This window comes from Cryobacterium breve, assembly GCF_004402375.1.
Taxonomy (GTDB): Bacteria; Actinomycetota; Actinomycetes; order Actinomycetales; family Microbacteriaceae; genus Cryobacterium; species Cryobacterium breve.
In genome coordinates, this window is sequence record NZ_SOGJ01000026.1 from 1 (window position 1) to 57,671 (window position 57,671).

Annotated in this window: 44 protein-coding genes and 2 pseudogenes (1 of these 46 running past the window's edge); 27 read left to right on the forward strand and 19 right to left on the reverse strand. The window is 68.3% G+C overall.

Annotated elements, in window-relative coordinates:
* The 3 genes and pseudogenes from E3O65_RS12915 to E3O65_RS12925 all read right to left on the reverse strand — a co-directional run.
* A pseudogene (locus E3O65_RS12915) lies at positions 1–477 on the reverse strand (hypothetical protein); the annotation flags it as partial.
* A gap of 141 nt (positions 478–618) precedes the next feature.
* Positions 619–1,659, reverse strand: coding sequence for a hemolysin family protein (locus E3O65_RS12920; protein ID WP_134364144.1), 1,041 nt, complete (start codon positions 1,657–1,659; stop codon positions 619–621).
* Positions 1,652–2,992, reverse strand: coding sequence for a hemolysin family protein (locus E3O65_RS12925; RefSeq protein ID WP_134364197.1), 1,341 nt, complete (start codon positions 2,990–2,992; stop codon positions 1,652–1,654). The genes E3O65_RS12920 and E3O65_RS12925 overlap by 8 nt, the downstream gene beginning before the upstream one ends.
* Positions 2,993–3,091: 99 nt before the next feature.
* Here E3O65_RS12925 and E3O65_RS17255 point away from each other — a divergent pair, with 99 nt between their 5' ends.
* The gene (locus E3O65_RS17255; RefSeq protein WP_241985862.1) at positions 3,092–3,700 is read left to right on the forward strand and encodes a hypothetical protein; all 609 of its coding nucleotides are present in this window, start codon (positions 3,092–3,094) and stop codon (positions 3,698–3,700) included.
* A gap of 19 nt (positions 3,701–3,719) precedes the next feature.
* On the opposite strand, the gene putP is transcribed toward E3O65_RS17255, so the two are convergent.
* From putP to E3O65_RS12945, 3 genes are all read right to left on the reverse strand, one after another.
* Positions 3,720–5,252 (reverse strand): sodium/proline symporter PutP, encoded by a 1,533-nt coding sequence (putP, locus tag E3O65_RS12935; protein WP_134364145.1) that lies wholly within the window; start codon positions 5,250–5,252, stop codon positions 3,720–3,722.
* 107 nt (positions 5,253–5,359) lie between these two features.
* Positions 5,360–5,989: an antibiotic biosynthesis monooxygenase gene (locus tag E3O65_RS12940; protein ID WP_134364146.1), complete on the reverse strand. Its 630-nt coding sequence runs from the start codon at positions 5,987–5,989 to the stop codon at positions 5,360–5,362.
* 70 nt (positions 5,990–6,059) lie between these two features.
* Positions 6,060–6,896 (reverse strand): exodeoxyribonuclease III, encoded by an 837-nt coding sequence (locus tag E3O65_RS12945; protein ID WP_134364147.1) that lies wholly within the window; start codon positions 6,894–6,896, stop codon positions 6,060–6,062.
* Positions 6,897–7,085: 189 nt separating this feature from the next.
* Between E3O65_RS12945 and E3O65_RS12950 the strand changes: the two genes are divergently transcribed.
* From E3O65_RS12950 to cofC, 3 genes are read left to right on the forward strand one after another with little or no spacing between them, the layout of a single operon-like run.
* Positions 7,086–8,087, forward strand: a complete 1,002-nt coding sequence (locus tag E3O65_RS12950) for a TIGR03557 family F420-dependent LLM class oxidoreductase (RefSeq protein WP_134364148.1) — start codon at positions 7,086–7,088, stop codon at positions 8,085–8,087.
* A 14-nt stretch (positions 8,088–8,101) separates the two neighbouring features.
* A complete protein-coding gene (locus E3O65_RS12955; RefSeq protein ID WP_241985863.1) occupies positions 8,102–8,938 on the forward strand; it encodes a coenzyme F420-0:L-glutamate ligase in 837 nt (278 codons plus the stop codon).
* Between the two features lie 5 nt (positions 8,939–8,943).
* On the forward strand, positions 8,944–9,690 hold the full coding sequence (cofC, locus tag E3O65_RS12960; protein ID WP_166785747.1) for a 2-phospho-L-lactate guanylyltransferase: 747 nt from the start codon (positions 8,944–8,946) through the stop codon (positions 9,688–9,690).
* Between the two features lie 221 nt (positions 9,691–9,911).
* Here cofC and cofD read toward each other — a convergent pair whose 3' ends face one another.
* The 4 genes from cofD to E3O65_RS12980 form a co-directional block, all read right to left on the reverse strand.
* The gene (gene cofD / locus E3O65_RS12965) at positions 9,912–10,913 is read right to left on the reverse strand and encodes a 2-phospho-L-lactate transferase (RefSeq protein ID WP_134364150.1); all 1,002 of its coding nucleotides are present in this window, start codon (positions 10,911–10,913) and stop codon (positions 9,912–9,914) included.
* Positions 10,910–11,875, reverse strand: coding sequence for an ABC transporter ATP-binding protein (locus tag E3O65_RS12970; protein WP_134364151.1), 966 nt, complete (start codon positions 11,873–11,875; stop codon positions 10,910–10,912). The genes cofD and E3O65_RS12970 overlap by 4 nt, the downstream gene beginning before the upstream one ends.
* Positions 11,866–12,927 carry a putative F420-0 ABC transporter permease subunit gene (locus tag E3O65_RS12975; RefSeq protein WP_422386426.1) on the reverse strand — a complete coding sequence of 354 codons (1,062 nt, stop codon included), beginning with the start codon at positions 12,925–12,927 and terminating at the stop codon, positions 11,866–11,868. The genes E3O65_RS12970 and E3O65_RS12975 overlap by 10 nt, the downstream gene beginning before the upstream one ends.
* 101 nt (positions 12,928–13,028) lie before the next feature.
* Positions 13,029–14,048, reverse strand: a complete 1,020-nt coding sequence (locus E3O65_RS12980; protein WP_241985864.1) for a putative F420-0 ABC transporter substrate-binding protein — start codon at positions 14,046–14,048, stop codon at positions 13,029–13,031.
* A 457-nt stretch (positions 14,049–14,505) separates the two neighbouring features.
* Here E3O65_RS12980 and E3O65_RS12985 point away from each other — a divergent pair, with 457 nt between their 5' ends.
* The 5 genes from E3O65_RS12985 to E3O65_RS13005 all read left to right on the forward strand — a co-directional run bounded on the left by E3O65_RS12985 (position 14,506) and on the right by E3O65_RS13005 (position 20,831).
* Positions 14,506–15,354 (forward strand): nitrilase-related carbon-nitrogen hydrolase, encoded by an 849-nt coding sequence (locus tag E3O65_RS12985; protein ID WP_134364152.1) that lies wholly within the window; start codon positions 14,506–14,508, stop codon positions 15,352–15,354.
* Between the two features lie 13 nt (positions 15,355–15,367).
* Positions 15,368–16,801, forward strand: a complete 1,434-nt coding sequence (gene hydA, locus E3O65_RS12990) for a dihydropyrimidinase (protein WP_134364153.1) — start codon at positions 15,368–15,370, stop codon at positions 16,799–16,801.
* A 12-nt stretch (positions 16,802–16,813) separates the two neighbouring features.
* Entirely contained in the window at positions 16,814–17,830 is a 1,017-nt protein-coding gene (locus E3O65_RS12995; protein ID WP_134364154.1) for a TIGR03842 family LLM class F420-dependent oxidoreductase, read from the forward strand.
* 105 nt (positions 17,831–17,935) lie between these two features.
* Entirely contained in the window at positions 17,936–19,270 is a 1,335-nt protein-coding gene (locus E3O65_RS13000; RefSeq protein WP_241985865.1) for an aspartate aminotransferase family protein, read from the forward strand.
* Positions 19,271–19,331: 61 nt separating this feature from the next.
* Positions 19,332–20,831 (forward strand): CoA-acylating methylmalonate-semialdehyde dehydrogenase, encoded by a 1,500-nt coding sequence (locus E3O65_RS13005; protein ID WP_134364155.1) that lies wholly within the window; start codon positions 19,332–19,334, stop codon positions 20,829–20,831.
* A gap of 118 nt (positions 20,832–20,949) precedes the next feature.
* On the opposite strand, the gene E3O65_RS13010 is transcribed toward E3O65_RS13005, so the two are convergent.
* Positions 20,950–21,873, reverse strand: coding sequence for a LysR family transcriptional regulator (locus E3O65_RS13010; RefSeq protein ID WP_134364156.1), 924 nt, complete (start codon positions 21,871–21,873; stop codon positions 20,950–20,952).
* 137 nt (positions 21,874–22,010) lie between these two features.
* Here E3O65_RS13010 and E3O65_RS17445 point away from each other — a divergent pair, with 137 nt between their 5' ends.
* The 3 genes from E3O65_RS17445 (at position 22,011) to E3O65_RS13020 (ending at position 24,703) form a co-directional block, all read left to right on the forward strand.
* Positions 22,011–22,133, forward strand: a complete 123-nt coding sequence (locus E3O65_RS17445; protein WP_277870456.1) for a hypothetical protein — start codon at positions 22,011–22,013, stop codon at positions 22,131–22,133.
* 66 nt (positions 22,134–22,199) lie between these two features.
* Positions 22,200–22,748 carry an orotate phosphoribosyltransferase gene (gene pyrE / locus E3O65_RS13015; RefSeq protein ID WP_134364157.1) on the forward strand — a complete coding sequence of 183 codons (549 nt, stop codon included), beginning with the start codon at positions 22,200–22,202 and terminating at the stop codon, positions 22,746–22,748.
* Entirely contained in the window at positions 22,748–24,703 is a 1,956-nt protein-coding gene (locus E3O65_RS13020) for a hypothetical protein (RefSeq protein WP_134364158.1), read from the forward strand. Before pyrE ends, E3O65_RS13020 begins: the two co-directional genes overlap by 1 nt.
* Positions 24,704–24,868: 165 nt before the next feature.
* Here the strand turns inward: E3O65_RS13020 and E3O65_RS13025 are convergent, their stop codons facing one another.
* Genes E3O65_RS13025 through E3O65_RS13040 form a run of 4 tightly spaced genes read right to left on the reverse strand, consistent with a single transcriptional unit; the run spans position 24,869 to position 28,438 of the window.
* Positions 24,869–25,669 carry an HAD-IIA family hydrolase gene (locus tag E3O65_RS13025; protein ID WP_134364159.1) on the reverse strand — a complete coding sequence of 267 codons (801 nt, stop codon included), beginning with the start codon at positions 25,667–25,669 and terminating at the stop codon, positions 24,869–24,871.
* A gap of 52 nt (positions 25,670–25,721) precedes the next feature.
* Positions 25,722–26,366 (reverse strand): metal-dependent transcriptional regulator, encoded by a 645-nt coding sequence (locus E3O65_RS13030; protein ID WP_134364160.1) that lies wholly within the window; start codon positions 26,364–26,366, stop codon positions 25,722–25,724.
* Positions 26,367–26,425: 59 nt separating this feature from the next.
* Entirely contained in the window at positions 26,426–27,688 is a 1,263-nt protein-coding gene (locus E3O65_RS13035; RefSeq protein ID WP_422386427.1) for an Nramp family divalent metal transporter, read from the reverse strand.
* Between the two features lie 60 nt (positions 27,689–27,748).
* Entirely contained in the window at positions 27,749–28,438 is a 690-nt protein-coding gene (locus tag E3O65_RS13040; RefSeq protein WP_241985866.1) for a DedA family protein, read from the reverse strand.
* A gap of 101 nt (positions 28,439–28,539) precedes the next feature.
* Here E3O65_RS13040 and E3O65_RS13045 point away from each other — a divergent pair, with 101 nt between their 5' ends.
* From E3O65_RS13045 to E3O65_RS13060, 4 genes are all read left to right on the forward strand, one after another.
* Entirely contained in the window at positions 28,540–29,169 is a 630-nt protein-coding gene (locus tag E3O65_RS13045; RefSeq protein ID WP_134364161.1) for a TrmH family RNA methyltransferase, read from the forward strand.
* Positions 29,170–29,364: 195 nt separating this feature from the next.
* The gene (locus E3O65_RS13050; RefSeq protein ID WP_134364162.1) at positions 29,365–37,770 is read left to right on the forward strand and encodes a DUF11 domain-containing protein; all 8,406 of its coding nucleotides are present in this window, start codon (positions 29,365–29,367) and stop codon (positions 37,768–37,770) included.
* Between the two features lie 16 nt (positions 37,771–37,786).
* Entirely contained in the window at positions 37,787–38,155 is a 369-nt protein-coding gene (locus E3O65_RS13055; RefSeq protein WP_134364163.1) for a DUF4440 domain-containing protein, read from the forward strand.
* Positions 38,156–38,280: 125 nt separating this feature from the next.
* Complete coding sequence (locus E3O65_RS13060; RefSeq protein WP_134364164.1) at positions 38,281–39,549, forward strand: baeRF2 domain-containing protein; 1,269 nt, start codon at positions 38,281–38,283, stop codon at positions 39,547–39,549.
* Positions 39,550–39,571: 22 nt separating this feature from the next.
* On the opposite strand, the gene E3O65_RS13065 is transcribed toward E3O65_RS13060, so the two are convergent.
* Positions 39,572–41,920: a glycosyltransferase family 2 protein gene (locus tag E3O65_RS13065; RefSeq protein ID WP_134364165.1), complete on the reverse strand. Its 2,349-nt coding sequence runs from the start codon at positions 41,918–41,920 to the stop codon at positions 39,572–39,574.
* A gap of 193 nt (positions 41,921–42,113) precedes the next feature.
* On the opposite strand from E3O65_RS13065, the gene E3O65_RS13070 reads away from it, so the two are divergent.
* The 10 genes and pseudogenes from E3O65_RS13070 (at position 42,114) to E3O65_RS13115 (ending at position 52,788) form a co-directional block, all read left to right on the forward strand.
* Positions 42,114–43,664 carry a chitinase gene (locus E3O65_RS13070; RefSeq protein WP_241985867.1) on the forward strand — a complete coding sequence of 517 codons (1,551 nt, stop codon included), beginning with the start codon at positions 42,114–42,116 and terminating at the stop codon, positions 43,662–43,664.
* 102 nt (positions 43,665–43,766) lie between these two features.
* Positions 43,767–44,480, forward strand: a complete 714-nt coding sequence (locus E3O65_RS13075) for an ATP-binding cassette domain-containing protein (RefSeq protein ID WP_134364167.1) — start codon at positions 43,767–43,769, stop codon at positions 44,478–44,480.
* Entirely contained in the window at positions 44,481–46,571 is a 2,091-nt protein-coding gene (locus tag E3O65_RS13080; protein WP_134364168.1) for a YhgE/Pip domain-containing protein, read from the forward strand. It begins immediately after the preceding gene.
* A 90-nt stretch (positions 46,572–46,661) separates the two neighbouring features.
* A complete protein-coding gene (locus E3O65_RS13085) occupies positions 46,662–47,255 on the forward strand; it encodes a TetR/AcrR family transcriptional regulator (protein ID WP_134364169.1) in 594 nt (197 codons plus the stop codon).
* An 8-nt stretch (positions 47,256–47,263) separates the two neighbouring features.
* Positions 47,264–47,758, forward strand: a complete 495-nt coding sequence (locus tag E3O65_RS13090) for a DUF3151 domain-containing protein (RefSeq protein ID WP_134364170.1) — start codon at positions 47,264–47,266, stop codon at positions 47,756–47,758.
* On the forward strand, positions 47,759–49,045 hold the full coding sequence (locus E3O65_RS13095) for an adenylosuccinate synthase (protein ID WP_134364171.1): 1,287 nt from the start codon (positions 47,759–47,761) through the stop codon (positions 49,043–49,045).
* 177 nt (positions 49,046–49,222) lie between these two features.
* Positions 49,223–49,867 carry a GNAT family N-acetyltransferase gene (locus tag E3O65_RS13100; protein ID WP_134364172.1) on the forward strand — a complete coding sequence of 215 codons (645 nt, stop codon included), beginning with the start codon at positions 49,223–49,225 and terminating at the stop codon, positions 49,865–49,867.
* Positions 49,868–50,106: 239 nt separating this feature from the next.
* Entirely contained in the window at positions 50,107–51,123 is a 1,017-nt protein-coding gene (locus E3O65_RS13105; RefSeq protein ID WP_277870457.1) for a DMT family transporter, read from the forward strand.
* A gap of 118 nt (positions 51,124–51,241) precedes the next feature.
* Positions 51,242–51,559: pseudogene (locus E3O65_RS16980) on the forward strand (chorismate mutase); the annotation flags it as partial.
* A gap of 275 nt (positions 51,560–51,834) precedes the next feature.
* On the forward strand, positions 51,835–52,788 hold the full coding sequence (locus E3O65_RS13115; RefSeq protein ID WP_134364174.1) for an SDR family NAD(P)-dependent oxidoreductase: 954 nt from the start codon (positions 51,835–51,837) through the stop codon (positions 52,786–52,788).
* 117 nt (positions 52,789–52,905) lie between these two features.
* On the opposite strand, the gene E3O65_RS13120 is transcribed toward E3O65_RS13115, so the two are convergent.
* The 3 genes from E3O65_RS13120 to E3O65_RS13130 all read right to left on the reverse strand — a co-directional run bounded on the left by E3O65_RS13120 (position 52,906) and on the right by E3O65_RS13130 (position 56,936).
* Positions 52,906–53,859, reverse strand: a complete 954-nt coding sequence (locus tag E3O65_RS13120) for a hypothetical protein (protein WP_134364175.1) — start codon at positions 53,857–53,859, stop codon at positions 52,906–52,908.
* Between the two features lie 178 nt (positions 53,860–54,037).
* Positions 54,038–56,347 (reverse strand): phosphoribosylformylglycinamidine synthase subunit PurL, encoded by a 2,310-nt coding sequence (gene purL, locus E3O65_RS13125; protein WP_134364176.1) that lies wholly within the window; start codon positions 56,345–56,347, stop codon positions 54,038–54,040.
* Positions 56,348–56,474: 127 nt separating this feature from the next.
* The gene (locus tag E3O65_RS13130) at positions 56,475–56,936 is read right to left on the reverse strand and encodes a DUF3817 domain-containing protein (RefSeq protein WP_134364177.1); all 462 of its coding nucleotides are present in this window, start codon (positions 56,934–56,936) and stop codon (positions 56,475–56,477) included.
* A gap of 153 nt (positions 56,937–57,089) precedes the next feature.
* Between E3O65_RS13130 and mgrA the strand changes: the two genes are divergently transcribed.
* A protein-coding gene (gene mgrA, locus E3O65_RS13135) for an L-glyceraldehyde 3-phosphate reductase (RefSeq protein ID WP_134364178.1) crosses the window boundary here: on the forward strand, positions 57,090–57,671 show its 5' portion. Its footprint extends 444 nt past the window's final position; only the first 582 of its 1,026 coding nucleotides appear in the window; its start codon is at positions 57,090–57,092; its stop codon lies beyond the right edge, outside the window.

The window sequence follows — 57,671 nt, forward strand, 5'->3', positions numbered from 1 at the left end:
GCGCTCCCGCAGGAGCCGGGCCCGGTATTTCAGCTTCGACGCCGTCACCGTGCCCGCCGACTTCAGCACCACCGCCTCAAACGCCGGCCTGGCCTCGGCCGGCACCGACCACGCCTGATTGATCACCGCCCGCGCATGCTGGTAGCTGATCTCCCCAGCCGCCAGCGCGACCCAGGTGGCGGGGAGCTCCTCGGCCAGGGCGCGGCTCTCCGCGATCAGGTTCTCCGCCGTGCGCCGCGGAATGCGGATCGTGCACGCCAGCTCGCTCACGAACTCCCGCTCCGCGACCTCGGCCGCGTCCCACCGGGACCCCGGAAGCCGCACGACCGCATTCGCCCGGGACTGCCCGAACCTCCGGCCCACCTCAACCAGCTCCGCCCGCCGCGCGAAAGCCGCGGCACTGGCCCGCTCGGCCTCCGCGATCGCCTCGAAATGCGCCGCGAGAGCCTCCTGCTCGGCAAAGAATGAGGGCCTCATGACACCCACGCTACGGGCACCCACCGACATTCCACGCGGCATCCGCTCGACTCCGAACGCCCTGTGGACAACCCGATCAGACCCACATTGTGGAGGAACCAATCGAGCAACCGGCCGGGGCTCGCGAGCTCCGGCCGGCGCCTACACGGTGGTGGCGTCGTCGACCTGGCCGACGAGTTCCTCGATGATGTCCTCGAGGAACAGAACGCCTGTCGCAACGCCGTCGGCGTCGAACGAGGTGGCCACGTGCGCGCCGAGGCGACGCATCGACGCCAGGGCGTCTTCGAGCTCGCTGCCGCGGTACACCGACGCCAGGCGACGGATGCGCTTGCTCGGCACCGGCTGCGTGAACTCGTTCCCGGAGGTGAGGTCCATCACATCTTTGAGGTGCAGGTAACCCGACGGCTCACCGTCGTTATCGGTGAGGATGTAGCGCGAATACCCGCGGCGGGCGACCGCCTGCTGGATGTCGGCGGGTGACGCGGATGCCGGCAGGCAGACCATGTCGCCGATCGGCACCTCCACGTCGGAGACTCGCTTCGAGGTGAACTCGAACGCGGCGGAGAGGGTGCCCGAGGCATCCGTCAGCAGGCCCTCCCTGGTGGACTGCTCCACGATGCCGGCCACCTCGTCGAGGGTGAACGCGCTGGTGGCCTCATTCTTGGGCTGCACCTTGAACAGACGCAGCACCCCGTTCGCCAGCCAGTTCAGACTGACGATCACGGGGCTGAAGACGCGGGCGACGAGCACGAGCGGCGGTGCCAGGATGAGGGCGGCGCGGTCGGGCACGGAGAAGGAGATGTTCTTGGGCACCATCTCGCCGAACACCACGTGCAGGAACGTCACCAGCGCGAGCGCGATCCCGAACGCGATCACGCTGATCGCGGCGGCGGAGAGCCCGGTCGCGGCGAGCGGATACTCCAGCAGACCGTGGATGGCCGGCTCGGAGACGTTCAGGATCAGCAGCGAGCACACCGTTATGCCCAGCTGGCTGGTCGCCAGCATCAGGGTTGCGTGTTCCATCGCCCACAGCGTGGTCTTCGCGGCCTTGCTGCCACGTTCGGCTAGCGGCTCGATCTGCGAGCGACGGGCCGAGATCACAGCGAACTCGGCGCCCACGAAGAACGCGTTGACGACTAACAGCACGACGAGCCAGATCAGGCCCGGCCAGTACTCACTCATGGTTCAGGTCCTTCTGGATCGGGGTGGAGAGCGCGTCGTTCGCGGGGGTGGGGGTGAAGCGCACGCGCTGAACGCGCACGCCGTCAACACGCTCGATGCGCAGCGCGCCGCCGTCGATTCGAACCTCGTCACCCAGTTCCGGAATGCGGTCGAGCTGGTCGGCAATGAAGCCTCCGACCGTGTCGTAGTCGCCGTCGTCGGGCACAGTGACGCCGACCCGGTCGAACACTTCGTCCGGCCGCCAGCCGGCGTCGAACACCACGGAACGACCTGAACGGATGACCCCCGCCTTCGCCCGGTCGTGCTCGTCTTCCAGCTCGCCCACGAGTTCCTCGACAAGGTCCTCGAGCGTGACGATGCCGGCCGTTCCGCCGTATTCGTCCGCGACGACCGCGATCTGGAAGCCCTGCTTGCGCAGCATTTCGAGGAGCGTGTCGACGGCCATCGACTCGGGCACGCGCAGCGCCTCCACCTTCAGGTCGTCAGCGGTGACCTGTTCGCGGTGCCGCAGCGCAACCGCGAAGGCCGCCTTCACGTGCAGAACGCCGACGATGTCGTCGGAGTCCTTGTCGATCACCGGGAAACGGGAGTAGCCCGTGGATGTGGACAGGGCCACGATGCTCGCGGCAGTGTCTGTGACCTTGACCGACGACATCCGCACCCGGGGGGTCATCACGTCGTCGACCGTGTGGTCCGCGAACCGGAGCGTGCGATGCAGCATGGCCGCGTGGTCGTTGTCGAGGACTCCCTCCAGGGCCGACCGGCGCACGAGGAAGCTGAGCTCCTCGGCGCTGCGGGCACCCGAGAGCTCCTCCTTCGGCTCAATGCCGACCATCCGGATCAGAGCGTTCGCCGTGTTGTTGAAGAGGAGGATGACGGGCTTGAACACCGCGGTGAACAGGGCCTGCGGGGGCACGACGATCTTGGCCGTGGCCAGGGGAACGGCCAGGGCGAAGTTCTTCGGCACGAGCTCACCGATCACCATGGAGAACAGCGTCGCCACCGAGATCGCGATGATCGCGCCGAGCACGGGCACGAGGCCGTCGGGCACGCCGGCGCCCTCGAGAGGCGCGGTCAGCAGTGAGGTGATGGCCGGTTCGAACGTGAACCCGGTCAGCAGCGTGGTCAGTGTGATGCCGAGCTGCGCGCTGGACAGGTGCGTCGAGGTGATCTTCAACGCCTTGATGGTCGGGCCGAGGCGTTTCTCACCGCGTGCCTGTCGGGCTTCGAGCTCATTGCGGTCGAGGGTGACGAGGGAGAACTCGGCGGCGACGAAGACACCCGTTCCGACGGTGAGGAGTAGACCGACCCCCACCATCGCCCACTCAAACAGCATGTTGCCCTCTCGGATTCGAGGGCGGGATGTCGAGGTGTGGCTGGATGGGCGAGGGTTTATCGGGGTCCATTGTTATCCCAGAGTATCGGGCGGCCTGTGACCGTTGCTGGGAAACTGCCTGCCCGCTCGCCCTCAGCTCGTCGCCTGGGCGGTGTTCTGGTCGGGTCCTCCATCATCGGTTTCGTGATCCTGGTGGGCTACGTCGTCGAGCGTCGCGGGATCCTCGGCGTGGCCGCAGTGCTGACGCTCAACCGAACGGCCTTCTCGGTGACGGCTCCGGCGCTTCTACTCCCGGTGCTCTCCGCAGCGGATGTCGCGGTGGTGTTCTCCACGTTCCTCCCGACCACGCTGTGCAGCGACGTTGTCGGCGGGACCCTGTGCCCGAGCGCGGAGCGGCGTTACTCTGTGGGCATGAAAGAGGACACTGGTACCCACGGGCACGGCCTGGGCGCCCGCTATGTGCACTTCATCGAGTGGATGAACGGAAAGCTGGTGCGCGGGATGGGCCCGGCGAACCTGGGGCCGTACAACGACGTCGCGACCAGGATCGGTGCGGCGGTGTGCCCGGTGTGCGGCCGGCCGATGGCCGAGCACAGCATCGATCACACCACCCCGAACGCAATTCTGCATTGCCCGGCAGGGCACAAGCCGGCGCCTCCGGAGGAGCCGGTCAACGAGTTCGGGATGTCCAAACCGCCCGGCTGACACCCCGGCACGCTATGCGCTACGCGGTGCGCGTTGCCCCGCTCTCCGACGTCACGGGTGCCTCGAGCGCCACGTAGTCGTCATGCGCCTGCGCCACGGCGGCATCGAATTCGGCTTCGATCTCAGCGGAGGGCTTGTGGGTGGCCAGGGAAACCACAACGGCCACCACCAGGCTGGCGATGAAGCCGGGGACGATTTCGTACATGGTGGCGCTCAGCGGGGAGTTGCCCCAGGCGAAGACCACGATGGCGCCGGTGACCATGGAGGCCAGCGCGCCCCAGGTGGAGAGTTTCTTCCAGTACAGCGAGAGCAGAACCACGGGGCCAAACGCGGCGCCGAAACCGGCCCAGGCGAAACCGACCAGCTCGAGGATGGTCGCATCTCGACCCAGGGCGATCACCCCGGCCACGACCGCGACGAGTAGAACGCCGAGGCGTCCGAGCATGATCAGCTGCTTCGGCGAGGCGTCCTTCTTGCCGACGATCTTGTACAGATCCTCGACCAGCGCCGAGGAGCAGACGATCAGCTGCGACGAGATGGTGCTCATGATGGCGGCGAGCACGGCGGCCAGCACCAGACCGGCGACGAACGGGTGGAACAGGAATTGTGAAAGCAACAGGAAGACCGTCTCCGGGTTCTTCAGGGTCACCTCGGGGTGCTGCTGGAAGTAGGCGATGCCGATCAGCCCGGTGAAGATGGCGCCGAGGGCGGTGAGGATCATCCAGCCGATGCCGATCCGGCGCCCGGCCTTGGCGTCCTGGGGGGTGCGCAGCGCCATGAAACGCACGATGATGTGCGGCTGGCCGACGTAGCCGAGGCCCCAGGCCGCGGCGGAGATGATGCCCAGAACGGAGCCGCCCGCGGTGAGGGAGAGAAGGTCCGGGTTGACCTCACGGATGGAATCGACGGTGGCGGTGATGCCACCGGTGGCGCCCAGGGCGACCAGAGGCACGACGATGAGCGCTGCGAGCATCAGGATGCCCTGGGCCACGTCGGTGAGGGTCGCACCGAGGAAACCGCCGAAGAGTGTGTAGAGCAGGGTGACGCCCGCGACGATCAGCATGCCGGTCAGGAAGGTGGAGCCGAAGGAGTTCTCGAAGAAAACACCGCCGGCAACCATGCCGGAGGACACGTAGAACGTGAAGAACACCAGGATGATCACGCCGGAAACCGAGCGCAGCAGGCGCGAGGTGTCCTTGAGCCGGTTCTCGAAGAAGCTCGGGATGGTGATGGAATTGTTGGCCACGTGGGTGTAGGAACGCAGTCGCGGGGCCACGAACTTCCAGTTCAGCCAGGCGCCGATGGTCAGACCGATGGCGATCCACGCCTCAACCAGACCGGACACGTAGATGGCACCCGGGAGGCCGAGGAGGAGCCAGCCGGACATGTCCGAAGCGCCGGCGCTCAGTGCCGCGGTGCCGGGTTTCAGGCCGCGGCCTGCGAGCATGTAGTCGTCGAGATCCTTGGTCTGCCTGAAGGCGAACCATCCGATCGCGATCATGGCGGCGAGGTACAAAGTAATCGCTACGAGCTGAAAAGTCTGATCCGTCATTGGAGTCCCTTATTCGGATGCCCAGGGTGCAGGCACTCGGATGCCCGGAGTGCGGGCGGTGCAGTGGCCAAGTATCACAGACAAACGCGACCCCCCTCAACGGGGCGTCACGAACGGGTGGCGGGCCGTCGCAATAGCCAGGGGCGCAGCATCCGTGTGATCTGAGGCATGACCAGAAAGGTCATGGCCGGCGCCATCACGAACGTGGTGACCAGGATTTTGGGCAGGATGTCCACGTCGTGCCAGCCCGGGATGAGCCAGGTCGCGAGCAGGGTGAACGCCAGATTTGCAGGGAAGAAGCCCATCCCGATGCTCACGGCCTGCTTCCAGCGGGGCACCTGGAACGACGGAGTGGCGTTCACGTCGTCATCGTCGGAGTCAGGGGCGTCGAACCAGCCCTCGATGCCGGTGCGTTTCTCCACGCGGGCGTCGAGGATGAGGGCGTGGCCGTCGATCAGCCAGTGGGCCCGCTCCTCGGAGCCCTCCCAGGCATCAAGCTGTTCGGAGCTCGCGAAGCGGTAGAGCATGTGCCAGCTGAGGGAATCGGCGGTGGCGCGCACCCAGCCCGAGCCGAGGAAACCGGGGAATTCGCTGGCCATGTCCATGCCCTGTTGCGCCCAACGGGTGGCCTCAGGGATGCGGGTCGGTTCGACGCGACGGGTGACGGAGACGGTGACGGAGTTCGCTGGGCGCGCCGGGGGCGTTCCGCTGGCGTTCCCCGGGGGTACGGAAGACATCCTGCAAGTATTGCTGCTGCACTCGCCCGTGCTGTTGCCGCTGCGTTTCCGGCAGGTTGGTTGGCGGCGGTTAGAAGACCATCGGGCGGTCGTCGTCTTCACCCTCGAGGGCCAACTCCACGACCACGGGCACGTGGTCGCTCGGTGCATCGCCCTTACGCTCAGTGCGGTGGATGCTCGCGGCCGTCACCAGGTCTGCGAACGGGGGGGAGCCGAGGATGAAATCGATTCGCATGCCCTCGTTCCGTGGGAACCGCAGCTGCTTGTAGTCCCAGAAGGTGAAGCCCTCGGGAACCAGCGGGCGCACCACATCGAGGATGCCCTCCGCCTCGAAGGCGTGGAACGCGGACCGCTCGGGCTCGGAGATGTGGGTGGACTGCCCGGGAACGAAGCTCGGGTCGCCCATGTCGGTGTCGAACGGGGCCACGTTCCAGTCGCCCATCAGCGCAAGGGCCAGGTGCGGGTCGCGGGCCAGTTCGTTCCGGGCGTGCGTGCGCAGGCGCTCCAGCCAGTCCAACTTGTAGGCGAGGTGCGGGTCGCCGAGGGCACGTCCGTTAGGAACGTACAGGCTCCACAGGCGCATGCCCTCCACCGTGACGCCGAGTGCCCGGGCCTCGAGCGGAAGGCCGGGACCCTCCTGGCCTTTCAGGAAGCCGGGCATGCCTGGGAAGCCGGTGGCGACATCCGTCATCTCGTGGCGACTGGCAAAGGCCACGCCGTTCCACTGGCTGATGCCGTGGACGGCGAGCTCATAGCCGGCGTCCTCGAACGCCTGCGCCGGGAACTGCTCGGGCTTGCACTTGATCTCCTGCATCGCGAGCACGTCGATGTCTTCGCGCACCATCCAGTCGACCACCCGACCGACTCGGGCACGGATGGAGTTCACGTTCCAGGTGGCGATGCGCATTCGCCCAGCCTATTTGACGGATGCCGGCCACGCGGGTGCTGCGCCGCTCCGCGCGCGGCGTGCCGGGAGCGAAGCGGCGCAGCACCCGCGAGACGGCGGCGCCGAGGGGTCCTGGGTGGGGGAGCGGGCATACTCGGAGGCTGAAGTGGCAGGATTGGGGCCTACGACGACTAGGCAGGGGCGGTACCCATGACGGATTTGCAGATCGGCTATGCGGCGATGCTGGAGCAGTTCGCCCCCGCGGAGGCGGTGGCCCTCTCGGCCTACGCCGAGGGGCACGGGTTCACCGGGGTGATGGCGGCCGACCACTTCCAGCCGTGGGTGCCCGCCCAGGGTGAGTCCTCCTTCGTCTGGAGCGTGCTCGCCGCGATCGGTGAGCGCACGAAGGGTGACCTCGGGCCCGGCGTCACCGCGCCCACGTTCCGGTGGCACCCGGCCATGGTGGCCCAGGCTTCCGCGACCCTCGCTTCGATGTACCCCGGCCGGCATTGGCTCGGCCTCGGCTCCGGCGAAGCGCTCAACGAGCACATCGTCGGCCAGTACTGGCCGGAAGCCCCCGAGCGGATCAACCGCATGTTCGAGGCCATCGAGATCATCTCGAAGCTGTTCGCCGCCTCCATCGCAGGCAAGGACGTCAAGCACTCCGGCCAGTTCTACAAGCTCGAGTCGACTCGGCTCTGGACCATGCCCGAGGTGGCCCCGGAGATCCTCGTCGCCACGGCCGGCCCCGTCACCGCCAAGCGCGCCGGACGTCACGCCGACGGCCTGATCACGGTCGGCGCCCCGCTGGAGAAAATCTCGATGCTGTTCGGCAAGTTCGACGACGGTGCCCGGGATGCCGGCAAGGACCCTTCGACCATGCCCAAGGTGCTGCAGCTGCACATGAGCTGGGCCGAAACCGACGAGGAGGCCATGCGCAACGCGCTGGTCGAGTGGCCGAACGGCGGAATGAAGTTCCCGAAGGGGGACATCCGTTCTCCGTTCGAATTCGAGCAGATCGCCAAGCTCGTGCGCCCCGAGGACTTCGAGGGCCGAATGATCATCTCGGCCGACCCCGACGACCACCGTGCCTACATCCAGAAGTTCGTCGACCTCGGTTTCGACCGCATCTACCTGCACAACGTGGGCCGCAACCAGCGCCAGTGGATCGACGTGTTCGGGCGCGACGTTCTGCCGAAGCTCGTGCGCTGACGGTGACGCGACCGGTGTCCACGCCGCGGCCGTCCGTCGCCGCGGTGTTCGTGTTCGTGCTCGAGGGCATCGGCGAGGTCGTGGCCGGCGACGACCTGGCCGCGCTCATCGCCGGCGCGGCCGGGACTCGGCTGGAGCATGGCGACATCCTCGCCGTGACCAGCAAGATCGTCTCCAAGGCTGAGGGGCGGCAGGTTTCCGCCGCCGACCGTGAGCAGGCGATCACCGACGAAACCGTGCGCACGGTGGCCACCCGCGCCTTCCCCGGCGGGGTCACGCGCATCGTCGAGAACCGGCAGGGCCTTGTGATGGCCGCGGCCGGCGTCGACGCCAGCAACACGCCTGACGGCACCGTTCTGCTGCTGCCCGTCGACCCCGACGCCTCCGCCCGAGCACTGTGCGCCGCCCTGCGCGAGAGCACCGGGCTTCGCCTCGGCGTGATCATCACGGACACCGTCGGGCGCCCCTGGCGAGAGGGCCAGACCGACATCGCCATCGGCGCAGCCGGCGTGGCAGTGCTCGACGACCTCCGGGGCACGGATGACGCGTTCGGCCGCCGCCTGTTCGTCACCGTCGCCGCCGTGGCCGACGAGATTGCCGGGGCGGCCGACCTGGTGAAGGGCAAGACCAGCGGCAACCCCGTGGCAGTGGTGCGTGGCCTCGAGCATCTGGTGAACGAGCTCGACGCGGCGGATGCGCATGGTGCGACCCGGCTGCTGAGGCCGATCGAGAACGACATGTTCCGCGTCGGGTCGGCGGAGGCGCACGCCGAGGGGTTTTCGGAAGGGTATGCGGCGGGGCTGGCCGCGGCCGCCGGTGACGCGGCATCCGTCGCCGTCGTCGTCGAATGAGCTGGGTGGCGATCGTGCCGGTGAAGGGCAACCCTGGGGCGAAGAGCCGACTGGGCGAGCGGACCGACCGGGCCGAGCTGGCGGATGCCTTCGCCCTCGACACGGTCGCAGCCCTGCTGTCGGCGCGTGGTGTCGACCGCGTGTTGGTGGTCACTGGCGACGGCGAATTGGGGGGCCGTCTGGCCGGGCTCGGAGCCGTCATCGTGCGCGAGGCCCCGTGGCGTGAGACTCGGAGGCGTGCATCAACGGCGGGCTCAACGGCGGTATCGACCGATCCGCCCACCGATCCGCTGACCGATCCGCCCACCGATCCGCCCACCGATCCGCTGACCGATCCGCTGACCGATCCGCTGAACGCGGCGATCCGGCAGGGGCTCACGGTGGCCCGCGCGGCGTTTTCGCAGGCAAACCTGGCCGTGCTGACCGGCGACCTGCCAGCGTTGACGGCAGCGGATGTCGAGCGCACTCTGCGCCTAGCCGCCGCCCACGATCGCAGCCTGGTGCCAGACGCGGCTGGAACCGGAACCACGACCCTGCTCGCGCTCGCCGGGATCCTGATCGAACCTCGGTTCGGGGTGGGATCCCGGGCCGCCCACGAGGCCGGCGGCTGTGTGGTGCTCGAGTTGGCGGCATCCGTTTCGATCCGTCACGACGTCGACACCGCCGCCGATCTTGCGGTGGCGCAGCGCCTCGGCCTCGGGCCGCACACTCGGCTGCTCGTCGATGCCCCCGGGGTGGTTGCCGAGCACTGACCGGCGTGCTGCCCGTGCCGTCCGCGCCGTCCGCGCCGTCCGCGCTGCCCGTGCCGCGACGCTAAAGCAGGAGATTTTTCGAACACGCCGAGTGAGCGGGCGTCAGAACTGGCGTGGCGCGAAAATCTCCGGCTTTGCGTTCATGCCGGGTGTGGCATGAGCACGGACAGGCCTCAGCGGTCCCCCTGCGGCCGCCGATTCCTCTGCTGCGGAGCTGCCGTTCAGGCGTCGGTGAAGATTCCACGGGCAAGGGCCAGCGTGTCGGCCGCGAGCCGCCTCGTCGTGTCCGCATCCCGCATCCAGAGCGGCACGGCGACCGAACGGATGCCCGCAGCCGCCAGCGCAGGCAGCGCGCCGACATCCGTCTCGTCCACCAGCCAGGCGTCGAGCACACCGTTCGCGGCGCGTGAGCCGTAGTGCAGTCCCACAGCCTCAGCCGAGGTCTGCACGCCGATGGTGTTCAGGCAGGCGTCAGCCATGCCGCGCACGGCCGCGCCCGCGATGATCGGGGAAACGCCGACGACCGCGGCGGCGGTGGAGCGTAGGGCGTCCCGGATACCGGGCACGGCCAGGATCGTCCCCACCGAGACGACCGGGTTCGACGGCGGCAGGATGACCAGGTTGGCCGTCAGGATGGCGTCGACGACCCCGGGAGCAGGCACCGCGGAGTCGAGCCCGACCTGCACGAACTCGGTCACCGGCACGCCGGCCCGGTAGCGCACCCACCACTCTTCGAAGTGGATCAGCTCGCCCGCGCGGTGCTCGTCTGCATCCATAGCCAGCCGGGCATGCGTCTCGACCGGGGTATCGCTCATGGGCAGCAGTTGCGCTCCCGGCTGCCAGCGGCGACAGAGGAACGACGTCGCTTCGCTGAGCGTAGACCCGCTGCGGAGCAGGTCGCTGCGTACGATGTGGGTGGCCAGGTCCAGATCGCCGAGCGTGAACCAGGTCCAGCCGCGCCCGTAGGCGGCGATCTCCGCAGAGGCGCGGCGGGACTCACCCGGCCGACCCCAGCCCTGCTCCTCGTTGATGCCGCCGCCGAGGGTGTACATCACGGTGTCGAGGTCGGGGCAGATGCGCAGACCGTCCAACCACATGTCGTCGCCCGTGTTCACGATCACCGTCACCGTCGCATCCGGTTCGGTTGCCGCCAGTTGCTGCAGCAGCCCGCGGGTGAACCGGGCGCCGCCGATGCCGCCGGCCAGAACCGTGATGTTCGTCATGCCTGTCCTCTTCCGTGCCGGTCGTCTGTCAGGGCGGACGCGAACCCGGGTGCGCCCGCGGGGGAGAACACGATCACCGGATGCCCACCGCGCGGATGCGGGATCACGTCACAATCCACGCCGTAGACCATGGCGATGGTCGACGGCCGCAACACCTCCTCAGGCGTGCCCGCCGCGACCAGCCGGCCGCGGTGCAGAAGCAGGATCTGGTCACAGAACGCGGCGGCCAGGTTTAGATCATGCAGGGCAATGATCGCGGTCAGGCCCGATCCCGATTTCGATCCCGATCCCGATTCCGTGCCCGTGCCCAGGCCGGAGTCCGCCGCGGCACTCGACCCCGAGCCTGCCCCCGCGCACAGCCCGCGCACCTGCCCGAGCAACCCGAGCTGCGCGCTCACATCGAGGTGGTTGTTCGGTTCGTCCAGCAGCAGCAGGCTCGGGCGCTGCGCGAGTGCCCGGGCGATTTGCGCGCGCTGCTGCTCGCCACCACTGAGCGTGTGCCAGGCCCGGTCCGCCAGGTTGCTCCCGCCGACCATGGCCAGGGATTCCTCGGCAACCCGGTGGTCGTCGTCACCGCCGAAGCTGCCGAGCACCCGGCTCCGGTGCGGGATTCGGCCGAGAAGCACGACCTCGCGAACCGTGAGGTCCACGCTGGGTGCGGCGTTCTGTTCGAGCAGCGCCACTCGCCGAGCGGTGTCGCGACGCGACAGGGCCGACAGCACCCCGGCCCGTGCTCCGGCCCGAACCCCAACGCGTGCCCCGCCTACGTGCTCTCCATCGAGTTCGATGCCGCCGGCATCCGCTGTCTCCAGGCCCGCGATCAGGCGCAGCAGCGTAGATTTGCCGGCCCCGTTGGGTCCGAGCAGGCCGGTTACCGCGCCCGTGGGAACGACCGCCGACACATCGGTCAGAATCGGGGTGCCGTTGATCCGGAACGACACCCGGTCGAGGATCACGACCATGCGGCGGCCTTCCTGCTCTTGATCAGCACGATGAAGACAGGCACGCCGATCAGTGCGGTGATGATGCCCACGGGCAGCTCGCGCGGGTCGAACACCGTGCGGGCGACCGTGTCGGCAAGGATCAGGAACAGGGCGCCGAGCACCACGGTCAGTGGCAGCAGGCGGCGGTGTCCCGGCCCGCTCAGGCCACGCACGAGGTGTGGCAGGATCAGGCCGACGAAGCCGATGGCCCCGCTCACGGCCACCATCGCCCCGGTCAGCAGCGCCACCGCGCCGAGCAGTATCCACCGGGTGCGGTTGACGTCGATGCCGAGGGATGCCGCGGCCGTGTCCCCGAAGGTGAACGCGTCCAGTCGGGTGGCCGAGAGCACGATCCCGGCGCCGACCAGCACCAGCGCGCTGACCGAGATGGCGACGCTGGACCAGGAGCTGCCGGCCAGCGAGCCCAGAAGCCAGTTGAGAATCTCCCGGTAGGAGTCGCCCTTGGCCGCCCAGAAAATGATGAAGGAGGTGCCGGCCCCACCCAATTGCGCGATCGCGAGGCCCGAAAGCACGGCCCGCCCGGGGGTGATCGTTCCGCCCGCCCGGGCGATGCTCAGCGTGGCGACGAGGGCCGCCAACGCGCCGAGGAACGCCGCGGCGGGCAGCGCTACGGCCACGCCCAGGATGATCACGCAGACCGCGCCGAGCGAGGCGCCGCTGGACAGGCCGAGCAGGTACGGGTCCGCCAGCGGGTTGCGGGTCACCGACTGCATGACCGCGCCGCTGAGCGCGAGCCCCGCACCGACCGCCGCCGCGGTCAGCACGCGCGGCAGGCGCAGCTGCCACACGATCGAGTCGGTCAGCGGAGCCACCTCGGCGGCGCCGGGCAGGCCGAGGTGCCCGGCCAGGCTGGCGGTGACATCCGTGAGGCTCACATCGGCTGGGCCGATCGTCACGGCGATCCCCGCCGTGAGCACGAGAGCCAGAATCGACAGGACCAGCCAGCCCAGGTAGCGGACGCGCGCGGCACCGCGGTGGCTCTGTGCCGCCGTGCGCTCTGCCTGTTGCAGCACCACCCGGATCACCTGCCTGCTCTGCCCTGTCGGTTGTGCCCTGTGGGTTGTACTCTGTCGGATGCGATGGGCGGCATGGCCGCCGAGGTGCGGTCGGCCTAGCCGGTCGTCGACGCCTCGAGGGCGGCAAGCTGCTCGATGCTTGACGCGGCGGCTTCGACGTTGCGGATGCCGGCCTCGGTGGCCGCAAACGGCAGCACGATATACCGCTTTGCCTGCACGGCGGCGAGCTGCTGCGTGGCGGGGTTCGCCTCGAGGCTCGCGATCTTCGACGCCGCGGTGTTCCAGCTGGCGTCGACGAGCACGATCACGCTCGGGTTCGCTTCGATGACCGACTCCCAGCCCACCGAGGTCCAGGTGTCCTGCACGTCGGCGAACACGTTGGTGAGACCCGCGGCCTGCATGATCATATTGGGCGAGCCGATGCCGGCGCCCACGTAGGGGGTATCGGTTCCGCTCGAGTACCAGAGTGCGGTGGTGTCCGCGCCGGTGGGGTCGAGGGCGGCGAGGTCTTCCTGCTGGTCGGCGACCAGTTCGACCGCGGCCTCCTCGGCGCCGAAGATTGCGCCGGCCTCGGTGATCTCGTCGAACACGGAGTCGAAGGTGAGCGGGTCGGGCATGTACCCCTCGCCCTTGCAGGCTGCGGGGGACACGTAGCTGCCGATGCCGAGTGCCGCGAGACCGGCGCGTTCGCCCACGCCCTCGGCCGAGAAGTTGGACTCCCAGCCGCCATAGACGAAGTCCGGAGTGAGGCCGAGCACGGCTTCCTGGCCGGGCACGAAGTCGCTGACCACGTTGAGGTCGGCGCCGGCCTTTTCAAGGGATGCCGGCAGCGGGCCGTCGAGGAACGCCGAGCCCACGATGCGGTCGCCGAGGCCGAGCGCGAGCAGCAGCTCGGTTGCCGAGGACTTGATCGTCACGATGCGCTCGGGCGCTGCCGCCACCGTCACGTCGGTGCCGCAGTTGTCAATGGTGACCGGGTAGCCGCTGCTCGCGTCGGCGCTCGCGCTCGGCGCGCTGCCGGACTCGCTCGCTGGACCAGGCCCGGCGCATCCGCTCAAGACCAGCGAGGCCGCCGCAACGCCTATCGCTATGAGATACATCGGCTGAAGTTTCACAGGACCACCTAGATTCGGCACCGCCCCGGGCCGCGAAAGCGCACAAAGCGCCCTTATGGAGTCGCGGAAGGGGCAGATCATGCGCTTTCGCGAGGGGAGAGGCAGGGAGGAGAAGATATGGGAACCGAGGGTGTGTCGGCGACCTGTCGCTCAAGTCAGAGGCGGCTCAACCGGTCAGAGCCAACCGGCGGTCTACTTTCAGCCTAGGCCAGAACGTCGGCAGGGCCCATCCCGCGAGCGCCGCTGGCGCCGCGAGCGCCGCTCGGCGACGGGGCGTGGGGGGTGACGGATGATCGGACCGCCCCGGGTGTGCCGGACCCTCCGGCTGGATAAACCCTTGCCACCGGCAGATTCGCTCGACAGGATGAGGAACGCGCATAACGAAGACGAACCGTAACGAACACAACAATGTCGTTCGGCCTGACGTTGTTCCATCACTGGCGAATGTGGAGACAAGATGACCGTAGTTCGGGCAGCAATCACCCAGACCGAGTGGACGGGTGACCAGGAGTCGATGATCCAGAAGCACGAGGGTTTCGTGCGCACGGCCGCCGCAGCGGGAGCGCAGGTGATCTGCTTCCAGGAGTTGTTCCACGGCCCATACTTCGGCATCGTGCAGGACTCCACGTACTACGACTACGCGCAGAGCGTGCCGGGCCCGCTCGTTGAGCGGTTCCAGAAGCTTGCCGCGGAATACCAGATGGTGATCGTGCTCCCTCTATATGAAGAAGAACAGCCCGGCGTGCTGTACAACACGGCCGCCGTGATCGACGCCGACGGCACGTACCTCGGCAAGTATCGCAAGCACCATTTGCCCCACCTGCCGCAGTTCTGGGAGAAGTTCTACTTTCGCCCCGGCAACGGTGAATACCCCGTCTTCGAGACCAGAGTCGGCAAGATCGGCGTCTATATCTGCTACGACCGTCACTTCCCGGAGGGCTGGCGCGCGCTCGGCTTGAACGGCGCCGAGATCGTCTTCAACCCCTCGGCCACCAAGCCGGGCCTGTCCAACCGGCTCTGGGAGTTGGAGCAGCCGGCGGCCGCCGTCGCCAACCAGTACTACATCGGCGCGAACAACCGCATCGGCAGGGAGACCGAGGAATTCGGCGACGACGCCGTCACCTTCTACGGCAGCTCCTACTTCGTCGACCCGCGCGGCAACTACGTCGGCGAGGTGGCCTCCACCGACACCGAGGAGATCGTCATCCGCGACCTCGACGTGGGCGTCATCCGCGAGGTGCGCAACTCGTGGCAGTTCTACCGGGACCGCCGTCCCGACTCCTACGGCCCGATCGCGGCACCGTAGGCCGGGGCGCGCCGTGAAAACCTTGATCCGGAACGGCACCGTGGTCAGTGCGACCGGCCGGGTGCAGGCGGATGTCTTGATCGACGGTGAGGTCATCGTCGCCGTTCTGGCACCAGGTTCCGCCCTCCTCGGGAACGACCTCGCCGCATCCGTCGACCGCGTGATCGACGCCACCGGCAGGTACGTGATTCCCGGCGGGGTAGACGCGCACACGCACATGCAGCTGCCGTTCGGGGGCACCGCGGCCTCCGACACCTTCGAGACCGGCACCCGGGCGGCCGCCTGGGGCGGCACCACCACGATCATCGACTTCGCGGTGCAGAGCTACGGCCAGCGGGTCTTCGACGGGCTCGCCGCCTGGCATGAGAAAGCGGCCGGCAACTGCGCGATCGACTACGCCTTCCACCAGATCATCGGCGACCTCAACGCCGACTCGCTGCAGGCGATGGACGGGCTGTTGGGTGAGGGCATTTCCAGTTTCAAGCTGTTCATGGCCTACCCCGGGGTCTTCTACTCGGATGACGCGCAGATTCTGAAGGCCATGCAGAAGTCGGCCGAGACCGGGCTGATGACCATGATGCACGCCGAAAACGGCCCCGCCATCGACGTGCTCGTGAAGCAGCTGCTCGCAGAAGGCAAGACCGACCCCTACTACCACGGCGTAGCACGCGCCTGGCAGCTGGAGGAGGAGGCCACGCACCGCGCGATCATGCTGGCCAACCTCACCGGGGCGCCGCTCTACGTCGTGCACGTGAGTGCCAAGCAGGCAGTGGAGCAGATCGCCACCGCCCGGGACCATGGGCAGAACGTGTTCGGAGAGACCTGTCCGCAATACCTCTACCTCTCACTCGAGGAGAATCTCGGGGCACCCGGGTTCGAGGGCGCAAAGTGGGTCTGTTCCACGCCGCTGCGCTCGCGGGCTGAGGGTCACCAGGACCACCTCTGGCAGAGCCTGCGCACCAACGACATCCAGATGGTCTCCACCGACCACTGCCCGTTCTGCATGAAGGGCCAGAAAGATCTGGGTCTCGGCGACTTCTCGAAGATCCCCAATGGAATCGGCTCGGTCGAGCACCGCCTGGACCTGCTCTACCAGGGCGTCGTCAACGGCCGCATCTCGCTCGAACGCTGGGTGGAGATCACGTCCACCACGCCGGCACGGATGTTCGGCCTCTATGGCAGAAAAGGCGTCATCCAGCCCGGGGCGGACGGCGACATCGTGATTTACGACCCAAACGGCCACACCTCAATCGGCGTGCCGGTCAACGGGAACGGCAGGACCCATCACATGAACATGGACCATTCGGCCTGGGAAGGTTACGAGATCGACGGTCACGTCGACACCGTGCTCTCCCGAGGGAAGGTCGTCATCGACGGCAACTCCTACCTCGGCGCCAAGGGCGATGGTCGGTTCGTCAAGCGCGGCCTGAGCCAGTACCTGATCTAGACGGGACACCAGATGGATTTCGGAGCAGTTCTGCAGACCAACCCACCGGCCGCCCGCACGGTGCAGCTGGCCAAACTGGCCGAGGCGCACGGCTTCAGCCACGTCTGGACGTTCGATTCGCACCTGCTCTGGCAAGAGCCCTACGTCATCTTCAGTCGTATCCTCGCGGAGACGAACACGATCATGGTCGGTCCCATGGTCACCAACCCCGGCACGCGGGACTGGACGGTGACGGCGTCTACCTACGCGACTCTGAACGAGATGTACGGCAATCGCACCATCTGCGGCATCGGCCGCGGCGACTCGGCGGTGCGCGTGATCAACGGGACGCCCACCACTGTGAAGACGTTGCGCGAGGCGGTGCACGTCATCCGGGAACTGGCGAACTCCCGCTCGGTCGACTACAACGGTTCGATCCTGCAGTTTCCGTGGAGCCGCGGGTCGACCCTCGATGTCTGGGTGGCGGCCTACGGCCCGTTGGCCCTGAAGCTCGCGGGCGAGGTCGGTGACGGCTTCATCCTGCAGATGGCTGACCTCGACGTGGCCGAGTGGATGATCAAGACCGTGCGGGATGCCGCGGCGAAATCAGGCCGTGACCCTCTGGCGGTCAAGTTCTGCGTGGCCGCCCCGATGTACATCGGGGACGATTGGGGCCATATGCGCAACCAGTGCCGCTGGTTCGGCGGCATGGTGGGCAACCACGTGGCCGACATCGTCACCAAGTACGGCACCGAATCGCCTGTGCCGAAGGCCCTGACGGACTACATCGCCGGCCGCCAGGACTACGACTACAACGAGCATGGTCGCGCCGGCAACGTGCACGCCGAGTTCGTTCCCGACGAGATCATCGACCGGTTCTGCCTGCTCGGCACCGCGAAGGACCACATTGAGAAGCTCGAGGCACTGCGAGCCATCGGCGTCGACCAGTTCGCCGGCCACCTGCAGCACGATAACAAGGAGGAGACGATGCGCGTCTACGGGGAGACCGTGATTCCGGCGATGGCCGAGCCCATCGTGGCGAAGACGTGATCCGATCCACGCGAATGGTGCAGATTCGAGCCGATCACGGTCACACTGAAGGAGTGCGATCCACGACCTCACCATCTCAACGCAGAGAGAAAGAACTCGATATTCGTGAATGACATCACTTCCCCCAGCGCCACGGCCAGCCGCAACGAGCTCGCCTACGACCTCGACCGGGCCCACGTCTTCCACTCCTGGTCGGCCCAGGGCGCTCTCAAGCCGCTGGTGATCGCCGGCGGGCAGGGCTCCCGGGTCTGGGACTACGACGGGCGCAGCTACCTGGACTTCTCCAGCCAGCTCGTCAATGTGAACATCGGCCACCAGCATCCTGCCGTCACCGCGGCCATCATCGAGCAGGTCGGCCAGCTCGCCACGGTCGCGCCCTCCACGGCGACCCTCTCACGCGGCGAGGCCGCCAAGCGCATTGCCGAACGGGCGCCGGAGGGCTTCAACAAGGTCTTCTTCACCAACGGCGGGGCGGATGCGATCGAGAACGCGATCCGCATGGCGCGCTTGCACACGGGCCGCGACAAGGTTCTCTCCACCTACCGCTCGTACCACGGCAACACGGGTGCGGCCATCGTCGCCACCGGTGACTGGCGCCGCATCCCGAACGAGTTCGCCCGCGGGCACGTGCACTTCTTCGGCCCCTGGCTCTACCGCAGCGAATTCTGGGCGAGCAGCCCCGAGCAGGAGTCGGAGCGCGCCCTGCGCCACCTCGAGCACGTGATCCAGAGCGAGGGCCCCGCGGGCATCGCGGCCGTGCTCCTGGAAACCATCCCCGGCACCGCCGGCGTGCTCGTGCCGCCGCCCGGATACCTGGCCGGCGTGCGCGCGCTCTGCGACCGCTACGGCATCATGCTGATCCTCGACGAGGTGATGGCCGGTTTCGGCCGCACCGGCAACTGGTTCGCGTTCGACGGATTCGACGTGGTGCCCGACCTGATCACCTTTGCCAAGGGCGTGAACTCCGGCTATGTGCCCACTGGTGGTGTGATCATCTCCGATCCGATCGCGAACGACTTCGACGCGACGGTCTATCCCGGCGGCCTCACCTACAGCGGGCATCCGCTTGCGATGGCGTCGATCGTGGCGGCCCTCGACGCCATGGAGTCCGAGGGCATCGTGGAGAATGCCGCCCGGATCGGGCGCGACGCGCTCGCGCCCGGGCTCGCCGAACTGCAGGCCAAGCACCCGATCATCGGCGAGGTGCGCGGTGTCGGCGTGTTCTGGGCGCTGGAACTCGTCTCCGACCGGGAGACCCGCCAGCCGCTCAACGGCGCCGTGATGGGCCGGATCAGGTCGGAGCTGCTGGCTCGTAACCTGCTGCCGTTCCTGGCCGAGAACCGCATTCACGTGGTGCCGCCGTGCGTCGTCACCGATGCCGAGGTCGCCGAGGCACTCGCGATCTACGACGAGGTCCTCAGCCTTGACCTCCTCGGCTGACCGCTTGCAACGCCACCAACTCGATGAAGAGAATGAAGAGAATGAAAAGAGACGAGCGCCCATGACCGAACTGCCCGCTATCACCCACTGGATCGACGGGGCCCCGGCCCTGGGCGTCTCGACCCGTAGCGCGCCCGTCTTCAACCCCGCCCTCGGCACCGTCGCCAAGAATGTGCTTCTGGCCGACAGCGCCGATGTCGACACCGCCGTCGCCTCCGCGCAGGCCGCCTACCCGCTCTGGCGTGACACGTCCCAGGCGAAGCGCCAGGGGGTCATGTTCAATTTCCGCGAGCTGCTGAACGCGCGCAAGGGCGAGCTCGCCGACATCCTCACCGCCGAACACGGCAAGGTGACCTCCGACGCCCTCGGCGAGATCGCGCGCGGCCTCGAGGTCGTCGAATTCGCGCTCGGCATGCCGCACCTGAGCAAGGGCGAGTACTCCGAGAACGTGTCCACGGGGGTCGACGTCTACACGCTGCGTCAGCCGCTGGGTGTGGTGGGCATCATCAGCCCGTTCAACTTCCCCGCCATGGTGCCGCTCTGGTTCTTCCCGATCGCCATCGCGGCCGGCAACACGGTCGTGCTCAAGCCGAGCGAGAAGGACCCGTCCGCATCGAACTGGATGGCCGCCCTGATGACCGAGGCCGGCCTGCCCGCCGGCGTGCTCAACGTCGTGCACGGCGACAAGGAGGCCGTCGACGCTCTGCTCGTGCACCCCGACGTGCAGGCGATCTCGTTCGTCGGCTCCACGCCGATCGCCAAGTACATCTACGAGACGGCCGCGCACCACGGCAAGCGAGTTCAGGCCCTCGGTGGTGCGAAGAACCACATGCTCGTACTGCCCGACGCCGATCTGGACCTGGCCGCGGATGCCGCGGTCAACGCCGGCTTCGGCTCGGCCGGTGAGCGCTGCATGGCGATCAGCGTGGTGGTGGCCGTGGAACCGGTGGCCGATGAGCTGGTTGCGAAGATCACCGAGCGGCTCACAGGCCTCAAGGTGGGCGACGGCATGCGCGGATGCGACATGGGGCCGCTGATCACGCAGGCGCACCGGGACAAGGTGGCCTCCTACATCGACCTCGCGCACACCGACGGGGCCGAGGTCGTCGTGGACGGCCGTGGCATCGAGGTGGACGGCGACGCGAGCGGCTTCTGGCTCGGCCCGACCCTGTTCGACCGGGTCAGCACGGACTCGGACGTCTACCTCGACGAGATCTTCGGCCCGGTGCTCTCCGTCGTGCGGGTCGCCAGCTACGCCGAGGGGCTCGACCTGATCAACCGCAGCCGCTACGGCAACGGCACGGCCATCTTCACCAATGACGGCGGTGCGGCGAGAAGGTTCCAGAACGAGGTGCAGGTCGGAATGGTCGGCATCAACGTGCCGATCCCCGTCCCCGTCGCGTACCACTCGTTCGGCGGGTGGAAAGACTCCCTGTTCGGCGACGCCAAGGCCTACGGTCCGGGCGGGATCGCCTTTTACACCCGGGAGAAGGCCATCACCAGCCGATGGCTGGACCCGAGCCACGGCGGCATCAACCTGGGATTCCCGCAGAACGCCTAGCGCCCTGTCTTCTCCGCTCGCCACGGCCCGCATGGCCGCGAGTGCGGGTGAATCGTCGGTATGACCCTTCCTAACCGACAATTCGCCCGCATTCGCGGCCGGTGCATGGGCCAGGGGCCTAGGAAGTGAGGGCGTGCTGGGCCTGCACGCGGGCGGCCTCGGTGCGCAACACCTCCAGGACGGTGCGCACGGCCAGGCGCTCGGCCCGATCGGGGCGCATGAGCGCCACGATCTGCCGCTCGGCGTCCACGCCGCGCAGCGGCTTGAGCAACAGCTTGCCCGGCTGGTCGCCGCCCCAGGTGTAGCGGGGCACGAGGGCTATGCCGAGGCCCGCCATCACGAACGCCTCGATCACCCGCAGGTCGGCGAACTGCTGCGCGACGGTAATCTGACTGCCGGCCGTCTGCTCGATCTGGTGCAGGATGCGCTCGAACGGGTAGCCGTCCGGCGCGCCGATCCAGGTCTCGCCGATCACGTCCGCCGGAGTGATCCACGACCGGGAGGCCAGTCGGTGGCCGGCCGGCAGCCCCACGTCCAGCGGCTCGGTCATCAGTGGAACGACCGTGAGGCCGCGGCCGCCCCAGGGGAGCTGGCCGCGCAAGCTGTAGGCGAGCACGATGTCGTACTCCGCTGTGAGCGCGGGAAAGTCGCTCAGCTCCGGATCCTTGTCGGTGCAGTTGACGACGAGTCCCGGCACCTGGGCGAGATTCTTCAGGGCTCCCGGCAGCAGCATCTCACCCGCGGTGGGAAACGTGACCAGGCTCACCTCGCCTGTGGCGTCGTTGCGGAATTCGTCCCAGACCGCCCGGGCGCGGGCGAGGGCGACCGCGACATCCGTTGCGCTGCGGGCCAATGCGCGGCCGGCATCCGTCAAAATCAGGCCGCGTCCGCTGCGCTCGGTGAGAGGCAGGCCAGCCTCCCGCTCGAGCACTTTCAGCTGCTGGGAGACAGCGGATGGGGTGCGGTGCGTTGCGCGGGCGACCTCAGTGATGCTGCGGCGTTCGGCCAATTCGCGGAGTAGTTCGAGTCGTTGGACATCCATGTAGCAACGCTACACACTCCGTGCAGAACTATGCGATTGTGCTGCAAAGTTAAAGGTGGTCGAATAAATACGTCGAACTCGTGCAATGGTGCCTCCGTCTCCCCGACATCAACCCCCATTTCCCGAAAGGTACGACCGTGTTTGTTCTTCTCGCCGTTCTCGTTCTCATTGTGATCGCCTCCATCGTTGCCGTCGTCGTCGATGTGCACAAAGACGGTTTCCGTCGCGTTCCGGACCGCAAGCTCGTTCGCATCTTCTGATTCGCATAGTCCCGAGCGTCGCCTGCCCTCAGGTTCTCCGTCGGTCGATGGCCTAAAGTCGATCCTGTGACGGATACACGCCAGCAGCTCATCGCCCACATCGCGGCCGAGGCCGTTTTTCACGGGGATTTCACCCTGACCAGCGGCAAGAAGGCGACCTACTACGTCGATCTCCGCAAGGTCAGCCTCGACCACCGCGTCGCGCCGCTGATCGGCCAGGTCATGCTCGACCTGATCGCCGACATCCCGGACGTCGTGGCGGTCGGTGGCATGACCATGGGCGCGGACCCCGTCGCCGCGGCCGTCCTGCACCAGGGCGTAGCCCGCGGCGCCGCGTATGACGCCTTTGTCGTGCGCAAGGAGCCCAAGGACCACGGCCGTGGCAAGCAGGTCGAAGGACCTGACCTTGCCGGCAAGCGCGTCATCGTGCTCGAAGACACATCCACCACGGGCGGATCTCCGCTGGCGGCCATTGACGCGCTGCTCAAGGTGGGTGCCGTCATCGCGGGCGTCGCCGTCGTGGTCGACCGCAACACCGGTGCGCGCGAAGTCATCGAAGCGGCCGGCTACTCCTACTACGCCGCCATCGGCCTTGAGGACCTGGGGCTGAACTAGTGCCCAAGGACGAGGTGCCCGGCGAAGATGGAATGAAGTGGCTGGCATCCCAGCTCGGCGACGGAGCACGCCCGGCACTGCCGGACGAGTATGCACCCCGCCAGTCGCCGCGGTGGCCTAAAACCTCTCGCATCGTTCCGCCGAAAACCGTCGTCGAGCCGTCGACGCACACAGGAGTCTTCCTCTGGGGGCTGAAACCCACCACTCAGCCCGATCCGCGGGTCGCCACAGGCGCCGCGGCCCGGGTGGCCGCCGTGCCGGCGGTCGAGACTCCGGCGGCCCCCGTTCCCGGCTCGGCCGCGCCGGGCGCTGGTGCCGGTTCCGCTGCTTCGCCGGGCGCGGTGCCCTCGACGACGGCAGCCCTGTTCGTCGTCACGCCCGCGACTTTTCCGGCGCGCTCTGTCCGGCCGGTCCCCATCGTTGAGCCAGGTGCCTCGCTGACCCCGGAGCTGACTCCGGCCGACATTCGGCCGGCCCCTGCTTCTGCTGTCGCGGCGTCCGATGCCACGGTTCCCGATGCCACGGTTCCCGATGCCACGGTTCCCGATGCCTTCGAGGCCATGCCCGCTCCCACGCCTCCGGAGGTGCCGGGCGGCGCAGGTGCGGACGAACCCTTCGGGGACAGCCGGTTGTCGGACGCCGCCCTCGAGCCGGCCCCCTGGTGGACCACTCTGACGCAGTCGCCCCTCGTGCTGACGGTTGAGGAGATCGCCGCAGCTGACCTTCTCGCCGGACGCACGCCGCCGGCTGCTGCCCCCGAACCGGCTCCGCTCCCGGCGCCGGTGTCGGCCCGCGGGCGTTTGCGTGCACGCCTGGCGTCCACCAGGCCGGTTGCTGGCCCGCTCGGGAACCCGGCTCCGGTCGCCGCGGTTGGTGCTGGTGCTGGTGCTGCTGGTGCTGCCGGTGCTGCCGGTACTGCCGGTACTGCCGGTGCCGAATCGGCTCTGCCTGCATCGCCCAGCCCTGAGGCCCCCTCGCGGGCAGCCGTGCGGCTTGCCGAGGCTGCTGCTGCCGGCTCCGCGAGCTCAACGCCCTCGGCTGTCACGGAGACCGTTGCGTCGTCATCCCTGCCAGCGCCCGTTGCCGCTGCAGCCTCGGACGAAAGACCCGCCCGCGATGCTGTGGTGGGAGCAGTCCCTGTCGGGCCCGCAGCATCCGTTGCCGCGCGTTCGGCGGCGGTTGCCGATCCGCGACCCCCAGCTCCGCCGCCGGCCCCGCGCCTTGCCGCCTCCGCAGTGCCTGCTTCCGAAAAGTCGGTTCCGCGGTTGGCGGGCGCCGCGCCGTCCTCCTCTGCCGGGATGCCGCCGACCGGTCCCGGCGGTGGCCGACCGGGTTCGTCCGGTCGCCCGCCCACCGAGAGCCGTCCGGACCGGCGCCGCCTTTTGGCTTGGATCGCCGGCGGTCTCGCGCTCGTGGTTGTGCTGGCTGCGCTCTTCTTCCTCGGACAGAGCCTGGTCGGTGGCGGCGATCCTGCGCCGGTGGCGGTGGCCACGTCCAGCGCCACACCCACCCCGAGTGCCACCCCGAGTGAGGCGCCGGCCGCCCCGGTTGAGGCCACCGGTCCCCAGCCGGCCGGAGTGCACCAGTGGGACACCCTGTTCGGCGGCGAATGCCTGCAGCCCTACGTGAGCCCCTGGGAGGAGGAGTTCACGGTCGTCGACTGTGCCACCCCGCATGCGGCGCAACTCGTCTACCGCGGACTCTTTGCCGGCGACGCCGCCACCGCTTTCCCGGGTGAGGCCGAGCTGTCCGGGCAGATCAATGCACTCTGCGGTGCGCCCGGCGTGATTGATTTGGCCGCGGCGGGAGGGTACTCCGACCTGCAGGTTCAGGGCAGCTACCCGGTGACTGAGGAGCAGTGGGCCGACGGCGCCCACGACTACTTCTGCTTCGTCGACCTTGCTTCGGGGGAGCCGCTCACGGCGAGCGTTTCGGGCCCGGGGCCCAGCGCGTAGGTGCTCGGCGGCATCCGTCGCTGGCGCCACTCGCCCATTGCCCGAACGAATTCGACGGAGATATTTGTGAAAAAGGCCCATTCTGGCCAGTAAACCGGCTTCTGGTGCAAAATCTCCGTCGAATTCGGCAGGGCCGGACGGACCGGCGGCAGGGCCAGCGAGACGCTAGATCGCGTCGGACTCGATGGGCTCCAGGGAGACGAGCTCGTGCACGCCGGAGAGGATCTCGTCCGGGCGGAACGGGTAACGCTTCACTTCGGCCTCATCGCTGATGCCGGTCATCACCAGGATGGTGTGCAGCCCGGCTTCGATTCCGGCGATGATGTCGGTGTCCATCCGGTCCCCGATCATGGCCGTGTTCTCCGAGTGCGCGCCGATCTTGTTCATCGCCGAGCGGAACATCATCGGATTCGGCTTGCCCACCACGTACGGCTCCATGCCGGTGGCCTTCGTGATGAGGGCCGCGATGGCGCCCGTGGCGGGCAGTGGGCCGTCCGCGCTGGGGCCTGTCGCATCCGGGTTGGTTGAAATGAAGCGCGCGCCGTTCAACAGCAGGCGGATGGCCTTGGTGATGGCCTCGAACGAGTAGTTTCGGGTTTCACCGACCACGACGTAATCGGGGTTGGTCTCGGTCATGATGAAGCCGGCCTCGTGCAGGGCCGTCGTGAGTCCCACCTCGCCGATCACGAAGGCGGTGCCGCCGGGCGCCTGGGAACGCAGGAAATCGGCGGTCGCCAGGGCAGAGGTCCAGATGCGATCTTCCGGCACGTTGAGGCCCGAGGCGCGCAGGCGGGCGCTGAGATCCCGGGGGGTGAAGATCGAGTTGTTGGTGAGCACCAGGAACGGGGTGCCCGCGTCGCTCCACTGCTGCAACAGTGCCGCGGCGCCCGGGAGGGGTTTGTTTTCATCCACCAGCACGCCGTCCATGTCGGTGAGCCAGCATTCGATGTCTTCGCGGCGTGTCATTGGGTGCTCCCTCGGTTCGGGACAAGCCTAGCGGCGCAGTGATTCCCGCCGGTTACGCGGTGAGCCAGATCGACCGGGTCGCAGCGGTCGACAGTCGACGGATGCCCCCGTCCGGCAGGCGAACGGCGCCGGGTTCGAGCACCGTGAGCCGGGTACCGGGGCCGACCAGATCCGCGGCGAGATCGCGCAGGATGCCCGGATCGCGGTCGCTGATACGCACCACCTCCCCGACGTGGCCGGGATCAGCATCCGCGAGCAGCACCGCTTCGGGGCGGGTGAGGGTGCCGTCTTCAGCGGGGATCGGGTCACCGTGCGGGTCCGCGCGCGGATGCCCCAAGCGGTCTTCGATAGCCGCCAGCAGCCGATCGGAGATGGAATGCTCGAGGATCTCCGCCTCGTCGTGCACCTCGTGCCAGTCGTAGCCCATCTCCCGCACAAGCCAGGTCTCGATCAGCCGGTGCCGGCGCACCACGGCCGTCGCGCGCAGGAAACCGGCCCGGGTCAGGGTGAGCGGCCCGTAGGGGACATGCTCGATCAGGCCGCCGGCAGCGAGCTTCTTCACCATTTCGGTGACCGATGACGGCGCCACACCGAGCCGTGCGGCCAGCGCCGAGGGCGTGATCGGCTGTGGCTGCCACTCGGTGTGCGCGTAGATGGTCTTGAGGTAGTCCTCAGCCGCGGGCGTGGTGTGTTTCATGACGTCTTCAGGCTAGCGGGCGCCCGCGCCGAGTGCCGGGCGATCAGCCCGTACGCCCGTCACGCCCCGGTGAACACGAGCACGAGCAGCACCACGTTGAGGGCCACCAGCAGCAGCGCGCAGATCGCGCCGGCCAGTGTCGTGAACCAGCGGTTGGCGTGCTCGCCGAGCACGCCCCGCTGCCGGGTGAGCCAGACCAGCGGGATGAGCGCGAACGGGATGCCGAACGACAGCACGACCTGGCTGAGCACCAGGGCCTCGGTCGGGTCGAAGCCCACGCCCAGGATCAGCAGCGCCGGAATCAGAGTGACCACGCGCCGCACCAGCAGCGGCACCCGCACGTGCAGCAGGCCGTGCATGATCTCCGCCCCCGCATATGCTCCGACCGAGGTCGACGCCAGCCCGGAGGCGAGCAACCCGACCGCGAACACCGTCGCGATCACGGGCCCGAGAGTTGCCTCGAGGGCGGCGTGGGCGCCCTCCAGCGTGTCGGTCCCGGCGACGCCCTGCAGAGCGGATGCCGCCAGCAGCAGGATCGACAGGTTCACCGTTCCGGCGATCGCCATGGCGATCGTGACGTCCCATTTGGTAGCCCAGAGCAGACGGCGGGTCTCTGCCGCGTCCGTCACCAGTGGAAATCGGTCGCGGGTGAGCGCGGAGTGCGCGTAGATCGCGTGCGGCATGATCGTGGCGCCGAGGATGGACGCAGCCAGGAGCACCGAGTTCGCACCCTCGAACCGCGGCACAAGACCGGAGACGACGCCGCCGGCATCCGGCGGGGCGAAGAACACCCCGGCCGCGAAGCCGACCGTGATGATCAGCAGCAGTGCCACGATGACGCGTTCGAACGTGCGCGGGCCGCGTCGGGTCTGCACCGTGAGCACGATCATCGAGATGACGCCGGTGATCACGCCGCCGGCGAGCAGAGGGAGGCCGAAGAGCAGGTTCAGCGCGACCGCGCCGCCGATGATCTCCGCCAGGTCGGTGGCCATGGCCACCAGTTCCGCCTGCACCCAGTAGAGGCGGCGGGCCAGCGGGCGCCGCATGCGCACCCCGAGGATCTCCGGCAGGCTCGTGCCGGTGACTATGCCGAGCTTGGCCGAGAGGTACTGGATCAACCAGGCCATCACGTTGCCGGCCACGACCACCCAGACCAGCAGGTAGCCGTAACGGGCACCGGCAGTCATATTGCTGGCGACGTTGCCGGGGTCGAGGTAGGCCACGCCCGCCACCAGGGCAGGTCCGAGCAACCAGAGCAGGCGAGTGGATGCCACGGTGGTCGTCACCGGGGCCGGCCCCCTCGCATCCGTGCGTACGTTGATTTTAGACACACCTCAAGATTAGGGCATTTTTAGGCTGCCCGAAAGAGTGCCCGGCACCGCCTACTCGCGGAGTTCCTCGGGGATCGTGGCAACGGGCACGGCGTTCTTGCCGCGGGTGCGCATGGTCTCGCGTCCGGCCTTGTAGAGCTCGGACAGGATCGGCACGCCGGAGAGCAGCACGATGCCGATGATGAAGTACTCGGAGTATTTGGCCACGAACTCGATCTGGCCCAGCAGGAAGCCCACCAGGGTGAGGCCGACGCCCCAGGCGAAGGCCCCGATCAGGTTGAACAGAACGAAGGTGCGGTATTTCATTCGGCCGACGCCGGCGGCGACCGGCACGAAGGCGCGGAACACGGGCAGGAAGCGGGCGATGATGACGGCCTTGCCGCCGTGTTTGGCGAAGAAGGCGTTGGTGCGTTCCACGTTCTTCGGGTTGAACAGGCGGTTCTGCTCACGGGCGAAGACGGCCGGTCCGGCCTTGCGGCCGATGTAATAGGCAAGCTGGTCGCCGGAGAACGCGGCGATGAAGATGACGAGGCAGGTCACCCAGATCGGGAACGGCACGTCTCCCGTGGCGGTGAGCAGGCCCACCGTGAAGAGGAGTGAGTCGCCGGGCAGGAACGACAAGACGATGAAGCCGGTCTCGACGAACACGACGCCGGCCACGCCGAGCAGAACGAACGACCCGAACCAGCCGATCAGCCACTCGGAGTCGAGGAAATCGATACCGAAGAGTGTGGGATGCAAATGAGTTCCTTCAATCGGGGCACGAGCCGGCGTAACGCAAACCCTGCAGGCCAGAATAGCCGACGGCGAGGTGGTGGGGCCCGGCGGGATACGGTGGATCAGTGCAAGAGCCGTCGAACCCCACACCCGAACTGTCCACCCACGGCGTCGGACCCTGGGTGGGGGAGTGGCCCGAGGAATCCTTCTACGACCGGGAACTGCTCGAGCGCGGCGACACCCGAAACGTGATCGACCGCTACCGGTACTGGTCCATGGCGGCGATCGTCGCCGACCTCGACGAGAAGCGGCATCCGTTCCACGTCGCCATCGAGAACTGGCAGCACGACATGAACATCGGCTCGATCGTGCGCAGCGCCAACGCGTTCGCCGCCGACACGGTGCACATCATCGGGCGAAAGCGCTGGAACAAGCGCGGCGCCATGGTCACCGACCGCTACCAGCACGTCCTGCACCACCCGGATGTCGCGTCCTTCGTCGAGTGGGCCGCCGCCGAGACCCTGCCGATCATCGCCATCGACAACGTGCCCGGCAGCGTGATCATCGAGACGTTCCCCTTCCCCGAGCGCTGCGTGCTCCTGTTCGGCCAGGAGGGCCCCGGCCTTTCTCCCGAGGCGATCGAGGCAGCGGATGACGTCGTCGAGATCAGCCAGTTCGGCTCGACCCGTTCGCTCAACGCCTCTGCCGCGGCGGCCGTCACCATGCACAACTGGGTGCTGCAGCACCGGTTCTGAGCGGTTGAACGCGCTCCGCCGCGCGCCGCTGCGGCCCCTAGAAAGGGGGGCGTGCGAGGGCTGCCATCCGAATTGCCGATCCGGTACATTCTCACTAGATGTTTTGTCCGGGGGGCAAATTCTCGGCACCGGCATCCGTGCGCCGAGGGGCTACTGCATCGCTTCGTCCGATGTCGCAGCCCCAGGAGCCCCACCGTGCCACAACACAGCGTTCGCGCCCGCCACCAGAAGCGCACGACACTATTCGCCTCCGGGTTCCTCGCACCGGCCCGCGCGCACATCCGCGTCACCGCCGGCGTCCTGGCCGGCCTGCTCGTCGCGGTCGGCCTCACCGTCGGCATGGTGGTCGCCCCCGCCAGCGCCGACTCGCTGATCACGCTGTCCGCCGACTCGACCGGAACAATCCTCGCCGGCGAGAACGCCACCGTCACCCTCACCGCCAGCGGGCCGAGCGGATCGACCGCCGACTACTACAACCTGGCCTTCCGGTACGAGCTCCCGACCGGGGTGACCTACGTCGCCGGCAGTGCGGCGAGTGCCACCGTGCCTGCCCTTCCTGACCCCACCATCGTGGTGATCACCGACTCGGCCGGCCCGCCCGCCGTCACCCACCAGGTGCTGATCTGGACGAACATCGCCGACCTCCCGCGCGGTACCACCCCCGGATTCACCTTCGAGATCAAGCCGGATGCAGGCGTTTACCCGGTCGGGGCGCCGATCCCCGGCAACGCCGCCGTCTACGCGCAGACCAACCCGCGCCTGCTCGCCAAGTTCGACAAGGACACCGGCGTCGTCGTCGCCGGAAGCTTCGCCGCCTCCGACGCCGTCAGCCCGACCGCCACCAAGGTCGCCGCGATCACGGTGACCAAATCGGAGCCGAGCCCGGAACACGAACTCATGCGCGGCGTGCACAACGAAGCCCGGGTCTACACCATCGACACCCGCAATACCGGCATCGCCCCCACCACCGGCGTCGTCCTCGTCGACTACCTGCCCGCCGGACTCGAGTTCCTCGGCTGCGGCGCGACCGACAACAGTGCCGACGAGGAATACCCGAGCTCCGGGCCCGTTCGCGCGACCCTCACCGGGGGCGAACTGGCCACCTGTCAGACTCCGGTCAGCATCGAGACCGTGAACAACCGACCCGGATTCGTCGGCCAGGTCTTCACCAAAGTCACCTGGAACCTCGGCGTGCTGGCCGCCGGCTCCACCCGCACCATCACCTACGCCGCCGGGATCCCGCTCCGTGCCAACACCCTTTCCTGGCCCGCGGGCACTCCTGGGGCCCTGCTCCAGGGCGCGAACCTCGACAACAACACCGGGGCATCCACCCGCCAGGAAGATGCGGCCGCCGCCGGCCAGTCCTTGACGAACACCGCAACGGCTTCCGGCACGTACACCGGTAAGGTCGCCACCCCGGCGGATGCCGCCACGTCATCCAGCGACTCCGTCACCGTGAAAGCCATGGACCTGTCCATCGTGAAGGCGGGCGGCGGCGTGTTCAGTGCAGGCGACACCGCCGACTTTTCCCTTCTGGTCCGCGCCGGCGAGTACACCGACGCCAGTGCCATGACGATCGTCGACACCATCCCCAATGGCCTCTGCCCCATCCTGCCTGCCTCCGTGACATTCACCCGCAGCGCCGGCTGCCCCACCGCCGACAGCGTCACGAATGCGACAGTGACCGGTGTCGTCGCCAACAGTGACGGCACGTTCACCGTCACGATGAAGCCCGCCCCTGACGCAATCGCCCACGACGGCAGCGTGACCATTGACTACAGCGCCTATATGAACGAGACCTACCAGGGCACGACCAGCGTCGGAACCGGCGCCGGCGTCCCCACCGCGGCGGGGGACTCCTTCCGCAACACGGTGACTATCGCCGGCACCACGACCGGGCTCACCCCCGGCGACCTGACCACCAAGGCAGTCACCGATGACTCCTCCGCGGGTCTTGGTTCGGACGGGCCGGAGATCAGCAAAAAGGTGCTGAAACGACCGACCCCCGGGGCCTCTCCGGTGGACTGCGCGTCTGCCGACCCGACCCAGTACGTCGACGAGGAACCTGTTCCCGCGCCGGGAGCCGGTGGCGCGGCGACCCCGGCCGAGATGCCGGCCTACCAGGTCGGCGACAAGGTCTGCTTCGAGCTCACCGTCACCTTCTCCACCTCGACGAAGACCCGCAACGCCCAGATCACCGACTTCGTGCCGGTGGGCACCCGCTACGACTCCTATGCCCTCGCCGCCGGTAGCACCGTCACGGTCACTCCCGTCGCCGGCACCCAGTCCGCGACGCCCCTGGTCGCCGACCCGCTCCCCGCGGCCTGGAACCTCGGCGTCACCGAGGGAGGTGCCGACCGCTTCGTGCCCAAGGGTTCGACCCTCACCATGTACGTGAGCGCCATCATCGACTCGCGCACCGCTGGAACGGCGGTCGACATCACCGCCAACCTGATGAAGTACCGCCAGGAGACGACTGGAGGCGGCGTGCTCGCCCTGCGCGACCAGGTCGATTACATCGTCGCCCCGACACCGGCGGTCCTGCTTGCCAAGACCATTGTCAGCGTCAACGGCGCCGCCCCGGCCGCCCCGAATGACAACGTCGTGGTCAAGGAGGGTGACACCGTCCGATACTCCGTCGACGTGAGCGGAGCCACCACGAATTTTTTCGACGTGGAGAACCTCAACGTCTGGGATGCCCTTCCGGCCGGCTACGACTGTGCGACCTGGACCGTCACCGGCATCACCGCGGGTGGGGTCTGTCGTAACCCGGGCGACGCCGGCTACCCGGCGAACTCGGCTGCTCCGACCGGGCGCAGCGTGATCGAATGGACCATCGCCGGGCCGCTCGGTGCAGCGGATATCGCCAACCTCGCGTACACCGTGACGGTTCCCGCGGGAGTGAGTGTTTCCCGGGTCTTCGTCAACACGGCATCCGTCGTCGCCTTCACCACGCCGACCACCAACGCCACCGACAACACCTACTTTCCGAAAGGCTCGCTCAACCCCGCCCATGACACCGACGGCACAGCGGCCCCGGCGAACGACAACGCCCAAGTGCGCCTCTCCGATTCCCGGGTCGCGAAGACCGGCATCAGCCGTATCATCGAGGCCGGAAACACGGCCGACCAGGCCGTCGCGGGTGAACTCGTCGACTACACCTTCTCCGTCACCGTTCCTGCCGGCACCACCGTCTTCAACGGCGTGCTCTCCGACGCCCTCCCGACCGGCCTGACCACGACCGGCGCGACCGCCGTGGCGACCCTCGACGGCGGAGCCCTCCCAGGCGGATTCGGGCTGAACGCGACCACCGGCGAGCTGACCTTCCCGGCGACGCACGACAACACGACCGCGACCGGCCAGGTCTTCACCGTGACCCTGCCCGGCGTGCTCGTGGGCGTCGGACTGTCGTCCGGCACCCTCCGAAACACCGCGACGTTCGCCAGCACGGACACCCTGACCGGCACCGCGCTGCCGAACCGCACGGCCCAGAAAGCCATCACGGTCGTGACTCCGCTGCCGACCCTGACCAAGACGGTGGACAAGCCCACCGCCCGCGGCGGTGACCTGGTGGTATTCACACTGACCGCCGGCAACACCGGTAGCCGTCCTGCGGCCTACGACGCACGCCTCACGGACTGCCTGCCCGCGGGCCTGGACTTCGACCCCTCGACCGGGTTCCTCACCTCTCCCTCCGGAACCACGGTTGCCTCCGAAGACGGCACCGGCGCGGGCGGAAACGGCTGTGCTGTCGGCACCACCCGCTTGATCTGGAACCTGCCCGGCACGGGCGCCCTCCTGGCCCCTGCGACGGCACAGGTCACCTTTCAGGCTCGGGTGACCCCGGCTTCCGCCGGCCTCGAGACCTACACCAACACCGCGTTCGTCACCGGATCGACCCTGGACAACCCCGGCCTCACCCCGGTGAATGACCCAAACACCGAACGCGTCGTCACCGCGTCGTCCTCCGCCGTCGTGACCGTGGAGGGTGCCGTGACCGTGAAGACGGTGCTGCCGGCCACGGCCACCATCGGCGGCACGATCGACTACACCGTGAAGGTCACCCTGCCACAGAACGTGAACTTCTTCGACGCTGCGATCATCGACACGCTGCCCGTCGGTCTCGTCGCCGGGACCGCGACCGTGACCTGCCTCACCGCCGCAGCCGTGGACTGCGCGGCGGACCTGCCAGGGGCCGGGGCGCCCCTGACGGCCTCCGGTCAGAAGATCGGCTGGTCGCTCGGCGACGTCGCTGCGAAACCCGAGATCCGCACCCTCACGGTCACTTTCACCGGCACCGTGACCTCGGCGTCCACCAACGCGGCGGGCGTGGTCCTGAAGAACGGTGCGCTGCTGGGCTGGAACGTGGTGAACGGAACCAACCCCACGGCGGCGAACGCGTCCTTCTCGCGCACCGCAGCATCCGCCACCGCCGACGTGACGGTTCTCGAACCGTCGCTCTCGATCGCCAAGAGCGTCTCCAACTCCACGCCGGAACCCGGGCAGGCCTTCACCTATACGGTCACGGCGCGGAACGCGAACACCGCCACCACCAGCGACGCCTTCGCGGTGAGCATCGTCGACACCATCCCGGCCGGGATCGACCCGGCGAGCATCGTGAACATCTCAAACGGCGGCGTGCGCTCCGGCAGCACGATCACCTGGACGGTGGCGAGCATCGCCAAGAACGCAGCGGCGGTGCTGACCTACGACGCGAAACTCGCCGCGTCGGGCACCCTGGGGACCAGCGCCATCGTCAACACGGTGCGCATCCCGACGTACCGGTCGCTGCCGGCCGCAACGCCCGATGAGCGCGAATATACGGTGAACCCGCCGACAGGTTCCGCCTCCGTCACGCCGGACTTCCCCCGCATCGTGCTGACCAAGGCGCCGTCCGACGGCACCACGGCCTACCCCAACACCCCCTTCGGCTGGACCCTCGGCCTGACGAACACGGGCTCCGGGACCGCCGCCACCGTGACGGCGACGGATATCCTCCCCGCCAACTGGGAGTACCTCGCCGGCACCGGCACGGTGTCGGTCAACGGCGCCCCGGCCGTTGCCCTTCCCGACCCGGCGGTCGGCACGGTTTCCGGCGTGCAGACCCTGGTCTGGTCGGCCTTCCTGGGCGTCGGCCCCACCGGCACAATCGCGATCCGCTACTCCGCCCAGCCGACTTTGGCGGCGGCAACCGCCGCACCGGGCGCTGGAGCGGGCATCCGGCACACCAACACCCTGTCCGCGTCGACGACGGATGCGACCGGCGCCACCGGCCGCTCCGGTCCTACCTCCTACACCGGAGCGCCGGCCTCCGCGGCTGCGCACCTGGACTCCGCCGACGTGTCGATCGTCAAGGCCGCCGGCGCTGCACTCGTCGCCGGAACCACGACCGCCAACGCCTGGACCCTGACGGTGAGCAACAGTGGACCGGACACCGCGGTCGGCATGGTCGGAGGCCATAACTTCCGGGTCACCGACACCCCGGCCCAGCCGCTTCCGGTCGGGCTGACGGTCTCGGCCGCCTCCGGCAGCGGCTGGTCCTGCACGGTGCCCAACGCCTCCACCGGCGCTTTCACCTGCGACCGTCTGAGCGACGCTGAAACCCTGGCGCCCGGCAACGCCTGGCCGCCGATCACGGTGGCCGTCGCGGTTGCCGCCGACGTGGCATCCGGCACGGACGTGGACAACACGGCCACGGTCGCCACACTCACCTTCGACCCGGCAACCGGAAACAACACCGATTCCGAGACCATCGCGGTCACCACCAATGCCGACCTCCGAATCGAGAAGGCATCCCAGGGCGTCTTCACGGCCGGGCAGGTCGCGACCTGGACGATCGACGTGACCAACGCCGGCCCGTCGCTCTCCCGGGCCCCGATCGAAGTCACCGACACCCTGCCGGCCGGCCTGTCCGAAGTCTCGTTCGCCGGAACGGACTGGACCTGCGACACCACGGCGACTCCCGTGAGCTGCACGACGGACACCGATCTGGCGCTGGGCGACACGTCACGCATCACCGTGACCGCCCTGATCGACTCGGATTTCACGGGCAGCCTGACCAACACGGCAACCGTGGACGGCACCACTCCTGACCCGGATCCGGCCGACAACGAGTCCGGTACCACCGACTCCGTCGATACCGGAACGACCCTTGCGATCGAGAAGACGCTTCTGGACGACACGCTGGTGCCCGGCGCCGAGGCCGCTTACCGCTTCCTCGTCACCAACACCGGCACCGCGGACGCCCGCTCGGTCACCATCTCCGACGAGCTACCGGACGGGTTGACCTTCGTCGGCACGGCTGCCGCCGGCCCCGGAACCTGGACCTGTACGGAGACGGCGAGCGACCCCTCGACCATCGGCTGCAGCCTGAGCGGCACGCTCGCGCCCGGCACAGCCCAGACCGTCGACGTGACGGTTCGGGTGGCCAGCAGCCTGCTCGGCGACGTCGTCAACGCGGCCACGGTTGCTGCGGACAACGCCGAACCCGTCACCGACGACACCAATACCGCCCTCACCGGATTCTCCGACCTGGGTATCGTGAAGTCCCACCCGGACGCACCCGTTTTGGCGGGAACCGACGTGGTCTACACCCTCGAGGTTGAGAACCACGGACCCTCGGATGCCCCGATCGGCACGGTCGTGACCGACCGCGTGCCCGACGGCCTCACCCCGGTGTCCGCAGACGGCGGGTCCGAGTGGTCGTGTGACCCGCCGGCCGGCCAGGAGCTCACCTGCACGAGCACGGGCATCCTCGTCGCCGGTGGCACGGCGCAGTCGATCCTGGTCACCGTCGCCGTTCCGGCCGACGCCGGGGCGGCAACGTACACCAACGTCGCCGAGGTGACCGGTGTGCGGGACGAGCCGGCGCGCGACGCCAACCCGAACACGGCGAGTGACCCGACGGCCGTGACCGACCTGGCCGAGGTCAGCATCGTGAAATCCGTCACGACCGACCCGGCATCCATCGTCGCCGGGGGCTCGGTGGGCTACACGCTGAGAGTGACCAACGCCGGCCCGTCCTTCGCGGACGCCCTCACCGTCGCCGACGCCCTCCCGGCCGGCTTCACCGCGACCGCGATCACCGGAGACGGCTGGAATTGCAACCTCGCCACCGTGAGCTGCAGCCGGGACACCCTCGGGTTGACGTCCACCGTCATCACCGTCACCGCGACCGTGTCCTCCGCGGTTGCCGACGGCACGGTGGCCATCAACTCGGCGACCGTGGTCTGGACCGACAGCCGCCTGGAACCGCATGTCGACACCGACTCGGTGCCCGTGACGGTCAGCGCCGTCGCAGACCTGATCCTGGTCAAGTCGGCGCGCACGAGCACGGTGAACGCCGGCGAGACCGTCGAATTCGACCTCGAACTGACGAACGCCGGTCCGTCCGACGCCGTTGGCCCGATAACCGTGGTCGACACGCTGCCGGTCGGCATCCGGTTCCAGACGAGCGCGACCGGATGGTCCTGCGCGGCCGACGCCGCCGCGGCCGATGCGGAACAGGCCGTGACCTGCACCCTCGGCGACGGAACCGTGGGCCTGGCGGCCGGCGGGACCGTGACCGTGCTGAGGCTCACGACCGGCACGGACCCCGCGCTCGGCCCGGTCACGCTGACGAACACGGCCGTCGCCGCGACGCCGACCACCGAAATCGACCTCATCAACAACGAGGACTCGGCCGACGTCACCTTCACCCGACTCGCCGACCTCGCCATCGTCAAGTCCCATAGCGGTGCCGGAGTCATCGGTGCTGCGACGGCGTTCCCGATCGTCGTCACCAACGCCGGCCCGTCCACGGCGGTCGCCGTGACCGTGGTCGACTCCTTGCCCAAGGGTCTCACCTGGATTGATGCCGCCGGCAGCGATCCGGCCTGGAGCTGCACGGCCGGAGTGACCGACGCCGTCACCGGGGTCACCCCGGTGACCTGTGCGCTGGCGGGCGAGCTGGTCGCCGGAACGATGGCACCGACCCTGGTCGTGAACGCCACTGTGGACGCACGCGCCTACCCGCTCGTGACGAACAGGGCGACGGTGTCCTCCGACACCCCTGACCCCGAACCGGCCGACAACTCCGCGACAGACCCGCTCTCGGTGACCCCGCTGGTGACCCTCCAGGTCACCAAGACGCATCTGGGGCAGGCCAGCACGGGGGAGAACCTCGACTACCTCATCTCGGTGACCAACGTGGGCGTGACGTCCGACCCGGGCGGGTTCTCGATCGTCGATGACCTCCCGTCCGGCCTGGCCTATGTCGAAAACGCGGGTGAGGGCGTGAGCTGCGCGGCCGTGCGGGCATCCGTCACCTGTGTGTTCGACGGCGAGCTGGCGATCGGCGAGACCCGCTCGGTCACCCTGACCACCACGGTGCTCGCGGCGGCCTCCAGCCAGATCGTGAACACCGTCATGGCCCGGAGCCTCTTCGCCGACCCGGCTGCGCCGACCGCTACCGCGACCGACACGGTCAGCGTGCAGGAGGCACTCGCCGACACCGGCGTCGGCCGGATCGCACCGCTGCTGGCGCTGGCCCTCACGGTGCTGCTGCTCGGCGGCGCAATGCTCGTTTACGGGCGTCGCAGACGAGACGGCACCCGAGGTTAGGGGCTAGCGTTGGATCATGACTGCGATCACTGACGATCTGCCCGCCCGCCTCCTGCACGAAGAGCACGAGGGGTGGCAGGCGATTGTCGCCGGCCACGGCGGCGACTACTACCGGCGAACCATGACCGCGGACGGACTCCTGATCCTGCCGGGCAGAATCGTCTCCCGCGACGAGGCGATCGCGTTCTTCAAAGGCATGGTCGCGGTCACCAGCTACCAGCTGCGCGCCCCCGCCGTGGTGCGCCTCAACGACCACGCCGCTGTGCTCGTCTACCGGCTCTTGGCCCACCGCGGCGACGAGGTGATCGAGTCGAACGCAGCCACAACCTACGTGTTCGCCGACGGCGGCTGGTGCGTGGCGACGCACCAGCAGACCGCCGTCTAGCAGCAGCTCCGACGGCCGCGAGAAGGGTCTGCACCACCCTCTCCCGCCGCCGTCCAGTGAGGGTTGTGAACGCTGGAACCCGGGGATACCGTGGCCGACAAATTGCCACAGAAGGGACTCCGGCCATGGCTGATTTCGGTAGTGAGAGGATCGCGGACCTATACCGCCGGCCTGGTTCGGTGTCGAGCGCCTACGTGGACGTGACGCAGGATGCCCGGAACCCCCGGCGCACCTCCACGCTGCGCCAGCGCACGATGCGGGAGGCACTCACCGAGGCCGGCGCCCCCGAGATCGACGCGAACACCATTGTCGAGCTGGTCGAGGAGCCGCCAGGGGTAGGCGGTCCGATGGGCCGGCTGATGATCGTGCGGCAGGGCGTGGTCGAGGTCAACGAGGTGCTCACGGGAGAGCCGCTCGGTGAGCTCCTGGTGGCCTACGGTCCCGTGCCCAGCCTGCTCCCGCTGCTGATCCACCGACCGCGCGACTTCAGTTACGTCGTGGCCGAGGCCGGGCGTGACGGCGGTGAGATCACCCTGTTCCGGCTGAGCCGTTCCCAGCCAGTTTCCCGGGTGCGCGTGGAGGGCGACACCGAGTTCCTCACCAAGGTGGGGTCCGAGGACGACTTCCTTGCGAACGGGCGCTACCAGCACCACACCGAGGAGGTGTGGAAGCGCAACGAGGGTCAGATCGCCGCCGCAATCGACGAGGTCGTGCGCGACAGCAGGGCCGAACTGCTCATGCTCACCGGAGATGTTCGTGCACGGCAGCTCCTGGTCGACCAGTTGTCCCCGACCAGCCGTGACGTGTTGCACGTCGTGCCCACGAACACTCGCCCGGGCGGGGCCACCCAGGAGGAACTCGAGGCTGACGTGCATCGCCACGTCGCGGCGATTCACGCGCAGGACGCGTACGACGCCCTCGAGCGGCTTGGCACCGGCCAGGGCAACGGCCTCTCCGAGATCGACTTCGCAGCCGTGGTTCGAGCCCTGCAGCAGGGCCAGGTCGACGTCCTCCTGCTGGCGGCCTCCCGGCCGCCGGGAGAGACCCTGATCGCCCTCGACCGCGAACCCTGGCTGGCGGCCACGCCGGCCGACGCGCTCGGCGCGGGCGAGCTCGGTTCGGTGCCGGCCGTCGACGCGCTGATCCGAGCGGCGATCCTCACGGATGCACGGGTGATCGTGGTGTCTCCCGGCGCGCTTCCGGCAGAGGTGAGCGCCGCCGCGCTGCTGCGCTGGTCGACCCTCCCGGCCTCGGTGGAAACCCCTACCGCAGCGGAGGCGGAACTCGCGGATCTCCCCAGCCGTGGCGATGCGGTGACGTTCCCGCGTCGTCGCTCCTCGTCCGGCATCTCGGACACCGGCACGGACAGCGGCCAGGACCGGCCGGAGCGGTAACGCCTCGCCGCACCGGCCGGGCTCAGCCCAGGTTCGCCCGGCGTCGGCGGTCGTTGCCGCCGCGGAGGTCGCGGTTGAGCCGGCGATCACCGAAGTACAGCACGGAAGCCCAGTCGACCTCTTCCGGGGTCTTGGGCACGATCACCGGCGGCGCCGCTTTGGGCTTCTTCGGAGAGACGTACAGCCAGCTCACCACACCCAACGTGATGTCCACGATCGAGTTGCGAATGCCGATGTAGGACTTGATGGCGGACGCCGCCAGAACGGCGTTCAGCGTGGCGAAGGCCACATTTCCCCAGCTCTGGTCCAGATAGTTGCGCCAGATCGTGAGCAGCGAGAAAGCGACGATCAGGTAGGGGACGACCACGTACAGGGCCGGTGCGGCCGTACGGTTCTTCACCTTCGGCGTGCGCACGAAGGGGATCTTCTCCCCGGTGATGGCCTGCTGCATGGACTTGAGCACCCCGGCCAGGTTGACCGGAAGGAGCACGAGGTTGAAACCGTAGATGCGGAAGATGTCGCTGAAGCGGTGCCCGGAATCCCGGAGGTCGCTGCCCATGGCCAGGAAGTACGGCAGGGCCGCGATGAAGACGACGGGGCTGAGCAGACGGCTGTCGTAGGGGTACCCGAGCAGGAAGAGCAACCCGAAGCTGGCCCAGGCGATGGACGCCATGTAGTTCACCCTGAGAAGCACCTCCCGGAAGAGGATCTTCTCGCGCTGGTGACGCCGGTGGGTCAGCTGCGTCCATAGCTTCGGCAGGATGAGCAGGCCACCGTTCGCCCAGCGTCGACGCTGCACGACGAGCGAACCGAAGTCGGGCGGCGTGGCGCTGTAGCTGAGGCGCTCGGGGTAGTTGGCGAGCGTCCAACCGTGGGTGCCGAGGTCGACGCTCGACTCGGTGTCCTCGATGACCGTGCGGTCCTGAATGTAGGTGCGGATCTCGAACCCACCGACAGTCTCCACCTCGACGATGTCCTCGATCGCTTTTTTGCGGATGATGGCGTTGGCCCCCACCCAGAAGGTCGCGCCGTAGTACGTCATGCCCTGGTGCAAGATGTGCTGGATGTCGGTGGTCGCGCCGGCCAGGCGCTCGATCCGGGTCGGGGCCCCGCGGAAGGAGGAATACGGCGTCTGAGTGACGGCGACGCGTTCGTTGCCGGCCGACTCCAGGAAGTAGACCAGGCGCAGGCAGTAGTCCCGCAGCAGCAGCGAGTCGGCGTCAAGCGTGAGGATATAGGTGGTGTCGGGCGTGACCAGGTCGTCGGGGTGTGGCCCGTCGTCGGTCTCGCGGAGCACTACGGAACCGGCGGTGACCTCGCTCTGCCAGCGGTGTCCCATCAGTGAGATGTACGAGTTGAGGTTCATCGCCTTGTTGGCCTCGTGCGAGAGGTTGCTGTACTTCTTGCGCTCGAAGGTCTCGGTGCGCACGGTGAAGATCCAGGTCAGCCGCTGGTAGAGCTGGCTGATCCGGCTGTTGTCCGGCGACGTGCCCTGCGCCAGGGCGGACGTGAGGGCCAGGATGGTCAGTCGAAGCTCGCGGGCGAGCCCCATCACGACCAGATCCACGAAGAACTCGTCGACGTGGTCTTCGATGCGCTCCGTCTCGGCCATGTTCTCGAGCCAGGCGGCGGCGGCCTCGTACTCGGCGACGAGGAGAAGGAGTTCCGCCCGGGAACCTGCTTCCTCGGTGTGGGCCCGGCTGTGGAAGGCGGCCAGGGCCGCGGTGAACCGGGCTGCGGGAACGCTGAGGACCGCTGCGATGTCATCCGTCAGCGCCCGGGTCTCTTCGAGGCGGGCCATGATGGCCGGATCGGTCGGGAAGGGCGGGTCGTCGACGAGGAGCACGATTTTCAGATCGGGGAATTCCTGCAGTGCCGCGGACCACAGCGTGGCCCGCACGACGTGGGGCTCCTCCGCATAGGAGGGGACGAGCACGGTGATGCCCTCGTTGTAGTGCGCGTAGTGCCGGTCGAGCTCACCGCGGGGAACGCGCTGGTGGTCCTTGAACCGGTACAGCGCGCCCTGGCGGGCCAGGAGATACATCAGGGCGGAGAAGGTCAGGAAGGTGACCACGATGACGTAGGAGATGGTCTCGACCTGGAACCGGAAGCCCGCGTCGGGGTTGTTCGCCAGCTGCTTGATGATGGTGGAGAACAGGTAGTAGGCCCAGGCCAGAATCGTGGTGACGATTGCCAGGCGCCCGAGGGTCAGCTTGCGCTGCGACGGCACCGGATGCACGATCGAGAGCGGTTCCGAGCGTTTTTCCGAACCCCACTGCCGTTTGCGGGCCGCCGCGACGCGCGGAGCGGCCTCAATCCCGAGCTCCGACAAGCCCAGTGACTCGTCCGAAAAAACTGCCTGATCTGTCATGGTTCTCCGAGTGCTGGCCGAACGGGAGGTCAGTCGCCCGTGGAACTTTCGGACCGCGAACCCCCAACCGGGCACGCTGTAATCCGACAATTGCCTTCATAATAGGCGATGGAGAAACGTCGGGCCGCTCGGCCGGCAACATCGTGGGGAGAATTTCTTGTCAAAGCGCTTTCCTGGTCGCAAATTGTCGTTGGTGAGGGTGCTCGCGCTCGGGGTTGCGGCCGGAGCCGTCGTCGTCGGAGCAGGTTACGGCTGGAGCGGATTCGAGGATTCCCGCGCCGCCGCAGCCGGGTCATCCGGTTTCGCCGGCTATGTCGACGTCACGGCGACGCCCACGTATGCCTTTGAGCGGCCGGTTTCGGACGAGGCCGCGAACGTCGTGCTGTCGTTCATCGTGGCCGACCCCGACGAGGAATGCACGCCCACCTGGGGTGCCAGCCAGAGTCTCGGCGAGGCCGAGATCAATTTAGACCTGGACCGGCGCATCGCCCGGCTGGTCGGTGACGGCGGCGAGGTCTCCGTGTCGTTCGGCGGCCTGGCCAACGACGAGCTGGCCACGGTGTGCACGGATGCCGACAAGCTCACCAGGGCCTACGCGGCCGTCGTCGACCGCTACAACCTCACGTCGATCGACTTAGACGTCGAGGGAGACAACCTCACCGACGCGGCTGCCGGCGAACGTCGGGCCGAAGCCGTAGCTGCCCTGCAGAAGAAGCGGCACGCCGCGGGCGAGGACCTCACGGTCTGGCTGACTCTCCCGGTGGCCCAGACTGGCCTGACCGAGGACGGTCTCGTCGCGGTGCAGCAGATGCTCGACGCAGACGTGGACCTGGCCGGCGTGAACGTGATGACCATGGACTTCGGCGGAAAACGCCCGACCTCCATGCTCGACGCATCGATCGCGGCGGCCGAGGCCACCCACGCGCAGCTGGCGGACCTCTACGAGAGCAACGACCTGGCGATCGGGTCACAGACGCTGTGGCGCCAGATCGGCGTGACGCCGATGATCGGCCAGAACGATGTGCCGGGGGAGATCTTCACACTGGAGGACGCCGCCGGGCTGAACACGTTCGCCCGGGCCAAGGGACTCGGCCGGGTGTCGCTGTGGTCGCTGAACCGCGACTCGACCTGTGCGCCCAACTACCCGGATGTGACCCGGGTGTCCGACGGCTGCAGCGGCGTCGATCAGGGTGATGCCCTGTTCGTGGACGTGCTCGGCCAGGGCATCACCGGACAGCTGGACTCGGACGTCGTGGAGGAGGAGCCCACCGCGAGCGCCGAGGTGGTCGACGACCCGGCCACGAGCCCCTACCCGATCTGGGATGAAGAGGTCGCCTACGTCAAGGCAGACCGCATCGTCTGGCACGGCAACGTCTATGCCGCCAAGTGGTGGACCACCGGGGACCTGCCGGACGACCCGTCGGCTGCCTCTTCCGACGTGGCCTGGGACCTGATCGGCCCGGTCCTGCCGGGCGACAGGCCCGTTCCCGTGCTGACCGTGCCGGCGGGAACCTACCCGGAGTGGTCGACAGAGATCGTCTACCAGCAGGGTGACCTGGTCCTGTTCAGCGACCGGGTGCTCATCGCCAAGTGGTGGAACCGGAGCGACAGCCCCCAGGCCGCGCTCGAGGGCGCGACCGCCTCACCCTGGCGACTGCTGAAGAACGAAGAGGTGCAGGACATCCTCTCGGAGCTGGCCGCGGCCGAGCCGACGGCCGAGACGACGGCGGAACCGACCCAGTAGCGCGCCCGAACCGAGCCCGGCACGCGTCGCGGGGTGCACTGGTACACGGCCTATCGATCTCACGTTCTATACTGACTAGTCAGTACAAACGAGAGGATCGACGTGCAGTCGACAGTGAGGGCGCATGATCTCGCCCTGCGATTCAAGCGGGGCGCGGTTTACGGGCCCCTGAGCTTCGAGGCCGGAACCGGCCTCACCGTGCTCTGCGGCCCCACCGGCAGCGGGCGCACCAGCCTGATGCTGACCCTGGCGGGGCGCATGAAGCCGAGCGAGGGAACCCTCGAGGTGCTCGGGCACGAGCTGCCCAAACGGGCTCGCCGCGTGCAGAAGAGAACCGGAATCTCCGGTTTCCACGACATCGACACCCTCGAGGAGTCCGTCACCGTCGGCGCCGCGATCCGCGAGCGCACCGCCTGGATCTCGCCCTGGTGGGCGTTCATCCGCACCGTCGACGACGCCGCGGTGCGCCGGGCCTGCGCCGCCGCGTTCGGCGACGTGCCGATCCCCGCCGCCGACACCGTGATCTGGGATCTCGACGAGGTTCAGACGGTGTTACTGCGGGCCGCGCTCGCGCTCATGAACGAGCCGAGCATCCTCTTTTTCGACCAGGTCGAGCAGGTGCACGAGCCGGAGTCCCGGCGCATCCTCTGGCAGCGCCTGGCTGCGCTCGCCGCAATGGGCACCAGCGTGATCGCCTCCGCGACCGCGCCCGAGACCGACATCTGGGACGAGCTCGGCATCTGGCCGACCATCGTGATGATGAACAAGGCCGTTCCGCTGAACACGGCCGTTCCCATGGATCAGGAGACCCGCTAAATGTTCGCCTTCCTCTCCTCGGGCACCGAGCTGCACCGGTTCGGCAAGGGCAAGATGCCCAAGATCGCCCTCGTCGTGCTCATGTTCATCCCACTCATCTACGGGGCGCTCTACCTCTGGGCCTTCTGGGCGCCCGACCACGAACTCGACCACCTCCCCGTGGCCCTGGTGAACGTGGACGCCGGCGCGAGCCGTGACGGCGAGGCGGTCACCGCCGGGCAGGACCTCGTCGATGAGCTGGTCGACGGCCACGAGCTCGACTGGACCGTGACGAGCAGGGCGGATGCCGCCGCGGGCGTCAAGGACGGCGACTACTACTTCTCGGTCACCATCCCGACCGACTTCTCCGCCAGCGCCGTGTCCGCCGGCACCGATTCCCCGCTGCCCGCCACCGTGCAGGTCGACTACAACGACAGCAACAGCTTCCTCGCGACCACCATGGGCAAGCAGGCCATGGTGCAACTGCGGGACGCGGTCGCCACCGAGATCGGCGATCAGACCGTGAACGCACTCCTGGTGGGCGTGGACGAGGCCGGTGACGGCATCCGTTCGGCAGCGGATGGCGCGGGTCGACTGTTTGACGGGCTCAGCACCGCATCGGCCGGTACCGGCTCCCTGCTGGTGGGCCTCGATGCCCTGGCCGACGGCGCGGTCACCCTCGATGACGGCGCTGCGCGTCTCACCGACGGCGCCGGCAGCCTGGCCGCCGGACTGGACACGCTCTCCGCGGGCGCCACGACACTCGCCGGCTCCGCGGTGACGCTCGCCGAGGGAACCGGCCTGGTGTCCGACGGGATGCAGGCCGCCGCGACGGGGGCAGCGACCCTTTCTGAGAAGTCGGTGCAACTGTCCGACGGCGCCGGCGCGATCGCCACCGGAACGGGCAACATCGCGGCCGGCACAGCCTCGGTCAACACGGGCGTGACCGACCTCCTCACGGCGATGCAAGCCGCCCCGGCAGGAACCCCGGTCTCGGCTTTCCTGCCGGCCGTCGAGAATCTGCGCGTGGGCGCCGGGGTCGTCGACACGGGTGCCCAGGGTGCCCTCACCAGGACCAAGAACTACGCCGGGCTCAGCCAGCAGTTCAGCGCCGGAGTGGGGGAACTCTCCACCAAGCTCACCGCCGGGTCCACCGGCGCCGCTCAGGTCGCCGCCGGGGCGGGGCAGCTCTCCGCCGGCGCGGCCTCACTGGCCGAGGGAGCCGGAACGGCGGCATCCGGGGCAGAAACCCTTGTCGATGGCAGCGAGCAGCTCGGCGCGGGAACCAGGTCGCTGGTCGACGGCACCGGCGAACTCGCGGCGGGCGGGGCCACCCTGAACGCCGGCACCGTCGAACTCACCACCGGCAGCGGCACTCTCGCCGACGCCCTCGGCACGGGCGGCGAGAGCGCCCCAAACCTCACCACGGAGCAGATCGCACAAAAGACGGCCGTGATCGCCAGCCCGGTCACCCTCGTGCAGAACTGGGAGAACGCCTCCGGCAGCTTCGGAGAGGGCTTCGCGCCCTTCTTCCTCGCCCTGGCCACGTTCGTCGGTGGGCTGATCACCTGGCTGATCCTGCGCGCGCTTCCCACCCGAGCGCTTGCCAGCGCCGCCTCGGGCCTACGTGCGACCATGACCGGCTTCCTGCCGGCGATGGCCATCGGGCTCAGCCAGGTCGTGATCATGGTGCTCGTGCTGGTTTACGGCATCGGGTTGCAGCCTGAACACTGGCTCGGCATGAGCGCGTTCCTCTATCTGACGACGCTGTCCTTCCTCGCCCTGCAGCAGATGTTCATCATCCTGCTCGGCACCGCGGCCGGCCGCGTGGTCAGCCTCGTGCTGCTCATGCTGCAGCTGAGTTCGTCGGGAGGAACCTACCCGGTGGAGACCACGCCCGTGTTCTTCCAGGCGCTGCATCCGTACATGCCGGCCTCGTATGTCGTGACCGGGCTGCGTGAGCTCATCACGGGGGGCATCGACTCTAGACTGTGGGTCTCGGTCGCCGTTCTCGCCGTCATCCTGGTCGGATCGATCGCGATCAGTGCCTGGAGCGCCGGACGCCAGCGGATTTGGACGGTCGGCCGGCTGCATCCCGAACTGACCATCTGACCTGCGGGCCCCGGCCGCCGCAGCCGGCACGACACCCGCACCGATTTCGCACGAATCCACACAACGTCCCACACGGGGAAAGGAACTCCCATGGCCCGCGCCACCGGAACAAAACGCGCCATCCTGGACGCGACGCTGGAATTGGCCGCGACCAAGGGCATCAGCGGCACGACCATGGATGAGGTGGCCGAGCGGGCCGGGGTGGCCAAGGGCAGCCTGTACTACAACTTCAGTTCCAAGGACCGGCTGTTCGAGGAACTGCTGCAGGAGGGGGTCGGCGCGGTCGCCGACACCCTCCGTGAGGCCTCCGCCGGGCTGCACGGCAGTGCGGCGCTGGAGGCTCTGGTGCGCGCCCTGCTCGACCGGATCGCGGCGAACACTGCTCTGTCCAAGCTGATGGCGGCGGAGATCTTTCGCACCGACCGCACCTGGCAGAAGACGCTGTTCGCACTGCGGCACGAGGCGCTTGCCGTGTTCGCCGACGCGATCGCAGAGGCGAAGCCGCTCAGCCGGGCCGACGGAACGTGCGGTCTGATGGCGTCCAGTGTGTTCGGCGCCGTGCTCATGTCGGGCCTGGAATGGCTGGTCTTCGAGCCCGAACGACCGCGCGACGAGGTGGCTGCGGCCATCCTCGGTTCCCTCTCCGGCGGCCTGTTCGGTGAGGAGCGGTCCGCGTCGCGTTAGGATCGAGTGTGACCGGCGACAATTTGATTGAGCAGCCCGATACCCTTCTTCCCGCGGAACCGGAGGTGATCGAGGCCCTCCGTCGAGCCGATAGCAGCAACATTTCTGCCGTGGTGTCGGCCAATCCGACCTCCTCCCTGGCGTGGGCCGTTCTGGCCGACGCCACGTACCTGGAGGGCCGCATCCTGGAGTCCTACGCCTACGCGCGTGTGGGCTACCACCGCGGCCTCGACGCGCTCCGCAAGGCTGGCTGGCACGGTCACGGACCGGTGCGCTGGACGCACGAACCCAACCGCGGGGTCTTGCGGGCGCTCTACGCGCTGCGCCGGGCCGCGGGCGAGATCGGCGAACAGAACGAGTTCGACCGTCTCACCACCTTCCTGAACGACGCGGATCCCACCGTGATCAGCCGCATCGTCCAGGAGACCATCACGCCGGACGGCTACCGGGCCACAGACCCGGCCCCGCCCACCGAGGCGTTCTTTATCCGAGGAGAAAACTAAATGCCAGCGATCGTTCTGATCGGAGCCCAGTGGGGCGACGAGGGCAAGGGCAAGGCCACCGACCTCCTCGGCAGCAGGGTTGACTATGTGGTCAAGTTCAACGGCGGAAACAACGCCGGACACACCGTGGTCATCGGCACCGAGAAATACGCGCTGCACCTGTTGCCGTCCGGCATCCTGACCAATGGTGTCACCCCGATCATCGCCAACGGCGTGGTCGTCGACATCGAGGTGCTCTTCGAAGAGCTCGACGCGCTCATCTCCCGCGGCGTCGACGTCTCCCGCCTCAAGGTGAGCGCCAACGCGCACATCATCACCCAGTACCACCGCACGGTCGACAAGGTCACCGAGCGCTTCCTCGGCAAGCGCCAGATCGGAACCACCGGCCGCGGTATCGGCCCGACCTACGCTGACAAGATCAACCGCGTCGGCATCCGCGTGCAGGACCTGTTCGACGAGAACATCCTGCGCCAGAAGGTCGAGGGCGCCCTGGCTCAGAAGAACCACTTGCTGGTCAAGGTCTACAACCGCCGGGCGATCACGGTCGACGAAATCGTCGAGGACCTGCTCAGCTACGCCGAGCGCTTGCGCCCGATGGTCGCCGACACCGCCCTGTTGCTGCACGAGGCACTCACCGAGGGCAAGACCGTGCTGTTCGAGGGCGGCCAGGCCACCATGCTGGATGTCGACCACGGCACCTACCCGTTCGTCACCTCCTCCAACGCGACCTCCGGCGGAGCCGTGACGGGTTCGGGCATCGGTCCGAACCGGATCGACCGCATCATCGCCGTCGTCAAGGCGTACACGACCCGCGTCGGCGCCGGGCCGTTCCCGACCGAGCTGTTCGACGAGTCCGGCGAGTTCCTGCGCGCCAACGGCTTCGAATTCGGCACCACCACGGGGCGACCGCGCCGCTGCGGCTGGTACGACGCGCCCGTCGCCCGCTATACGGCCCGGATCAACGGAGTCACCGACTTTGTGCTCACCAAGCTAGATGTGCTCACCGGCCTCGCCACGATCCCCGTCTGCGTCGCCTACAGCGTCGACGGCGTGCGCTTCGACGAGGTTCCCGTGTCGCAGTCGGACTTCCACCATGCCAAGCCCATCTTCGAGGACTTCCCCGGCTGGACCGCGGACATCACCGGAGCACGCACCTTCGAAGACCTGCCGCAGAACGCTCAGGCGTACGTGCTCGCCATCGAGAAGATGAGCGGCGCCCGCATCTCTGCGATCGGCGTCGGCCCCGGCCGCGAGGAGATCATCTCGCGCCACGATCTCGTCGACTGAGGTAGGCCGCGCCGGGCTCCGCCCGGTGCCCTGACGAATTCGACGGAGATTTCGCTGCCGGTGGGCGAAAACAGGCCCGCGGCATCCGATATCGCGAAAATCTCCGTCGAATTCGTTCGCGCCGATCTGACCGCTGCCGTTCATTCGGCGGCAACCTGGCGCTGGCACAGTTTTCGCATGACCGCCGAACGACCAGAAAGCATCGCCATCGCGGGCCACTACGTGCGGCTCGAACCGCTCACCCGGCCGCTCCTGCCGGAGCTGCACGGAGCCATCGCGCATCCGCTGGTCTTCGACGGCGGTTTCGGCGGCGGCCCTGGCGGGCTCCGCACGGACCTGGCCGGGTTTCGTGACTGGGCGGACGCCTATGTGCAGTGGGCGGGACTGCCCTTCGCGGTGCGCCTCGTGGGTGGTCCGCACGACGGTGACCTGGTGGGTATGTCCACACTCGGCGACCTGAACCTGGAGCAGGAGTCGGCGCACGTGGGCTGGACCGCCTATGACCCTCGGGTCTGGGGCAGCGCCGTCAACGCGGAGACGAAGCTGCTGCTGCTCGGCTTGGCGTTCGAGCACGGGTTCGGGCGGGTGAAGATACAGGCGGATGTGATGAATGTGCGGTCCTGCGCGGCCATCACTGGCCTCGGTGCCACCTACGAGGGCGTGATCCGTCGGGAGCGGCGGCGGGCCGACGGCAGCTGGCGGGACACCGTGATCTACTCGATCCTGGAGAGCGAGTGGCCCCGGGTGCAGGCCGGGCTCCGGGCGCGGCTCGATGGGCGAGGTGCGGAGCCGGTGCGATACCGCATCCGTCAGTCGCACTGAACGAATTCGACGGAGATTCTGCTGCCGGAGGGCGTAAACCCGCCCGCGGCATCCGTTCGCGAGAAAATCACCGTCGAATTCGTTCGTGCACGGCGGGGCGTCCTGACGGGTTCTCGAGACAGTGTGCCGGTGCGGACGAACGGGTCACTTCTGCCATTGATCGGCGGGTTTCCGCCCATGCACTCTGTTGCGGCCGGAACGGGGTGCGCGGTGTCGGCGAGGCGCGATACAGTCGGCGGGTGAGAGACGCTTCGGCCACCGGCCGCCCCCTGGTCATCCTCCAGTTTCTGGGCATGGGTGTGGTCTGGGGTGCCAGCTTCCTGTTCATGAAGATCGCGCTCGAGGGAGTCACCTTCGGCCAGGTCGCGTGGTCCCGGCTGGTGCTCGGGGGGCTCACGCTGGGCCTGATCGTGCTGGTGACGCGCCCGCGTGTTTTCGATGGGCCGGTACTGCCACGCGAGACGATCGTCTGGTTGCATTTCTTGGTGATCGCGATCTCTGGATGCGTCGTGCCGCACCTTTTGTTCGCGTGGGCAGAGCAATACGTGTCCTCGAGTCTGGCCAGCATCTACAACGCCGTGACGCCGATCATGACAGCGGTGATGGCGACGCTGGCATTCCGGGTGGAGCGGCTCGTGCGCGGGCAGGTGGTGGGCATTCTCGTCGGTGTCGCCGGGGTGGTCGTGATCATCGCGCCGTGGCGCTATGCGGCGTTGACCGGTGACCTCTGGGGCCAGCTCGCCTGCCTGGGCGCGGCCGTCTGTTACGGGTTCACGTTCGGCTATACGCGGCGGTTCCTGAGCGGGCGGCCGATCGCCCCCGCGACCTTCGCGTTCCTCAACATCGGCCTCGCCGGGACGATCATGCTCGTTGCGACCCCGGTGCTGGCGTGGCATCCCGTGGCGCTGACCGTGCCGATCGTGTCTGGTCTTCTTGTGCTCGGAGCGCTCGGCACGGGCGTGGCCTACATCTGGAACATCAATGTGCTGCGCGCGTGGGGGCCCACCAATGCATCCACCGTGACGTACGTCACGCCCGTGGTCGGCGTGGTCCTCGGGGTACTCGTGCTGTCGGAGACCTTCTCCTGGCACGAGCCCGCCGGGGCGGCCCTGGTGTTGCTCGGAATCCTGCTGACGCAGCGGCGGCTGCGGTTGCCCGGGTGGGCTGCGCGGTCGCGGGGGCGCGGGCGCGCGGCGGCGCTGGCTGCGGCTGAGGCGTCCGGGTCGTCCGGTTCGCTCGAGCGGTCGCGGGGGTAGCTGCCATCGGGTGTCGCCGAACTCGACCGGAAGCGTCGACCTCGACGGGGCGCGCGGTCTCGGCGGGTGGGGGAGGCCGCGAATTCGGGCAGTACGCGCGAAACGGTATCGTCGAACCATGGCCGCACACGAGGAATTGCCCGCCGGCGCGGGTCAGGAAGCGATCGTCGAGCTGGGCAGCATCCGTCAGAGCATCGACAACATCGACGCCGCGCTGATCCACCTGCTCGCGGAGCGGTTCAAGTTCACCCAGCAGGTCGGACGGCTCAAGGCCACGCACGGCCTGCCGCCCGCAGACCCCGAGCGGGAGTTGCTGCAGATCCGGCGGCTGCGCGGGCTCGCCGAGGAGGCCCGACTCGACCCGGCCTTCGCGGAGAAATTCCTCAACTTCATCATCGCCGAGGTCATCCACCACCACGAGAAGATCGCCGGCACCGAGCCAGCGAACGGGTCCGCGCCGCGGGCGGCGGGCGAGCGAGCGGATGCCGCATCTCCGACTGCCGGCACGGGCACCGCTACCTCGGACGCGGGGACGGGCACCGCAGACTCGGCGGCGGGCACGGGCACCGCTGCCTCGGACGCGGGGACAGGCACCGCAGACTCGGCGGCGGGCACGGGCACCGCTGCCTCTCGCTCCGAATCATTGGGCCCCGATTCTCACTCGGAGGCGACCGGCCCCGATTCCTCTCCCATCACGTCGCCGACCGCCTCATGACCGCGCTGACCTCAGCTCGGCCCGTCGCGACCCGCGCCCTCCCGGCCCAGTTCGGCAAGACCTTCGTCGTCACCGGCGCCAACGCCGGACTCGGCTACTTCACCAGCGAGCAGCTTGCCGCCGCGGGCGCCAACGTCGTGCTGGCCTGCCGCAATCCGGCGAAGACGGATGCCGCGCTGGCGGCCATCCGCGCCCGGGTGCCCGGGGCATCCGTGTCGGCCGTGCCGCTGGACCTGAGCGACCTCAGCCAGGTGCGCCGGGCCGCGGACGCGCTGCTGGAGTTGCCGCGGATCGACGGGCTGATCCTGAACGCGGGTATCGTGCACCCGCCGCGCACGCGTGAGCTGAGCCCTGACGGGCACGAAATCGTCTTCGCGACCAACTACCTCGGCCACTTCGCGCTCACCGCGCGGCTGCTGCCGGCACTGCTGCGCACGCCCCGCAGCCGGGTCGTGGCGCTCGGATCGATGATCTCGCGTCTGCTGGATTCTCCGCTGCTCGACCTGCAGTTGGAGTCCGGCTACAACCGGTGGAAGGCCTACGCGCAGTCGAAGATCGCCATGCAGGTGTTCGGCTTCGAGCTCGACCGACGCCTGCGGGCGGCCGGAGCCGGCGGCACTGACGGGGTGCAAAGCCTCGTCGTACACCCCGGTTATTCGATTTCTGGGCTGACGCCGGGCATCCGTGGGGTCAATCAGCCGTCGCGGGCCAGGCGCCTGGCTGACTCCCTGCAATCGTTCGGCGCGCAGGGCAAGGACGCCGGCGCCTGGCCTACGGTGCAAGCGGCCGTCGACCCGGATGCCCGTGGCGGCGACTACTACGGCCCGCGCTACCTCACGCGCGGCCTGCCGACGCTGCAGGAGCCCACGCGCACCTCGCTCGACCCCGCGGTCGCGGAGTCGCTGTGGTCACGCACGGAGCTGCTCCTCGGCACCCCGTTCACCGTCTAGCGCGCGCTTCGCCGTCTATCGGACCGCCGTCAGCGCGTGCGCTCGAAACGCCGCCTACCGACGGGGAGTGGCGGCGTTTCACGCGCACGCGTCGCGCGGATCTGGGCTCGGTGAGTGTCAGGGGATCCAACCGCGATCAAGGAGTGCGGTGCGGATTCGAGCGATTATCGCCTGCGGAAGGTGCGATTTGTTGACACGGATGACTCGCCATCCTTCTTCCATCGCCTCGTCCAGGCGGTCGATGTCACGGTGAAACTGTCGTTCGTCTTCGCGGTGCTGCCCGCCGTCATACTCGATGAGAACCTTGTAGCGGCGATACGCGAGATCACCCAATGCCATGAAGGCGCCAAAACGATTGAGTAGTGTCAGATTCACTTCCGGCTCAGGCAGGCCGGCCCGCACGATCAGGAGGCGAAGCACTGTTTCCCTGGGAGAATCGGTGCGTGGACGCACCAGGATGAGGGCCTCGCGCAGGCGACGTGCACCGGGCAATCCGGCCTGCCGTGCCACGGCTGCGCGTAGTTGTGCCATCGTGGCCGGAGGCCGCTGCCGGCGCACGAGGGAGTCGCCGAGGATGATCAGCTCATCGAGGGTGAGCACCGTCGACAGCTGGACCCACGCATCGACTTCCGAAGCGACGGGGAGGTGTCCCACCTTGACGATGCGCACCCGATCCAGAGGAATGAAATGCCCGCGCACGCCCTTGCCGCTGCGGCGACGGGTCCGAACGCTCGTACCGACATCCACGCTTGACTGCTCCAGGAGTCGGATGGGGAGAGGCAGCCCGTGGAGATGCGCGGCCGTCGCGTGGCTGAAGAACTGATCTGCCGGCATCCGCACCGCATAGTGCTCGGCGCGGGCGCGCGCTGCTGCCCGGATGCGGGACCACCTGTCGGCTTCGCTGGTGGGATGTGGAGACAGGCTGCGCCCGGCGGGCACGCGCACGCCGTGGAAGGGCCGCGCGAGGTCGCTGCGCCGCAGCCGCCCGGAATTGACTCCCAGCTGATGGGCGTCTGCAACTGAAAACGGTCCATCACCGAGCTCGGGTGGCAACTTTGAAGGCGGCCTCATCGAACGATGATGTCATTCGACGCCAGTCGCCCGGTGCTCTATCCACAGGCAGCCGCCGACCCGGCCGACCCGGCCGACCCTCGGGCCTCGCGCGTGCGCGGAAAGGTCCGCTTTCGGCCGGGCCGTGGCGGCCGATTGGCCGCACGCAGGGGAGAGACGGGGTCGGTCGGGGGAGCCCCTACTGGGCGAAGCGGGACGGCAGTGTGCTGCGGTGGCGCGACTGCAGGTCGGCGAGTGACACCGTGAACTGGTCCTGGATCTCCAGGCTCGCCGAGGTCGAGTCGGTCACGCCGATGCGCAGCACCGGGTAGTTGCGCCCCTCGCACAGGCCGAGGAACTTCACGTCGTCCTCCCGGGGGACCGACACGATCACGCGCCCGGCCGACTCCGAGAACAGGGCGACGGATGCGTCGATCCCGTCGCGCTCGCAGATGTCGCCGAGCCACACGCGGGCTCCGACCCCGAACCGGAGCACCGCTTCGGCCAGCGTCTGCGCCAGCCCGCCCGCGCTGAGGTCGTGGGCGCTGTCGATGAGCGCCTCGATCGAGGCCGCGTGCAGCAGCCCGGCCAGGGCGGCTTCGCCGGCCAGGTCGACGACCGGCGGGAGTCCGCCGAGGTGGTCGTGGATGACACCGGCCCAGGCCGAGCCGTCGAGCTCCTCGCGGGTCACGCCGAGCAGGTAGATGTTGTGGCCGTCGTCCTGCCAGCCGCTGGGCACCCGCCGGGCGACATCGTCGATCACGCCGAGCACGGCGACGACAGGGGTCGGGTGGATCGGCTGGTCGCCGGTCTGGTTGTAGAAGGAGACGTTGCCGCCGGTGACCGGGATCTCGAGCGCCAAGCATCCGTCGGCCAGACCGTCTACTGTCTGGGAGAACTGCCACATGACCTCGGGATTCTCCGGCGAACCGAAGTTGAGGCAGTCGCTGATGCCGACCGGCACCGCGCCGGTCACTGCCACGTTGCGGTGGGCCTCGGCGAGGGCGAGCTGCGCGCCGCGGTAGGGGTCGAGCTGACAGTAGCGGCCGTTCGCGTCGGTGGCGATGACGAAGCCGAGGCCCGACTCCTCGTCGATGCGGATCATGCCCGCGTCGTCGGGGAACGAGAGGGCCGTGTTGCCCATCACGTAGCGGTCGTACTGGTCGGTGATCCAGCTCGGGTCGGCCAGGTTCGGGGAGCCGAGCAGGGCGAGGAACTGCTCGCGGAGAGTGGCGGCATCCGTCGGGCGGGGCAGCGCGGAGGCGGAGTCGGCCTGCAGCGCGTCCTGCCAGGCGGGGTAGGCGACCGGGCGGTCGTAGACCGGCCCGTCGACGGCGACGGTGCGCGGGTCGACGTTGACGATCTCCTCGCCGTGCCAGTCGATGACGAGGCGGCCGGTGTCGGTGACCTCGCCGAGCACGCTGGTCTCGACATCCCACTTGGCGGTCACCGCGAGGAAGCCGGCAAGCTTCTCGGGGGTGACGACGGCCATCATGCGCTCCTGGCTCTCGCTCATCAGGATCTCTTCGGCCGTCAGGGTCGGGTCGCGCAGCAGCACCTTGTCGAGCTCGATGAACATGCCGCCGTCGCCGTTGGAGGCGAGCTCGCTGGTGGCGCAGGAGATGCCAGCGGCGCCCAGGTCCTGGATGCCCTCGACGAGCTTCTCGCGGTAGAGCTCGAGGCAGCACTCGATCAACACCTTCTCGGCGAACGGGTCGCCGACCTGCACGGCCGGGCGCTTGGTCGGCCCGCCCTCGCTGAAGGTGTCCGACGCGAGAATGGATGCCCCGCCGATGCCGTCGCCGCCGGTGCGGGCTCCGAAGAGCACCACCTGGTTGCCGGCGCCGGTGGCGTTGGCGAGGTGCAGGTCCTCGTGGCGCAGCACGCCCACGGAGAGTGCGTTGACGAGCGGGTTGCCCTGGTAGACCCTGTCGAACCAGGTCTCGCCGCCGATGTTGGGCAGGCCGAGGCAGTTGCCGTAGAAGGAGATACCGGAGACGACGCCGTGCACGACGCGGGCCGTGTCGGGATCGTCGATGTCCCCGAATCGCAGCGCGTCCATCACGGCGACCGGCCGGGCGCCCATCGAGATGATGTCGCGCACGATGCCGCCGACGCCGGTCGCGGCACCCTGGAACGGCTCGATGTAGGAGGGGTGGTTGTGCGACTCGATCTTGAACGTGACCGCCCAGCCCTCGCCGACATCCAGCACGCCGGCGTTCTCGCCCATGCCGACCATGAGGTTCTTCTTCATGGCGGGGGAGACCTTTTCGCCGAATTGGCGCAGATACTTCTTGGAGCTCTTGTAAGAGCAGTGCTCGCTCCACATCACCGAATACATCGCGAGTTCGCCGCTCGTGGGCCTCCGGCCGAGAATCTGGCGGATCTCCGCGTACTCGCCCGGGGTCAGCCCCAGCGCGTCGAACGGCTGTTCTTTCTCCGGAGTCGAAATCGCGTGCGCAACGGTGTCCGCAATGCCGCGGGAGGGTGTGGTGGTAACAGCGGTCACGAGTGGCGTTCTCCCAGAGATAGCGGATGCTTGACCCCGCCAGTCTACCCGCCGCGTTGAGCCGGTGCGGGTTCCGCGGGTGCCCGGCCGCGCGGTGGCAGCGGCCTGGTGGGGGCCGGGCCGGGCGCTAGCTGCGCCCGCCGGGAGGGCCCAGCGATAGCATCACCGTCATGATCACTACCGCGGCCACGGCGAAACCGCCGATCAGGACAACCGGACGGTTCAGCATCCAGCGCAACAGCCGGCCCACCCAGGTATTGTCCCGAGGGTCGTCGGTGGCGACGCGGCGCCAATCGCCGTCGAGCCGGCCGGTGCGGTCGAGACGGATGTCGAACGGCACCGTCGCGTAGGGCACGATCGCCGTGATCACGGCAAGCACCATCAGTCGCACCGGCCACCGCTGGTTCAGGCCCACCAGCACCGCAGTCAGGGCGTAGCTGATGAAGACGAACCCGTGCAGGGAGCCGGCGATCCGCACCGGGGTGCCGCCGGCATCCGCAACATATTTCAGCAGCATGCCGCCGATCAGGAGGGTCCAGGTCACCGCCTCGGCGATGGCGATGGTTCGGTAGAAGACGCGGGGAGACACGGGGGCAACACTCCAGGGGTGGAAAACGGGGTGGAAGGGGAGCTTCGATCTTCGCAGGGTCGCGGGGGACGCGCATCGTCAGAAGGGGCCCGGCGCGGGAGCCACGGCACGCGCACAGGCCAGGCGCCCAGCCGACTGTGCCACGCTGAAGGGATGACGTACCTTCCAGCTGACACCCGTTACGACTCCATGCCCTACCGCCGCACCGGGCAGAGCGGCCTCAAACTGCCCGCGATCTCGCTGGGGCTGTGGCAGAACTTCGGCGGCACCGCGCCGATGGAGACGCAGCGCGCCATCCTGCGCCGCGCCTTCGACCTGGGTGTCACCCACTTCGACCTGGCCAACAACTACGGGCCGCCCAAGGGCAGCGCCGAAAGCAACTTCGGCGTGCACCTCGCGCAGGACTTCGCCCCGCACCGCGATGAGCTGGTCATCTCCACCAAGGCCGGCTACGACATGTGGTCGGGCCCGTACGGCAACTTCGGCTCGCGCAAATACCTGCTCTCCAGCCTCGACCAGTCCCTCGGCCGGACGGGTCTGGATTACGTCGACATCTTCTATTCCCACCGGGCCGACCCGGACACCCCGCTCGAGGAGACCATGGGCGCGCTGCACACGGCCGTCACGAGCGGCCGGGCGCTGTATGCCGGCATCTCCTCGTACTCGCCCGAGCGCACTCGGCAGGCCGCCGCGATCCTCGCCGAGATGGGCACGCCGCTGCTGATCCACCAGCCC

Coding starts and splice junctions, on each gene's coding strand:
- E3O65_RS13010 (WP_134364156.1), bottom strand. CDS start 21,873: ATGGATGTCCAACGACTCGAACTACTCCGCGAATTGGCCGAACGCCGC.
- E3O65_RS13025 (WP_134364159.1), bottom strand. CDS start 25,669: ATGACACGCCGCGAAGACATCGAATGCTGGCTCACCGACATGGACGGC.
- E3O65_RS13100 (WP_134364172.1), top strand. CDS start 49,223: ATGACCGCCGAACGACCAGAAAGCATCGCCATCGCGGGCCACTACGTG.
- E3O65_RS13120 (WP_134364175.1), bottom strand. CDS start 53,859: ATGAGGCCGCCTTCAAAGTTGCCACCCGAGCTCGGTGATGGACCGTTT.
- E3O65_RS13080 (WP_134364168.1), top strand. CDS start 44,481: ATGTTCGCCTTCCTCTCCTCGGGCACCGAGCTGCACCGGTTCGGCAAG.
- E3O65_RS13005 (WP_134364155.1), top strand. CDS start 19,332: ATGACCGAACTGCCCGCTATCACCCACTGGATCGACGGGGCCCCGGCC.
- E3O65_RS12920 (WP_134364144.1), bottom strand. CDS start 1,659: ATGAGTGAGTACTGGCCGGGCCTGATCTGGCTCGTCGTGCTGTTAGTC.
- cofD (WP_134364150.1), bottom strand. CDS start 10,913: ATGACGAACATCACGGTTCTGGCCGGCGGCATCGGCGGCGCCCGGTTC.
- E3O65_RS12970 (WP_134364151.1), bottom strand. CDS start 11,875: ATGGTCGTGATCCTCGACCGGGTGTCGTTCCGGATCAACGGCACCCCG.
- E3O65_RS13055 (WP_134364163.1), top strand. CDS start 37,787: ATGACTGCGATCACTGACGATCTGCCCGCCCGCCTCCTGCACGAAGAG.
- putP (WP_134364145.1), bottom strand. CDS start 5,252: ATGACGGATCAGACTTTTCAGCTCGTAGCGATTACTTTGTACCTCGCC.
- E3O65_RS13030 (WP_134364160.1), bottom strand. CDS start 26,366: ATGAAACACACCACGCCCGCGGCTGAGGACTACCTCAAGACCATCTAC.
- E3O65_RS12945 (WP_134364147.1), bottom strand. CDS start 6,896: ATGCGCATCGCCACCTGGAACGTGAACTCCATCCGTGCCCGAGTCGGT.
- E3O65_RS13085 (WP_134364169.1), top strand. CDS start 46,662: ATGGCCCGCGCCACCGGAACAAAACGCGCCATCCTGGACGCGACGCTG.
- E3O65_RS12950 (WP_134364148.1), top strand. CDS start 7,086: ATGACGGATTTGCAGATCGGCTATGCGGCGATGCTGGAGCAGTTCGCC.
- E3O65_RS13060 (WP_134364164.1), top strand. CDS start 38,281: ATGGCTGATTTCGGTAGTGAGAGGATCGCGGACCTATACCGCCGGCCT.
- E3O65_RS12995 (WP_134364154.1), top strand. CDS start 16,814: ATGGATTTCGGAGCAGTTCTGCAGACCAACCCACCGGCCGCCCGCACG.
- E3O65_RS13095 (WP_134364171.1), top strand. CDS start 47,759: ATGCCAGCGATCGTTCTGATCGGAGCCCAGTGGGGCGACGAGGGCAAG.
- E3O65_RS12940 (WP_134364146.1), bottom strand. CDS start 5,989: ATGTCTTCCGTACCCCCGGGGAACGCCAGCGGAACGCCCCCGGCGCGC.
- E3O65_RS12985 (WP_134364152.1), top strand. CDS start 14,506: ATGACCGTAGTTCGGGCAGCAATCACCCAGACCGAGTGGACGGGTGAC.
- E3O65_RS13065 (WP_134364165.1), bottom strand. CDS start 41,920: ATGACAGATCAGGCAGTTTTTTCGGACGAGTCACTGGGCTTGTCGGAG.
- E3O65_RS13115 (WP_134364174.1), top strand. CDS start 51,835: ATGACCGCGCTGACCTCAGCTCGGCCCGTCGCGACCCGCGCCCTCCCG.